Origin of the sequence: Tritonibacter litoralis, from assembly GCF_009496005.1 — a bacterium.
Classification (GTDB): domain Bacteria; phylum Pseudomonadota; class Alphaproteobacteria; order Rhodobacterales; family Rhodobacteraceae; genus Epibacterium; species Epibacterium litoralis.
Map to the genome: position 1 here is coordinate 164,893 of NZ_WIBF01000005.1, position 56,757 is coordinate 221,649.

A 56,757-nucleotide genomic window follows, 5' to 3' on the forward strand; every position below is an offset into this window, starting at 1 on the left:
CAGAGCTGGCCTCTCAGGCGGGTGTATCGGTGGGGATGCTGTCCAAGATTGAAAACGGTGTCATCTCTCCCTCGTTGACCACTTTGCAGGTCTTGGCCAATGCGCTGCGTGTTCCGGTTATGCAGTTGTTTTCGGGATATGAAGAAACCCGCGGCGCAATGCATGTCAAAGCAGGCGAGGGGGTAGAGACCGATCGTGCGGGAACCCGTGCGGGGCATCAATATCAGCTGCTGGGTCATATCGGCTCTAACAACACAGGTGTTGTGGTCGAGCCCTATTTGATCACCCTTTCAGACACCAGCGACCGCTTTCCGACCTTTCAACACGAAGGGATGGAGATGCTTTATGTGCTGGAGGGCGTCGTCGACTATCGCCATGGGGATCAGATGTACCGGTTGGAGCCGGGCGATACCCTGTTGTTTGACGCGGATGCGCCCCATGGACCTGCGGAAATGATCGAATTGCCGGTGAAGTTCCTGTCGATCATCAGCTATCCGCAACAGAAGTAATCCACATTTTTCAGATCTGAGCTCACAATTGCCCAAAACTTAAGCAGGTTTCGGGCCCTCTTGCCTTGTGTGAAAATAAATTTCCCACAGGGAAATAAAATTGATTGAAGGGAAATCAATTTTCCTGTTAGTCAATTTGTGACGGCGCAAAGCCGAAGCAATACGGAGAGAGATATGTGTGGCATCGTAGGGCTGTTCCTGAAAAAGGACGAGCTGCGCCCGCGTTTGGGGGATCTGCTGACGGATATGTTGATCACGATGACAGATCGTGGCCCTGACAGCGCAGGCATTGCAATTTATGGCGACGCGGTTGCCGGTCAGACCAAAGTGACAATTCAGTCGGACACGCCGGATGTGGATTTCGATGGGTTGGAAGCCGCGCTGAGCACTGCCATCGATGCGCCGGTCGCGGTCAAAGTGATCAGCACCCATGCGGTTGTGACCCTGCCTGAGGGAAAGGAAGCCGCAGGGATTGCCGCGCTTGAAGAAAAAGGCCTGCGGATTATGGGGTCGGGTCAGGCGATGGAAATCTTCAAAGAGGTTGGCCTGCCCAAGGATGTCGCAGAGCGCTTTGGCCTGCGGGACATGGGGGGCAGCCACGGCATTGGTCACACGCGGATGGCCACGGAATCTGCTGTAACAACGCTGGGCGCACACCCTTTCTCTACGGCGGATGATCAGTGTTTGGTCCACAATGGATCGCTGTCAAATCACAATCAGATGCGCCGCACCCTGGCCCGCAAAGGGGTGATGACCCGGACTGAGAACGACACAGAAGTGGGCGCGGCCTATATCTCGTCTCGGATCGCAGAGGGAGCTTCCCTGGGAGAGGCGTTGGAAGGCACGCTGGAAGATCTGGACGGGTTTTTCACTTTTGTGACCGGAACCAAGGACGGCTTTGGTGTTGTACGCGACCCGATTGCCTGCAAACCGGCGGTTATGGCCGAGACCGAAGACTACGTGGCCTTTGCTTCCGAGTATCGCGCGTTTGCGGATCTGCCGGGGATCGAGGCTGCCAAGGTTTGGGAGCCGGAACCCGCAACTGTTTATTTCTGGGAGCGCTAAGCGATGGGAAACACATTGGATATGGCGCAGCTTGAACTGCGCGCCGTGAACAGCACCCTGCAAGAGGCCGCAAGCACCAAGGCAAACGACGCCTATGTCATTGATAATCCGCGTGGCAGCCATGCGCTGGCCTGTGGCCTGAACGGCCCCGTGGATGTGACCATCAATGGTTCAACTGGCTATTACTGCGCGGGCATGAACCAGGATGCCTCGGTCACCGTCAAAGGGTCTGCGGGTCCGGGTGTGGCCGAAAACATGATGTCCGGAACCGTCACCATCGAAGGGGATGCCAGCCAATATGCAGGCGCGACCGGGCATGGTGGACTGCTGAATATCAAAGGCAATGCGTCGTCACGCTGCGGGATCTCGATGAAGGGGATCGACATCGTGGTGCATGGCTCCATCGGACATATGTCCGCTTTTATGGGCCAAAAGGGCAATCTTGTTGTGCTGGGCGACGCGGGCGATGCACTGGGTGACAGCCTGTACGAAGCGCGCCTGTTTGTGCGTGGGACCGTGAAGTCTCTGGGAGCGGATTGTGTCGAGAAGGAGATGCGACCCGAGCATCTGGAATTCCTGGCCGACATTCTTGCCAAGGCCGGAGCGGAAGCCAAACCGGAAGAGTTCAAACGTTATGGCTCGGCCCGGACGCTTTACAATTTCGACATCGACAATGCTGACGCCTACTGAGGAGTGACAGATGGATAAGACACCTAACACAACACCGCGTCAGTCCTGGACGTTCTCCAATGATGTGAATTCAGACATCCGTCGCGCTGCAGCCACCGGGATCTATGATATCCGGGGTGGTGGCGCAAAACGCCGGGTTCCGCATTTCGACGATCTGCTGTTTCTGGGCGCATCCATGTCGCGCTATCCGCTCGAAGGCTATCGCGAAAAATGCGATACCTCGGTCACGTTGGGCACACGCTTTGCCAAAAAGCCGATCGAGCTGAAGATCCCGGTGACCATTGCGGGCATGTCCTTTGGCGCGCTGTCGGGTCAGGCCAAGGAGGCACTGGGCCGCGGTGCGACGCTGGCGGGAACCTCGACCACCACGGGTGACGGCGGCATGACCCCTGAAGAGCGCGGCCATTCGGAAAAGCTGATCTATCAATATCTTCCCAGCCGATACGGTATGAACCCGGACGATCTGCGCCGTGCCGATGCGATTGAGATTGTGGTCGGGCAGGGTGCAAAACCCGGCGGCGGTGGCATGCTGTTGGGGCAGAAAATCACCGAACGTGTGGCAGGCATGCGTGACCTGCCAGAAGGGATCGACCAGCGGTCCGCCTGCCGGCACCCGGATTGGACCGGACCGGATGATCTGGAGATCAAGATCCTGGAGCTGCGGGAAATCACCAATTGGGAAAAGCCGATCTATATCAAGGTTGGCGGCGCGCGTCCTTATTATGACACCGCATTGGCCGTGAAAGCTGGCGCGGATGTGGTTGTTCTGGACGGCATGCAAGGTGGCACGGCTGCAACGCAGGATGTGTTTATTGAACACGTCGGCCAGCCCACGTTGGCCTGTATCCGCCCCGCCGTTCAGGCCCTGCAGGATCTGGGCATGCACCGCGAGGTTCAGCTGGTGGTCTCAGGCGGGATCCGCAATGGTGCGGATGTGGCCAAAGCTTTGGCGCTGGGCGCAGATGCGGTGGCTATCGGCACCGCTGCCTTGATCGCGCTGGGGGATAATGATCCCAAATGGGAAGACGAGTATCAAAAGCTCGGCACCACAGCGGGCGCCTATGACGACTGGCACGAAGGGCGCGATCCGGCTGGGATCACCACGCAGGACCCCGAACTTTCCGCCCGTCTGGATCCCATCGCCGCAGGTCGTCGTTTGCGCAATTACCTGAACGTGATGACGCTGGAATGCCAGACAATTGCCCGCGCATGCGGCAAAAGCCACGTTCACAACCTCGAACCTGAGGATCTGTGCGCCTTGACCATGGAAGCCGCCGCAATGGCGCGTGTACCCTTGGCGGGCACCGATTGGTATCCCGGTAAACCCGGTTTCTAAAACAACAGAGGGGCGCAAAAGCCCCTCGCTTCCTCCAACAGGGAACAAAGGACAAGACGAATGAGCGTTCTTGCAGAATTCGCCGCCAAGACCGGCGTGAAATATTTCATGATCTCCTTCACCGATCTGTTTGGCGGCCAACGCGCCAAACTGGTCCCCGCGCAAGCCATCGCTGATATGGAAGAAGACGGCGCAGGCTTTGCAGGCTTTGCCACCTGGCTTGATATGACGCCGGCGCATCCGGATATGCTGGCGGTTCCGGACCCGTCCACAGTGATTCAACTTCCGTGGAAGCCCGAGGTCGCCTGGGTGGCGGCCAACCCGATCATGGAAGGTCAGGACGTCGAACAGGCCCCGCGCAATGTGCTGCGCAAACTGGTGGCAGAGGCCGCTGAAAAAGGTATCCGGGTTAAAACGGGGATTGAGGCGGAGTTCTTCCTGCTGACACCCGAGGGCGACAAGATCTCGGACCCTGCTGATACGGCTGAAAAACCCTGCTATGACCAACAGGCGGTGATGCGCCGCTATGATGTGATCGCTGAGGTCTGCGACTACATGCTGGAGTTGGGCTGGGGGCCGTATCAGAACGACCACGAAGACGCGAACGGCCAGTTTGAAATGAACTGGGAATTTGCCGATGCGCTGGTCACCGCTGATCGCCACTCCTTCTTCAAGTTCATGGTGAAATCCGTGGCTGAAAAACACGGGCTGCGCGCGACCTTTATGCCCAAACCTGTCGAAGGGCTGACGGGCAATGGCTGCCACGCGCATATCTCGGTCTGGGATCTGGACGGGGTGAACAACGTCTTTGCCGCCGACAAAGGCGAAGGCCAGACCGGCGAGTTGGGCCTGTCACAGGACGGCGCGCATTTTCTGGGTGGCATCATGAAACACGCCGAAGCGCTGGCGGCCATCACCAATCCAACGGTCAACAGCTACAAGCGGATCAATGCGCCGCGCACCATGTCGGGTGCCACCTGGGCGCCCAATACCGTGACGTGGACCGGCAACAACCGCACCCATATGGTCCGCGTGCCCGGACCGGGGCGGTTCGAACTGCGCCTGCCGGATGGGGCCACCAACCCCTATCTGTTGCAAGCGGTGATCATTGCAGCCGGCCTCTCCGGCATGGCCAGCGAGGCGGACCCTGGCCCGCGCTATGACATTGATATGTATGCCGAAGGTCACACAATCACCGACGCGCCCAAGCTGCCGTTGAACCTCTTGGATGCGATCCGTTGGTTTGACAAGGACAAAGAGCTGAAAGCCAAGCTGGGCGGAGATTTCTCGGCCTCTTACATGAAAATGAAGATGCAGGAGTGGAACGCTTTTGTCTCTCACTTCTCCAGCTGGGAGCGGGACAATACCCTGGATATCTGACCGGATCGGAATTGTTCCACAGACGGGTCAGACCGATTGAGACTCATGTGGTGGCTGGAAGTTTCCGGCCACTGCAATTATGGTCCGGAGGCCGATACATATCGCAACAACTCCAAGGACCATTTTTGTGACTTCCAGCACGCGCCGACCCGCCACACCCGAGCCCGCCGGGCAAGCGATTGGGGTGACTGTGCAATATGTGCTGGACACGCTGACCACCCGCATTTTGTCCCTGGAATATGCCACCGACGAGCGTCTGCCGTCTGAACGGCAAATGGCCCAGGACCTGGGCGTTGCCCGCAACACGGTGCGCGAGGCGCTGGATATCCTGGAAGAACGCGACATGATCCGTCGCCGTGCGGGGTCAGGCTCATTTGTTACCTATGATCCCAGCGCCGCCTCGGATCCCCATACCCCGGTTGCGGCTGAAACCGGTCCACTGCATCTGCAAGTGGTGCGCGGGATGTTTGAACCCGAAATGGTGCGCCTGGCCATTATCCATATGTCACCGCGCCAAATTGATGCCTTGGGGGAAACCCTGTCCAAGATGGAGGCGGTGCAGACAGATGCGCTGCAATTCGTCCGGTTGGAAGAAGAGTTCCACCGCCAGATCGCTGAAGGTACGGATAATCCGTTGCTGGTGGCCTGTTACAATCTGGTGATCGACACACGGCGGCAGTCTTTTCGCTCAGCCATGTATCGCCGCCACCTGACCCCCAGCCGGATCGCCGCCTATCAACGCGGATATAATGCGCTGTTCAACGCCATCGCTGCGCGGGACATTGAGGAAGCCAGCGAGTTTATGAAGCTCACCCTGCTTGAGGATCAAAAGCTTCTGATGCAGGAAGATTAAGCCCCTCGGGCGCGGCGGCTAGGCGTTGTTGCCAGGTTTGCCCCAGGTCGCTCAGGTGTTTGCGCAGAAGATCCTCATGCTGGTCCAGCCAGTCCGGCACCGAGCCAAATTCCACAATCCGCGCATGGCCGTCGCGGATCTTGACTACGGGCCAATCCCCAACCAGCGCATTGTCGATGCCAAACAGATTGGTACCATACCAGCGTGCGGGTCCAAAGGCGTGGGGCATTTCCTGGCGTCTTTTCATGGCCGCCAGCACCGTTACGGGATGGGTGGTATCGGCAAGTTCTACCGCATTGTGCCACAGATCCAGAACCGAGGCATATTCCCAGCTCACCGCGTTCCATTTGCCCGGAAACATTTGATTATACGTGTCAAAAAACGCCTTGGGCCTGCGAAAGAAAAACGCGGTGTCGGCCAGTTTCGGGTCGTCGAAATCAGGAAACTGAAAGGTATATTTGCGCATAAAATCAGCTGAGGTGCGGGCGATCATTTTGGGGTAGTCATCCGCCGTGCAGGCCAGGATTTCGCCGTTGAACCCTTGGGCAAAGGCTGCCTCGGTCAGGGCCTGCATCATGGGCGGCGATGAGGAACACCAGCACAGGATATCGGGATCTTCGGCAATCATGGCGCGCACGATCCCGGCAGCATCCTGCGTGTCCGGCGCATATTGCACTTCTTTTACGGTTTGGTGCCCGGTGGCCTCAAAGGCGGCGCGATACACCGCCAGTGACGGCAGTCCCAACCGGTCGCTTTGGCTGCACAGCGCCACTTTGCGGGCTGCGGGTGCAACCCGTGCCAGCCATTCCACACCGGTGACATTGAACAACGGGTGCACCTCGGCCGGTGCGATCATGAAGGGGGTGTCGGGGGTTAAATCAGTCGGCAGCAAGGTTGCCACCAACATGCGTCGTTGCATCAGATAGGGGAGGACCGGCGCAAAACTGTCGCCGCCCAAGGTCAGGATCAAGCGCACTCTTTGGCGCTCCACCATACCGCGGGTTGCGTCCAGGGTGGCGGCGGCCCCTTGGGCACTGTCGTGGATCACAATCTCCACCCGATGCCTGCGGCCAGCCACCATCAATCCACCCGATGCGTTGATCCCATCGGCCCAGATCCGGCAGCCATCAATCCCTTGTTGACCCCATTCCGCTTCGGGGCCGGTTAGGGGCGTGACAAATCCGATCCGAACAGGAGCCCGATTCTGCGCGCCAAGCGGGCGCAGGGTTCCGGTGACTGCAAGGCGCTGAGAGAGAGAAGGAGTGCTCATAAAATCACCTATAGCCAAAATTGTTGTTTGAGAAATGGGAAATTTATTTTCCACACAGGAAAAAACCTTTGCCAGGGGGAAATTTTTGGCGCAGCTTTGGTTCAGATAAAAGGAACCAGTTGGAAAATTTGGTTCAGCCCAATTGGGCGCAACGGAAAACGGTAAGGGAGTTCACCATGGGAAAACGAGTCGCAGTCATCGGCGCAGGTCCGTCTGGTCTGGCACAGCTACGCGCGTTTCAGTCTGCTGCACAGAAGGGTGCGGAGATTCCAGAGGTTGTCTGCTTTGAAAAACAAAGCAACTGGGGCGGCCTGTGGAATTACACCTGGCGCACGGGGCTGGATGAGAATGGTGAACCGGTTCATTGTTCAATGTACCGGTATCTGTGGACCAATGGACCAAAAGAGGGATTGGAGTTTGCCGACTACTCGTTCGAAGAACACTTTGGCAAACAGATCGCCTCGTACCCTCCACGTGCGGTCATGTTTGACTACATCGAAGGGCGCGTGAACAAAGCGGGCGTTCGGGACTGGATCCGTTTTTCAACCGTGGTGCGGAATGTGGAGTTTGACGCAGGCGCGGAGGACTTCACGGTCACCGTGCATGATCTGGCTGAGGATCGCGTTTACAAAGAGCGGTTTGATCATGTGATCATCGCGTCCGGTCACTTCTCCACCCCGAATGTGCCGGAATACGAAGGGTTTTCGACCTTTAACGGTCGTATCGTGCACGCCCATGACTTCCGCGATGCGCGTGAATTTGCTGGCAAGGATGTGCTGATCCTCGGCTCCTCTTATTCGGCGGAGGACATCGGTTCCCAATGCTGGAAATACGGGGCCAAGACCGTCACCACCAGCTATCGGTCCGCGCCGATGGGGTTTGACTGGCCCGAAAACTGGGAAGAAAAACCAGCGCTGGAGAAGGTCGAGGACAAGACCGCGATCTTCTCGGATGGGACCACCAAAGATGTGGACGCGATCATCCTGTGCACTGGCTACAAGCATTACTTCAACTTCCTGCCGGACGATCTTCGCCTGAAAACAGCAAACCGGCTGGCGACGGCTGACCTTTATAAAGGCGTGGTCTATGCCCATAACCCCAAGCTGTTCTACCTGGGCATGCAGGACCAGTGGTTCACCTTCAATATGTTTGACGCACAGGCCTGGTACGTGCGCGACATCATCATGGACCGGATCGATGTCCCCGCTGACAAGGACGCGCTGCTGGCAGATGTCGCGGAACGGGAGCGACTGGAAGATGCCTCAAGCGATGTGAAATACGCGATCAAGTACCAGGGCGATTATGTCAAAGAGCTGATCGCCGAGACGGATTACCCCAGCTTTGATGTGGATGGTGCCTGTGCGGCCTTCTTTGAGTGGAAAGCGCATAAGGCAGATGACATTATGGCCTTCCGCAATCACAGCTATAAATCCGTGATCACCGGCACCATGGCACCGGCGCACCACACCCCGTGGAAAGATGCGCTGGATGATTCCATGGAAGCCTACCTCAAGAACTAAGTTGGGGCGGTTTCATGCTAGATTTCAACGCTTTGCAGGCGGCCCGTCGGGGGCCGCCCAAGCCGACGCGTGCGCGCCGACCGGTGGGGTTTGCCCGCTCCAGCGGGTCTGAACGCCATGTGGTGCCTGGGCGTGGTGCGGTCTTGGTTGAGATCGCGCCGGGCGACCGGCTGACCATCACAAATGACGAAGGTGGCCAGATCGCTGAACTGTTGGCGGCCCATCCGGATGGGCGGCTGGATGCGGGGCTTTTGGACGTGGGCGCGACGCATAGTGCTGATGGCCTGCGCACCTTGCTTGGGTCAGGTGAACCTAGTCTGCAGCGCCTGCATCAGGGCCTTGTTCAACGTGGCATAGACCTGTTTGACGCGCAGGCGGTTGTGCTGTTCGAAAGCAATACGCCCGCTGGAACACAGGCTGAATTTGTTGCCCAAGGCGCAGGCTTTGTCATTCTTGCCGCGCCCGCAGATGCGATGGATGTGGCGGGGCAGGGCACTGCGACACCGCTGTCCCTGGTGATTGAACGCGCAAATCCGGCCACGCGCCCGCTGTTTGATCTGCCGGATCCCTTGGCCGATCCGGTGCTGGATCTGCGGGTGACCTCGGCAACGGCCCAATCGTATCGCATTGCTGCCGGGCAGTATTTCCAGATTATTGATGTGGATGGCCGCCAATGCACCGATTTCCAGTGTTTTGATGCGCGCAAACTGGATCGCGGCATTGTTCGCCCGCTGGATGTGACCACAACGCGAACCCTGCAGCACCACGCCTATCCAATGCCGGGGCTGCATGGGAAATACTTTGATCAGGACATGACCCCGCTGGTTGAGGTCATCCAAGACACCTGTGGTCGCCATGACGCCTTTGCCATGGCCTGTGCCGCGAAATACTATGACGACATTGGCTACCCCGGCCACGCCAATTGCTCTGACAATTTCAACGCGGCCCTTGCTGCATATGACGTGCCCGCGCGGGCGGGTTGGATGGCGGCCAATTTCTTTTTCAACACATCAGTGGATGATCATGGTCAACTGCTGGCGGATGAGCCCTGGTCGCGTCCGGGCGATTACGTTTTGCTGCGCGCGCTGACGGATATTGTTTGCGTCTCCTCCGCCTGTCCCGATGACACCTCAGCCGCCAATGGCTGGAACCTCACCGACATCCATATTCGCGCCTATGACGGGAAGGAGCGTTTCCAGCGCGCCGCCGCCTGGCGTTCCAGCCCCGAGGCAGAACCGATCATGACCCGTGAAACCGCCTTTCATCAAAACTTTGCAGAAATGACCCGTGATTTCATCGATTACAAAGGGTTCTGGTTGCCAAACAGCTTCCCGCAGGTCGACGCGACCGAGGCCTATTGGGCCTGCCGCGAGGGCGTCGTGGCAATGGATCTGTCCGCGCTGCGCAAGTTTGAGGTCACAGGCCCCGATGCCGAGGCGCTGATGAACTGGGTATTGACCCGCAATGTGGAAAAGCTGGGCGTAGGGCAGGTGGTCTATTCCGCCATGTGTTACGAACATGGCGGCATGATCGACGATGGCACGCTGTTTCGCTTGGGCCCGCAGAATTTCCGCTGGATTGGCGGCTCGGACGAAGGCGGTGAATGGATGCGCCAACAGGCCCGCGAGCTGGGTCTGAATGTGATGATCCGCAGCTCGACCGATCAGATGCACAATCTGGCAGTGCAGGGGCCAAAGTCACGCAGCCTGATGAGTGAGATCATCTGGACCCCGCCGCATCAGACCGCCATGGCGGATCTGGAGTGGTTCCGCTTTACGGTTGGGCGCATTGGTGGGCCCATGGGTGCGCCGGTTGTGGTCTCGCGCACCGGATATACTGGCGAGCTGGGGTATGAGATCTTCTGCCACCCCAAGGATGGCGCGACTGTGTTTGACGCAGTCTGGACCGCCGGAGAGCCACTGGGCATCAAACCCATGGGATTGGATGGGTTGGATCTGGTCCGGATCGAGGCGGGGCTGGTCTTTGCGGATTATGAATTCTGCAGCCAGACCGACCCGTTTGAGGCTGGAATCGGCTTTACCGTGCCGCTGAAGTCCAAGACCGGCGATTTTATCGGACGCGACGCGCTACAGCGGCGCAAGGATACGCCCGCGCGCAAACTGGTTGGGCTGGATCTTGCAGGGCAAGAACCGGTCGCCCATGGCGATCCGGTCTGCAAGGGCCGCGCACAAGTGGGAGAGGTGACCTCCGCCATGTTTTCCCCACGCCTGGGACGGTGGATCGCGCTGGCGCGGTTGGATGTGACCCAGACCGAGCCCGGCACGGAATTGCATGTGGGCCAGCTGGAACCGGGGCTGAAACGCATCCCGGCCGCAGTTGTGCCTTTCCCCCATTACGACCCCAAGAAAACACGACCGCGCAGCTGAATGCGCGGCGATGAACCCCAAGAAGCGGACAAAACCGCCATCACCTAAACCCAACAAGGAGACAAGCTCGTGGAACAGGAGTTGCTAAATCTGACCGCCACGGTCGCCGAGTTAAAGGCAAAGGCGGATGCCACTGGCACCATCTTTTCTGAGACTTTCTATTATCTCACCATCCCATTGATGGTTCTTATTCACGTGGGCTTTTTGGCCTATGAAATGGGGGCGTCCCGATCCAAAAACGCGCTGGCCTCGGGGATCAAGAACATCCTGGCCTTTGCCATGATCGTGCCCTTCTTTTATTATGTCGGCTGGTGGATTTACTGGGCCTTCCCAACAGGTCTGACCCTGTCAGAAGGGGCTATGGGCATTTCTGGTCTGGCCTATGCCAACGAAGTTGCAAGCCCGCTGAGCCAATATATGGGCCCCAATCTGGATGACCGCGCATCGGGCGTGTTCTGGGGCGCATTTGTGCTCTTTGCGGCGACCACCGCATCAATCCTGTCTGGCGGCGTGATCGAACGTATCCAACTGACAGGCTTTATCGTTCTCGCTGTGGTTCTGGGCGCCTTTGTCTGGATTTTGGCTGCGGCTTGGGGCTGGCACGCAGATGGCTGGCTGGTCAGCCAGTTTGGCTATCATGACTTTGGTGCAGCAGGCGTTGTCCACATGATCGCAGGCTTCTTTGCGCTTGGTGTTCTGATCAACCTTGGACCGCGGATCGGTAAGTTCAATCCCGACGGCTCTGCCAATGCAATCTCTGGCCACTCCATGCCCATGACCCTGATTGGCCTGATGCTGATTATTGCGGGCTTCTGGGGCTTCTTGATGGGCTGTGTGATTGTGCCGGGTGAAGCCTGGTCCTGGTCTGGTGGTATTGAAACCTCGATCTATGGCACGCCGATGACCATGTCGGGCATGACCTTCAACATCCTGATGGGCTTTGCCGGTGGTATCATTGGTGCCTGGATGGTGACCCGCGATCCGTTCTGGATGATGTCCGGCGCGCTGGGTGGGATTATCTCCTGTGCGGCAGGCATTGATCTGTGGTGGCCGCCACTGGCCTTTGTCATCGCCTTTGTTGGCGCGGCCATGATGCCCTATGTCGCCAGCCTGGTGGAGAAATTTGGCATCGATGATGCGGTTGGCGCCTTTGCCGTCCACGGCTTCCTGGGCTTCTGGGGTGTCATCGTTGTTGGCATCGCAGCCACTGGCTATCCGGCCATCTTTGGCGAAGCGGATGTGATCGAGATCTCCTTTATGGGGCAGTTGATCGGCGCGGTTGTTATGGCACTTTTGGGCTTTGCTCCCGGCTATCTCATCTCCTTCGCTCTCAAAGTGATGGGCCTCTTGCGGGTGCCAGAAGCGGCTGAGCTGGTGGGCCTTGATGAAACCAAAGTGCCAGCTTCGGCCTATCCCGAAGCGCTGCACCCATCGGTCTCTCCGGCCGAATAATCCCAGACAGAAAGGTTGAAACAATGAATTCACCAGTCACTTCCGGCACTTGGGACGGCTTCACCGGAGCCTATTACACCGGCCTCGGATCGGGCGAGCTTCTGTGGCTCTTGGCGACCATGGCCTTGTTGGTGATCGCCATCGCATTGGGCGCGCGCCACGAAAAGGAAGCCTATGACGCGGTTGAAAAGAAGTAATCGCGCATCGGCAGGGGGCGGTTTGGGCCGCCCCTCCATCCCCCAACTCCTAAACCAATGAACGAAGGATAAGAAAATGACCGCATCATGGAGGTTTTCAGCCCTGGCAGAGCGTCACCGGGCGATGGGCTCTGACCTGGAGGACTGGAGCGGCATGGGCACCGCCTGGACCTATGACAAGGACCAGATGGAAGAATATATGGCGATCCGCACCAAGGCGGGGGTTATGGATGTCTCGGGCCTGAAAAAAGTCCATGTGATCGGCCCCCACGCCAGCCATGTGATTGACCGCGCCACCACCCGCAACGTTGAGAAACTGAAACCGGGCCGCTCCACCTATGCCTGCATGCTGAATGATCAGGGCAAATTTGTGGATGACTGCGTGATCTACCGCATGGGCCCGCACAGCTTTATGGTGGTGCATGGTTCTGGCGCGGGTCACGAGCAGCTGACCATGGCCGCAATGGGCCGCAATGTGACCGTTCAGTTTGACGACGACCTGCACGATATCTCGTTGCAGGGTCCTGTGGCCGTTGATTTTCTGGAAAAACATGTGCCCGGCATTCGCGACGTTGTCTATTTCAGCCATATCCACACGATGCTGTTTGACAAGCCGGTCACCATCTCGCGCACCGGGTACACGGGTGAGCGCGGCTATGAGATCTTTTGCCGCCGCCAGGATGCGGTCGAAATCTGGGATCGTATCGTGGCCGAAGGGGCCGACATGGGGATTATCCCCACCCGCTTTACCACGCTGGATATGTTGCGGGCCGAAAGCTATTTGCTGTTTTTCCCCTACGACAACTCGGAAATGTACCCGTTTGAGGATGAAGCCTGCGGCGACACCCTGTGGGAGCTTGGCCTCGACTTCACAGTGTCCAAGGGCAAAACGGGTTTTCGCGGTGCCGAAGAGCATTATCGCTTGAAGGGCAAGGAACGGTTCAAGATCTACGGCGTCAAGCTGGAAGGTACGGAGCCCGCGGCCGAAGGCGCGCCGATCCTGCGCGATGGTAAACAGGTGGGTGTGGTCACCATTGGCTTTTACAGCCCGCTCAATGACCACAACGTCGGCATTGCACGCATGCCGGTTGATTGCGCAGAGCCAGGTGTGCCGCTGACAATTCAAAACCCAGATGGTGAGATCGCAGCGGTGGCCAGCCCGATGCCATTTTACGATCCTGAGAAAAAGCGGCGCACCGCCAAAGGCTGACGCCCCTCCACCGGCGCGCGATCTGCGTGCGCCGGTGTCTTCCGCGCAAGGCAAAAGGAGAGAGAGACCCCATGACCCAAACGCCATTTACCCCATCCATTATCAGCCGCCCCACCTATGCTCAGTTGCAATCGAACGGCGGCAGCCCTTCTGTGTTGTTGGCCGAAGGCGCCGGCGCTGCAGCCTTGCTGGATCTTTTTGCGCGCGATGCGTCGGTGCTGGATCGCGGGCAGATCTTCTTTGTTACTGCGGGCTCCGATCTGGGGCCGAAACTGCGCGGCGCTGGTGCGCGGGCCTTTCATCAGGGCGACAGCTACAGCGATATCCAGGTCCAATTTCAAACCGCATTGAACGCGGCCCCCATGGGCACCTCGGTCTATCTTGCTGGGGGGGAAGGGGTCATTGGCCAGGCCACATCCGATGCGCTGGCGGCGGGTATCGAGCATGATGCCATTCAGGCCGAACATCGCGGATCGATCGCGCGCCGCATGCAATGTGTGCATTGCAAAGGCATCACCGAAAACGTCACCACCGACCCGTTTACCTGTTCCAACTGTGGTTTGACCCTGTTTGTGCGGGATCATTACTCCCGCCGCCTGGGCGCGTTCCAAGGTGTCTGCGTGGATGCTGAAACACCCGGCGTCATTCCGGAGCAACAGGAGATCCAGCTATGAACAGCCAAGCTTTGCGTGTGTCCGCAGTTGAGCCTTTGACCCCGCGGATCACTCGGTTCCGCTTTGAGCATCCCGAAGGTCAGCCTTTGCCGCTGTTTTCCGGCGGGGCACATGTGGTGGTGGAAATGCCCGACGGCGACACGCTGCGCCGAAATGCCTATTCGCTGATCTCTGATCCGATGGATGGCTCGGGCTATGAAATCGCCGTCCAACGTGAAGAGGAGGGCCGCGGCGGATCGCGGTTTATGCACACCCAAGTGAAGCCCGGCGATATGCTCAACATTGGCACGCCGCTGAACCTTCTGTCATTGGACCTGCGCGCGCGCAAACATGTGCTGATCGCAGGCGGCATTGGCATCACGCCGTTCCTCGCCCAGATCAAACAATTGATCCAGATGGGCCTGACCTACGAGCTGCACTATGCCGCGCGGTCCCGTGACGAGGCGGCGGGGCTGGCGTTGCTGCCCGAAGGCACGAACCTGCATCTCTATTTTGATGCGGAGGGTGAGGTTGTCCCGATCCAAGAGCTGTTGGCGCGCCAACCCACCGGAACGCATGTCTATACCTGCGGTCCCAAGGGTATGATTGCCGCCGTCAAGGAACAGGCGACCGCCTTGGGCTGGCCTGCCTCCGCCGTTCATTCCGAAGCTTTCACCGCGCCGCCGCCGGGTCAGGCCTTCACTGTGACGCTGGCTAAATCGGGCAAGACGCTGACAGTGGGTCCACACCAAAGCCTGCTGGAAGCGCTGGAAGCGGCAGAGGTCGATGTGTCCTGGAGCTGCCGGGGCGGCGCCTGCGGGCAATGTGAAACATCGGTTTCCACCTGCGCTGGCGAACTGCAGCACAATGATCACTGGCTGAGCGAGGAAGACCGCGCAGCCAACACCAAAATCATGCCCTGCGTTTCACGCTTTGTGGGGCAGGATCTGACGCTTGACCTTTAAAGGAGGGACCGATGACCATCCGTTTTAACGACGAAACCTTCCGCGACGATTACACGTTCTACAACTCTCCCGAGGCCATCCAGCGGTTCCCTTTTCCGTTTGACCGGGATGACTACATGTATTCCGTCAATATCGAGCCGCATAAAACGGGCCCCAAAGGCACGCCCTTTGACGTGGCCTTTGATGTGGACGAACATTACGTCAGCGAGATGCGCGACCGGGCCATCACGCTGGAGCAAGATCCCAAACGCTGCCAGTCGCTGCCTCATATGGAGCTGGCGGGCTGGGATCTGCTGGAGTTGATTATGACCTCCAAGGTTGCTGACTACCCGGATCTGTTTGAACTCCATCGTGACGGCAACAGCTGGCGCTGGATCAACAAGCCAATGGGGATCGACGACAGTTTCACTTTTCTGGATGCTTCAACGCTGCCTTACGGTCCGATGGAATATATCACCCGTCAGGCCCAGGGGGATTTTGCGCTGCTGGATCAACGCGATGATAACCTTTGGATGGATGCTGGCATGATCACCAGCCAGGCCGATTGGTCGCTGGATTTCGACATCGGCATGAACTTTTTTGAATGGCACGCGCCGGTGCCCAAAGCGCATGAGATGAAGATCTTCCAACGCGCGCTCAAATTCCTGATGAACGTTCAGCAAGGTGCCCAGTCGCGGCGGTTGAACTGGACGATGACGGTCAACCCGCGTCTGGACACCAGCCCGGAAAACTATCACCTGTGGGGTCCGGAAAAACGCACCGTGACGCCCGAAAATGTGGGCCAAAAACAATATCTGCGGGTTGAATTGCAGACCTTCTGGCGTCTGCCACGTTCCAATGCGCTGGCCTTTCCGATCCGTTGTTACCTGGCAAATTTGCAGGATCTGTCATCGGTTCCCAAATGGGGGCGTCGCCTGCATCGGGTGATCCGTGATCTGCCGGATGAGCTGGCAGATTACAAAGGGTTTGCGGTGAACCGCGCGATGATCATCGACTATCTGGCGCAATTCGATGACGGGGGCGAGACCTCACCGGGCATCTACCCAAACGAAGACAAGACGTGAACCGCGTCCCTGGCGTGCGGAGGATCCGCGCGCCTTTGCCATCAAAGGGGAGGGGGGCCATGGCCTGGTTGATCCTATTTGCTGCAGGTCTATTGGAAACGGCCTGGGCAATCTGTTTGAAATACACTGACGGGCTGACCCGCCTCGTTCCCTCCACGATCACGTTGGTTCTGGTGCTGGTCAGCCTATATATGCTGAGCCTTTCTTTGCGCCACATTCCAGTGGGGACGGCTTATGCGGTCTGGTCCGGTATAGGCGCGGCAGGAACCGTGGTGATTGGCATCCTGATCTACGCCGAACCTCTGTCGTGGCCACGTATGATCTGTGTCGGGCTGATCTTGATTGGTATCATCGGGCTGAAGATGGTGGATTCCGCATGATCTGCGGATCTGTCTTCTGTCTGATTTTGGGGAGAAGTGGCAGCCCGTAGGGGAATCGAACCCCTCTTTCCAGGTTGAAAACCTGGCGTCCTAACCGATAGACGAACGGGCCACTCTGAGTGTGAGCGGGTGTTTAGTTCCAAGAGCGAAGGGTCGCAAGCGGAAAAATACGTTTTTGTGAAATTTCTCAGACGCCAGCGCCCTGTGCGGTTTTAGGCAAGGATTTAAGCAGGCGCTGCGTCCTCCAGGCGCAGCTGGGGCATCTGACGGCCACCCCATGTGTTGATCTCAAGCCGCCCCGCGCAATGGAACCGTGCGCCGCCATGTTCCAACAGCCGCTGCCCCATAGGGGTGTCAAATGCGCCAAAACAGATCGCATCCAGCTTGGCCCCCATCCCATCCGTCAGGCTCAGCTTCAGATGGCTTTCGCCGACCCGCTTGGCAAATTTGATCGCCACATCCGGAAACCCATACCGCGGCGCAGGCGCGCCAGCGCCAAAAGGGCCTGCCAGTTCGATCTGTTCGATCAGATCGACCTTGGCGGCACCCGGCATCAGCATGCCATCCAGTTTCAGATCCTGTGGCCCCAATGCGCCCGCACCCTGTTTGTCCAACAGCTCAGCCAGTCGGGCCATCGCAGGCTCCAGCTGGTCCCGGGCCACGGTCAGACCCGCCGCCATCTTGTGCCCGCCGCCCTTTAACAGAAGGCCTTCTGCGGCGACCTTTTGGATCGACGCACCCAGATCGATGCCAGACACCGACCGGCCGGACCCTTTGCCCTCATCTCCGTCCAGACCAATCACCACCGCCGGACGACCGGTTGCTTCCTTGAGGCGCGAGGCGACGATCCCCACCACCCCCGGATGCCAGCCTTCGCCCGCCGCCCAGACCAATGGCGCATCCAAACCGCGCTCTTCAGCCTGTTCCAGTGCAGCAGCGCGCACGGCGCTTTCAATATCCCGCCGTTCGGTGTTCAACTGATCCAGCCGTTCAGCCATAGCGGCGGCCTCATGAGGATCCTGTGTTGCGAGCAGCCGCGCGCCCAGATCGGCCTTGCCAATGCGACCTCCCGCATTGACACGCGGCCCCAACAAAAAGCCAAGGTGATAGGTCGAAGGCGCGGCGTCCATCCGGCTTACATCGGCCAGGGCCACCAGGCCAGGGCGCTGTCGCCCCCCCATCACCTTCAATCCCTGACGCACCAGCGCCCGGTTTGCACCGATCAAGGGGGCGACATCCGCCACAGTGGCCAGTGCCACCAGATCCAACAGGCTCATCAAGTCCGGGCCTTTCTGCCCCGCCGCACGCATCTGTCGCCCGGTTTCGACCAGCATCAGGAACACAACGCCCGCAGCACAGAAATACCCCAGATCACCGCTTTCATCCTGCCGGTTTGGGTTCACTACCGCGACACACTCCGGCAGGGTTTCCCCACCCAGGTGGTGATCCAGCACGATCACATCCGCGCCTTTGGCGGCGGCAATAGGCTCATGGCTCAAGGTGCCGCAATCGACACAGATGATCAGATCGTGGGCCTCTGCCAATTGCTGCATAGCGGGCACATTGGGCCCATAACCCTCGTCAATCCGGTCTGGGATATAAAGCGTAGCATCCAACCCCATGGCCCGCAGCCAGACCAGCAACAGAGCAGAAGAAGAACCGCCGTCGACGTCATAATCAGCGAATACCGCGATCCGCTCGCGCCTGTTGACCGCCGCCAGAAACCGTGCAGCAGCGGCTTCCATATCTTTCATTTCACGCGGGTCAGGCAGCAGCTCTTTCAGCTTGGGCTGCAAGAACCCTTGCGCTTCCATCGGGGGGACCCCGCGGCGGGCCAGGACCTGACACACCGCAGCCGGCAGGGAGGTCTGCTGCGCCATCATCTCTGCCGCGCGCTCCACCTCCAACGCAGGCCCCACCCAACGGCGCCCGGTCAAAGAGGTCTCAACTCCCAGAAAACTCATGCTCTGCCCTTCGTTTCATGCCAAAAGGCCGGATCCAAATCGGAACCCGGCCCTTTCATCTTTTTATAAATACTCAAAATCCCAAGGTCTGCCCAACCCGGAAGCGCCTGCGATTACTGATGCGAGGCCAGCGGGGTGCGGTAGCTCATGCGGCGCACAGAACCGGTTTTCGAGCGCATCAGCAAGGTTGTGGTCTCAACCCAACCCGGCGAGCGCTTCAGAGCGGGCAGCAGCGACCCGCCGGTCACACCTGTCGCGGCAAAGATCACATCCTGGGTGACCATCTCGTCACGGCTGTAGATGCGGTCCAGATCAGTGATACCTGCTTTGGCTGCGCGGCCTTTTTCGTCATCATTGCGGAACAACAGGCGGCCAAAGATCTGACCACCCATACATTTCAGCGCAGCCGCTGCCAGAACACCCTCTGGCGCGCCGCCCGAACCCATATACATGTCGATGCCAGTGATCTCGGATTCGGCGCAATGCATCACGCCGGCCACGTCACCATCTGTGATCAGGCGGATCGACGCACCGGTTTCACGCACCTCTGCGATCATCGCTTCGTGGCGCGGACGTTCCAGGATGCAGACGGTGATGTCGGACGGGGCACAGCCCTTGGCTTTGGCCAGCGCCTCAACGCGTTCACGCGGGGACATGTCCAGCGTCACAACACCTTCTTCATAGCCCGGACCAATGGCCAGCTTGTCCATATAGGTGTCCGGCGCGTGCAGCATCGAGCCGCGCGGGCCCATGGCGATCACCGTCAGCGCATTGGGCATGTCTTTTGCGGTCAGCGTGGTGCCTTCCAGCGGGTCCAGTGCGATGTCCACACCCGGACCTTTGCCGGTGCCAACTTCTTCGCCAATATAAAGCATCGGCGCTTCATCGCGCTCACCTTCGCCGATCACCACAACACCGGCGATGTCCAACAGGTTCAGCTGCTCGCGCATGGCGTTTACGGCGGCCTGGTCTGCGGCTTTCTCGTCGCCGCGTCCAATCAACGACGCAGATGCCAAAGCCGCCTGTTCTGCAACGCGGGCCAGGCCCAGAGATAACATGCGATCGTGAAATTCAGGGGTGGACGACATTGCGATATCCTTGCTTTAAAACTCTTCTGATCGTCTAGCGCAGCATAAGGCCGCCGGACAAGCGCCTTGTCCTCGGATTTACGGGGTTTGCGCAACCAATTCGCTGCTATGTTTGGTTTTATAGCCGATCTGCAAATTCTGGTTGACGCTTCTGGCAAAAGAAGCGGTTTTTCGCTTCCTTTGCACGGTTTGATGCTGAATTGGGCTCAGACCGTTTCAATCCGCAGCGCAACAGGCGCGACTGAGACAACATCGATCTTTTCCAGCTCCTCCAGAGCTTGATCAATGCTGGCGCGACTGGATTTATGGGTCACAAACAACACCGGTGCCGAGGTTTCGGAATGGCCATATTGGCGCATTCGATCAATCGAAATGCCGCATTCGCCCAGAACCGCTGTCACTTTGGCCAATGCGCCTGGTTTATCCTGCAATGCCATGCGCAGATAAAACGGTGCAGGCAACTCGGCTTGCGCTGCAGGCGCGTCCTGCAGCATTTCGGCGGGTTGTCCAAAGGTCGGCAGGCGGAACCCACGGGCAATATCGCAGATATCGCCCAGAACCGCGCTGGCGGTGGGGCCTTCGCCGGCACCGGGGCCGCGCAACACGATCTGCTCCACCGCATCGCCTTCGATCACCACCATATTGGTGCCACCTTCCAGCTGACCCAAAGGCGAATTCGCAGGGACCAAACAAGGGGTCATGCGCTGTTCAAGCCCACGGCCCGTACGCTGCGCAACGCCCAGCAATTTGATGCGGAACCCCATGTCGGCTGCTGCGCTGATATCCTCAAGCGAGATCCGCTGGATGCCTTCCAGCTGCACATCATCAAACGCCGGTTTGGTGCCAAAGGCAATCGACGCCAAAATGGCCAGCTTGTGTCCCGCATCGATGCCGCCAACGTCCAGATTGGGATCCGCTTCCAGATATCCCAGGCGACCGCACTCCTCGAACAGGGCGTTATAGCCCTGACCGGTGGCTTCCATCTGAGTCAGGATATAATTGCAGGTGCCATTCATCACACCCATCACGCGGGTGATTTCATTGCCTGCCAACCCTTCGGTGAGGGATTTGATCACCGGGATGCCCCCGGCAACACCCGCCTCAAACCGGATCACACGCCCATTGGCCTCGGCGCATTCCGCCAATTCCTGACCGTGGATCGCCAGCAAAGCCTTGTTGGCGGTGACTACATCTTTGCCGGAGGTCAGTGCCGCCTCAACAGCGTCTTTGGCGGCTCCTTCGTGGCCCCCCATCAGCTCCACCAGAACGTCCACATCGTCACGTTTGGCCAGCGCCACGGGATCGGTTTCCCAGGCATAGTCAGACAAGGGAACACCGCGATCCTTGCTGGCGTCCCGTGCAGATACGGCGGTGATCACAATCGGACGTCCGGTGCGCGCTTCCAACATGGCGGCCTGGCGGCGAATGATTTTTACAACGCCGATGCCGACGGTTCCCAAACCTGCAATTCCAAGGCGAAGCGGCTTAGTCATTATCGGAAGTCCCTTTTGGTCATCTTTCGGTCCCCGCATATCGGGTTCAGTCCAAGGGTGCAATGTGGCGTGGCTGTAATGACATCGGATTTCCCGCCGATGTGAGCGACCAACGGGTCAGATCTCTCGGTTTTTCAGCGCCGCTGCGCGGGATTTCAGCCGTTGGGCGCGCGCTTTGAGTTCGGCGTCCAGCTCTTGGCCTTGGACCGTTGGGGCAACTTGGGTCGGGACCGCGTCGTCCAGTGGCAGCAAAGTCGGGTAGGCGGCTCCGCGCAAGTCTGGGGTCAGCTTGCTTTCGATCTCGGGCACCCGTGTGCATGCCGTGACGGCTGCTGCCAGGAACAGGCTCAGCACCATCCGTTTGGGGGCTGGCAGTTTTAAGGCTGGCAAAGAAGAAGCAGGGCGCAGCATCTGGGGGTCCTTTGTCGCAAGTTGCCCCTGTCAACCATATTTGCAGCAAAGCTGGCAAGAGTGGGTTTTTATTGAACGTTCGTTCATTAACCCTATACTGCAAGGATGGCACGCACCCAAGGATCCCATTCCGATATCACCGGACCCAAAATTCGCGCAGTGGCTTTGCGGCTGTTTGCGCAGCATGGTTATGCTGCGGTGTCCATGCGCCAGATTGCCAAAGAGGTGGGCGTTCAGGCCGGGGCTTTGTACAACTATATACCTGACAAGCAAAGCCTGCTGGTCACTTTGATGGAAACCCATATGACCGATGTTCTGGCGGCCTGGACGGCGCGGCTGGAGACTTTGGATGACGCAGATGTCCTCCACCGGCTGGAGGCTTTTACCCGGTTCCACATAAGGTTTCACATGGAACGCCCGGATGCGGTGTTTATTGCCTATATGGAGCTGCGAAACCTCACGCCCGCGCATTTCACCCATATTGAGGCGCTGCGCAGCCGGTATGAAAACGGGCTGCGCGACATTCTGGAAGAGGGTGTTTCCGCCAAGGCCTTCCAGATCACCGACCCCAAGATCACCACTTTGGCCGTGATTGGCATGCTGAACGGGGTCATGACTTGGTATCGGAGCGGCGGCCGTCTGTCCCTTGAGGAGGTGGAGACCATCTATTGGGATATGGTGCGCAAGGCCGTGGGGGCCTGACGCACCGCCACATGTCACTTTTGCCGCTGATCCGGATGCAGGGCGGTGCCCAGAATATGCTCTGACCGGTGGATCACGTGATGCGCCTGGCCGACGATCAAAGGATCCGGGCTGCCGATGAATTCATGATCCTTGTCGGGGTAGTCAATGGTCGACAAAAAGTGACGCATACAGTTCAGGCGTGCCCGTTTCTTGTCGTTGGACTTGATAATGGTCCAGGGCGCATCAGCGGTGTCAGTGTAGAAGAACATCGCCTCCTTGGCCTCGGTGTAATCATCCCATTTCGCCAGACTTGCTTTGTCGATCGGGCTCAGCTTCCATTGTTTCAGCGGATCTGTTTCGCGGGACTTGAACCGGCGGCGTTGCTCGTCTTGGGTGACTGAGAACCAGTATTTGTAGAACCGGATACCAGAGCGCACGAGCATCCGTTCCAGATCCGGTGTCTGACGCATGAATTCCAGGTATTCATTGGGCGAACAAAAGCCCATGACCCGCTCCACCCCGGCGCGGTTGTACCAAGACCGGTCATAAAAGACCATTTCGCCCACGGTTGGCAGCTCTTGGATATAGCGTTGGTAATACCATTGGCCTTTTTCTTCCCAAGTGGGTTTGTTCAAGGCCACCACGCGGGCCTGACGGGGGTTCAGATGCTCCATGAACCGTTTGATCGTTCCGCCTTTGCCAGCCGCATCGCGCCCTTCGAACAGTAATACAAACCGCTCACCGGTCTCTTGGGCCCAGAGCTGCACTTTTAACAGTTCCGCCTGCAATTTGGCTTTCTCCGCCTCATAGGTGCGGCGCGCCAGCTTGCGGCGATAAGGGTATTTGCCGCTTTCAAAGGCCTTGCGCACAGCCTCCGCACTGGGGGCGGCGGGCCTGGGTTTTTGGGCCGGGGCGGGCGCATCTTCTGAAATTTGGGGCGCAGGTTGGGGGGTAGGCTCGGAATTGGCAGGTTGCAGGTCCTGAGGCTCGATCCGGGTCACAGTCTCCATGGGCGGCGTCTCCTTTCATCACACTGAACTGTCGCTTTGCGCGATCGCGCAGAGGATGACTGGACCGGCCGGGTCTTGCGTTGATCCGTGTCAAGAAATCGTTACATTTCACGAGCCGGATCGCAAAAAGCCCACCAAATGCGGCGGGCTTTTCCGAGTGTTTAAGGTCGTTGCGAAAACGCTCAATGCGCGGGGCGAATGAAGGTCCCATTGCGCAGCTCACGAAAGGCTTTGCGCAGCTCTTCCTGGGTGTTCATCACAATTGGTCCGTGCCAGGCAACCGGCTCATCAATTGGCGCGCCGGAGATCAGCAAAAATCGGATCCCTTCAGGGCCCGCCTGAACCGTTACTTCGTCGCCCGAGCCAAAACGCACCAAGGTACGATTGCCGGACATGTCGCGGATATTGACCTCCTGGCCCATTACTTCTTTTTCGAGCAACACGCCTTCCGGCGCGGCGGCATCCACAAACATGCCCGCGCCATCAAAGACATAGGCAAAGGCGCGGCGATAGGTGTCGATCTTGAACGTCTTTTTGACACCAGCAGGCACATAGACGTCCAGATATTGCGGATCCGCCGCGATACCGTCCACCGGACCCTTTTGGCCCCAGAAATCGCCGACGATGATTTTGACACGGGTGCCGTCATCATCGATCACCTCGGGAATGTCCGTGCCTTGGATGTCCTGATACCGTGGCGCGTCCATTTTATGCGCGCTGGGCAGGTTGCCCCACAGCTGGAACCCATGCATCTGACCAGCGGTGTTTCCGGCGGGCATCTCCTGATGCAGGATCCCGGACCCAGCCGTCATCCACTGAATATCGCCTGCGCCCAAGGTGCCGGTATTGCCCAGCGAGTCGCTGTGCTCCACCGTTCCTGCCAGAACATAGGTGATTGTCTCGATCCCGCGGTGGGGGTGCCAGGGGAAACCTTTGGCGTAATCCGCGGGGCTTTCGCCACGGAAATCGTCAAACAGCAAAAACGGGTCCAGCTCGCTTGGATCCTGAAATCCAAAGGCGCGGTGCAGGTTTACACCGGCCCCTTCGACAGTGGGAACCGCCTGGCGTTGTTCAAGAACGGGTCTGAGTGACATAGCGCGTCTCCTGTGGCTTCGTGATGGCCAGAAACCTAGACTTTGCCCCCCCGAATGAGTAGAGGCACCCAGACACGGCCTTTGTTCAAAGGCGCACAATAGAGGGCGGGGCCCGCCCCAAGGGAGAGACAGATGAGCACCGAAGTCCTGGCAACCGTTTCCGCCTCAGCGCCCCGGCGTGTGATTGGGGTGGCCATGTTGGCGGCCTTGGGGGCGCTGGTTCTGTATCTCGCGCTGCAAGCCGGGCAGGGCGCTTTGTGGACTGTGTTCCTGGCTGCGATGGGAATTGGGTCGATCTGGCTGGCGCTGCGGATGTGGCAGGCAACCGAAGCCACCGTGATCCTGACCGCCGAAGGTCTGCACAGCAGCGATGGTACAGTGATTGCAGCCATTGAAGACATCGCCGCCGTCGAACGTGGTTTTCTGGCGATGAAACCGTCCAATGGCTTTGTAATCCGCACCAAAACCGCAGGCCCGCGTGCCTGGCAGCCAGGTCTGTGGTGGCGTCTGGGCAAACGGGTCGGCATTGGCGGGGTGACACCGGGAAGCCACTCCAAAACCATGTCCGAGATCCTGGCGGCGCTTCTGACCGATGCGACGTTGATTGATCAAATGAAAAACGGCCCGGACCAAGGATGATCCGGGCGCGTTGCGTCATTGAAATGTCTTTCTGAAATCAGATCGTCTCGTTCGTGAAGTCATCATGGGCAGGGCCGGGAATAATCTCGCCTTCAAATCGTACCAGGGGTGCAAAACGGGGACGGGTAAAAACAAACGTCTCGATATCCAGCAGAGATTTCTCCAGAAGGACATCTTCGTCCTGATCGAACCGCTCACCGCGCACATCCAGCATCGCAAAAGGGAAGACTGGAGTGACCTGATTGTGAGTCTCAACCAGAATGACGCGCTCCTGATCTGGCATATTGGGCAGACGGGTTGTGAGAGCCTCGACACTGCTGTCGTTCAGCTGCGCATAGGCTTGTCCGCGAACTCGTGACCAATCGACATAATACCGATCATCATCTTCGTCCCACCGCACGATTGTCACCCGCAGTGACAGAACTGAGTCCGGACGCACCAGCAACTCTGCCATGTTCTGCATACTGTCGATATAGTCCTCGTTCAGCTCCTGCGTTTCACGCGAGATCAAGTCTGACACAGTGTAAGCCGCCTTGAGATTGATACTTTCCTGACGGAAGGCATCAAAGAAGGTGACAATAACCGCAAAGATGAAAAGGATCAGCGGCAGGTAGATGGCAAATTCAACCGTGATTGAACCTTCGGTATCGGATGCAAACCGTTTTGCCTTTTGAGAAAACAACTTACGCATAGCTTACCTCGGTTCCTGAACAAATGCCGATGCCGCATAGAGTTTGATGCGACCTTCGCCATCCTTGGGCAGGGCGGCACCCAGACCCCAGGTGGGCATGAAAGGGTTAAATGTCATACAAGCGCGGATAAACATCAGCTCGTTGGACTGACCGTTTTCAAAACTGCGTACGGGATTGATGTCCGCAGCGGTTGACGTGTTGACACAGTCCGGAACCGGATCAATGTCGGTCCAGGCAAAGGGATCCACCTGCACCAGCTCCAACCGCATCTGGGTTCGGCAATCATCCACAAAACCTGCACGTTCGCAGATATTGTCACGCACCTCATCGTGTGAGAAGCTGCTGCCCGTGCCAAGGCGTAGATCACGTACCGTCAGATCCAACGCACGTTCCAACATTGATCCGCGCAGCTGGATCAACCCCAGCTCGATTGTTGTCAAAAGGATCAGCAACAGCAGCGGGAAGAAGATCGCGAACTCTACGGCAAAGGACCCTTCCTCGTTGCGGCGGAATTGGCGCAGCTTGTCTTTCAAGGTAAAACGGATCATTGGGTCAACCTCAGCTGGCGGATCGAGGTGGCGATGGATGCAAAGGCATCGTTGATCTCCAACCCATCCACATCAAAGAAATGCGCATCAGAGCTTGCGCAGTTGCGCAGCACGGCTTGTCCGCTGGAGGGCGCTTCAAATCCGATTGTGTAGACAATGATGCCTTCGGCCTTGGCCGCGTCGCAAATTGCCTGGGTTCGATTGTTCTTAGCGCTGCCGCCCACGGTGCTGTATGCGCCATAATAATAGGTGTTGCGGGCGGTGTTGGTGCCTTGCCAGTCGCCAAACAGGCGATCCGAGACATAGCGCAGACTGGTATCAGCCCAAAGGTCCACATAGCTCAGCCGTTCGGCAGATCCCGGTTCATCTTCCCACCAGCAGCTGTAATAGCCGCATCTGCGATATTCACCTTCGCCATAGGGATGGTCTTCCCAACGGTTGAACCCGTCCCACCAATATTCGTCGCGGGACGCGTTATAGGTGGAGTAAACATTCGCCGCATCATTGTACCAGACATCCGACATCAGACCTGCGTCGCGGAAGTGGTCGCGGATGTAATATTGCGAGGTGTTTTGGCCATCTGTCATCAGCACGATGATCTTGAGTGTTTCCGCATCCGTATAGGCCGCCGGGCGGGTCGCGAAATCAGGCGATATGTAAGGATCGTCGCCGGAACTCAGGTTCACAATCGCCGGGTTCAGACTGGGGTCCAGCAAGGCGGTGCCCCATTTCATTCCAAGATCGATCGAGGTGTTCCCCTCGGCAACCAAACCATCGATGAAGCCTTTTAACGTATCTTCGTCCTGCTGCATCAGCAGCATTTCCCGCGACGCCCGGTCGTCACAGGTTGGCAAGCGTACAAGGCGCGTGTCGTCGGTGCGTCGGTCAGTCGCGTACCACGGCGCAAAATGCATTGTGCGTTCGTAGGTTGCATCGAGATCCAGCGTTGTCGTATTGAAATCCGATGCATCAAAGTTGATGCAGTTGGAGTAGGGCTGTTCAACAGCGGTGTTCAACTGCGCATAAAGCTCGTCCGGGCCTGACACCTGTGTCGCATAGGGAATGATCGACATCGACATCTTTCCATCGATCGTGTTCAAGCCGATGGCATCCACAAACTGTTTCGCCGCAACCTTGAGGTTTGGCAGGCGTGAGTTGGAATTCATGGAACCTGATACGTCCAGTACCAGCGAGATCTCGATATCGTCGATACTCTCTTCGGCACGGGCGCGGGCAAACAGCGTCAATTCCGTATTGCCCACCAGTCCTAGGTATTGGGTTGCAAAAGACGTCTCGATCGAGCTTTCGACCTTGCGGTACCCTTGTCCCATATCAACAAACGGCGTCTCGTAGTATTCCGCGAGGCCAGATTTGGTCAGGTAGTCCTCAACGACAGCTTCGGGCTCAAAAGGCTGGTCCAGATCTGCCGCAGCCAGAACCGCACGGTCCAAAGTATATTGTAAAACAGTGCGGTCCCGCTCATAGCGCATCAAATCAATGCCGATACCGCCGACGATCAGCATTAAGACAGAGACCACGACCATAGGTTTGGCCAACACCCCGTCTTCCTGACGGCGAAAGGCACTGAACATCGCAAGTGCCGAAGACGACACGCGGCGCAATGGGGTTCTCACTTTTTGGTCGAACGCAGACATTGTAAATCACCTAGTGGACCACTTCCAACACACACTTAGTCAGCGCGGGAAGGTGGCCGGATTTCGAAAGATATTCTCATTTAGATATGGTTTAGGAAGGTGACCAAAATGGGGCGGAAACTGGCCGGATTTGCCAATGTTTGCAGGTAATTCTGGACAATTTCCGCAGAGTTTGTCGTGCTGTTTCTAGCTGGGAAACGGGGCACATCAGTTGGAAGGCGAATCGAGGTCAAACAGGTCTCGAAATATGTTTTTCATAAATTGCCTAAAAAATCAGCAAAGTGTAAACCTTTACTTACCCTCCCGCTTTATTGTGATGCGGTGAGTCGTCTTTAAAATTTTGGAGTAGGTGGAATGCACCCTCAAAAAGAGCCCAGCTTCCGTGAAAGCGTGGATTTGATGTTCAATCGGGCGGTCGCCCTGATGGATCTGGCACCGGGGCTGGAACAGAAAATTCGGGTTTGCAACGCGACCTATACCGTGCGGTTTGGTGTGCGCTTGCGTGGTGAGATCCGCACCTTTACCGGCTATCGCTCTGTTCATTCCGAACATATGGAACCGGTAAAAGGCGGTATTCGTTTCGCGCCAGAGGTCAATCAGGACGAGGTCGAGGCGCTGGCGGCTTTGATGACGTATAAATGCGCGCTGGTTGAGGCACCGTTTGGGGGCTCCAAAGGGGGCTTGTGCATTGACCCGCGCGAGTATGAGGAACATGAGCTGGAGCGGATCACCCGCCGCTTTGCTTATGAACTGGCAAAGCGCGATATGATCAACCCCGCGCAAAACGTACCCGCGCCCGATATGGGCACAGGTGAGCGTGAGATGGCCTGGATCGCTGACCAATATCAGCGCATGAACACCACCGACATCAATGGTCGTGCCTGTGTGACTGGCAAACCGCTGAATGCGGGCGGTATCTCGGGGCGGGTCGAAGCCACCGGTCGCGGTGTTCAATACGCCCTGCGTGAATTCTTCCGCCATCCCAAAGATGTCGCTGCCGCCAATCTGTCCGGTTCGCTTGAGGGTAAGCGGGTGATCGTACAGGGCCTGGGCAATGTGGGCTATCACGCGGCCAAATTCCTGTCTGAAGAAGACGGCAGCATCATCACCGGCATCATCGAACGCGACGGTGCGCTGTTTAGCGAAACAGGGTTTGACGTTGAAGCGGTGCGCAATTGGATTGTCGCCCATGGTGGCGTCAATGGGTACCCGCATGGCCAATATGTCGCCAACGGTGCCGTGGTTCTGGAAGAGGCCTGTGACATCCTGATCCCAGCGGCAATGGAAGGGGTGATCAACCTCTCGAACGCGGACCGGATCAAGGCGCCGCTGATCATCGAGGCCGCGAACGGTCCGGTCACTGCGGGCGCGGATGAGGTGCTGCGTGAGAAAGGCTGCGTGATCATTCCTGACATGTATGCCAACGCCGGTGGTGTGACGGTGTCGTATTTTGAGTGGGTGAAAAACCTCAGCCACATCCGCTTTGGCCGCATGCAGCGCCGTCAGGAAGAAGCGCGGCACCAGCTGGTGGTCGACGAGCTTGAAAAACTGTCATCCGCCATGGGCAACACCTGGACTCTGGATGGTAAATTCAAGGAACGCTACCTGCGCGGCGCGGATGAGCTGGAGCTGGTGCGCTCTGGTCTCGATGACACAATGCGCATTGCCTACCAAGCCATGAGCGAGACCTGGCATGCGCGCGACGATGTCGAGGATCTGCGCACCGCCGCATACCTGGTCTCCATCGACAAAGTGGCCAAAAGCTACCGCGCCAAAGGCCTGTGAGTTCGGCCGTTACCGCAGACAAAACCTAAAATTTATGCAAACCGCGCGTCCCCGTCTGGCGCGCGGTTTCACTTTGAGTGCGTCACAGGTGCTCACAGATTGCCAATCCGGCGTGGCGGTGGCAGACCTGCGCGGCTACTCTCGCGAGACCACGAAATGATTCCCGGAGCTCATTGATATGACGCGCGTCTTTTCCACCGCCCTGCGCCTGACCCTTGCAGCCGCGCTTGCGGTGCCCCTGTCCACAGCCCCTCTGATGGCACAGGACTCCGCCCCGGCCGACAGCAAAGAAGACAGCTGCCGGTATCAAGGACAAGTGATGGCCGCCGTCCAAATGGCCCATCGCCGCCGGGTTAAGGAAGAAAAGGCCGAGGCGCATATCCTAGCAGAAGATCCGGAATGGCCCGCCCAATATTCCAAAGCCATTCCCCAATTGGTGAAACATGTCTATGCTCAAAAACGCAGCGACCTGCGGGGCGTGGATCTGGGTGCGGTGTTTGAACAGCAGTGCCTTGAGAACTGGGACCAGATCCAGAAACTGCAACAAGATCTGCAACAGCCGTCGAATTAATCAACGCCCTTTTTGAGGACCAGCAGTAATACCATGGCTCTGCCGCCCGGCTTCTTAGATGAATTGCGCAACCGCATCAGCCTTTCCGACGTTGTCGGGCGCAAAGTCACGTGGGATCAACGCAAAAGCCAGACGGCCAAAGGGGATTACTGGGCCTGTTGCCCGTTTCACCACGAAAAAAGCCCCTCGTTCCATGTGGATGATCGCAAAGGGTATTACTACTGTTTCAGCTGCCAGGCCAAAGGCGATGCGCTGACCTTTGTCCGCGAGACTGAGAATGTCGGCTTTATGGAAGCGGTTGAGATCCTTGCGACCGAAGCCGGGATGGAAATACCCAAACGTGACCCGCGCGCCCAGCAGCAACAGGACCGTCGCGCGCTGTTGGCAGAAGTGATGGAACAGGCGGTGCAGTATTTCCGCCTGCAGCTGCGCACGGGCCGTGCAGCCGAGGCCCGCGCTTATCTGGAGCGCCGCGGCCTCAGCCCCGAGGCGCAAGAACGTTGGGAAATCGGCTTTGCGCCTGAGGGCTGGCAAAACCTGTGGGACGCGCTGCGCGCCAAGAATGTGCCCGAAGACCTGATTATTGCTGCAGGGCTTGCCAAACCATCCAACAAAGGCGGCAAACCCTATGACACGTTCCGCAACCGGATCATGTTTCCAATCCGGGATGCGCGTCGACGCGCCATTGCTTTTGGCGGCCGCGCTATGGATCCCAATGACAATGCCAAATACCTGAACTCCCCCGAGACCGAGTTGTTTGACAAAGGCCGCAGCCTTTATAATCACGGGCCTGCACGAGCGGCTTCGGGGCGTGAAGCCCCGTTGATTGTTGCCGAAGGCTATATGGATGTGATTGCCCTGTCTGAGGGCGGATTTACGGCCTCGGTCGCGCCTCTGGGCACGGCGGTCACGGAAAACCAGCTGCAAATGCTGTGGAAAATGTCGGATGAGCCGATCATCGCGCTGGATGGCGACAAGGCCGGTATCCGCGCCGCTATGCGCCTGATCGACATGGCCCTGCCGCAGCTTGAGGCGGGGAAATCCCTGCGTTTTGCCATTATGCCCGATGGCAAAGACCCCGATGACATGATCCGCGCCGAAGGGGCTGAGGCGGTGCAGGCGGTGCTGGATCAGGCGATCCCTATGGTGCGCCTGCTGTGGCAACGCGAGACCGAGGGGAAGGTTTTTGACAGCCCCGAACGCAAAGCCGCGCTCGACAAGGCGCTGCGCGAGAAAATCAAACTGATCCGTGATCCCTCGATCCGCAAACATTATGGCGAGGATATCAAAGAGCTGCGATGGCAGCTGTTTCGCGGCAACCGTTCCGGCGGGCAGGGGGGGACGTTTACACCGCGTGCCAAACAATCTGGCGGGTTTCGCGACGGTGCGCGTGCGCCTTGGCGCGGCGCTCCGGCGGGCCCGGCCTCAACCACGCGTGCCTCATTGCTGACCAATGCCGATGAGCGCGCGTTTGCCCAGATGCGCGAAGCCGTGGTTCTGGCGACATTAATTGCCACGCCGACTGTTATTGTTGAATACGAAAGCAATCTGGAACGGCTGGACTGTCAAGATGCCGACAATGCCCTATTGCGGGATCTTGTTCTGCGGGTGGGTATCGATGCGCCCGACCGTTTACGGGAAGAGATCGACTATAATTTGGGACCCCACGCCCTTGAAAACCTCATGGGGCTGCGCCATGTGGCAATCAGTGCAGGCGCGCGCAACCCTGGCGATGAAGAAACGGCTCGACTGGTTCTGGCCGAAGAATTCGCAAAACTTGAATCCGCGCGCGGCCTGGATGTGGAATTGGCAGAAGCAACCGACGACATTCGCGCGCTGGAAGATGAAGCGGTGACATGGCGGTTGAGCCAGGCGGCGGAAGCCCGCAACAAAGCGGTGCGCAGCGAAAGCGAAGACCGTGCAAACTACGATGTGGCCGACAATGGGGTCCGTCTCAATCGTGAGGAAAGAGACAGTTTTGGGGCGCTGTTGGACCGAATCGGCTTCGCTAAAAAATGATTCCGCCCGTGAAATGGTCGTTTTGCTAAGGAAGACCAAAAGAAAATTGGGTAAATGTGGTGACGAATCAAAACTTCGCGCTAATGATTCGGATCACCGAATCATACTGCCCTTGAATCCAGCCCCTTGTAAGGAGCATTGAATGGCCGCCAAAGACACTGACGACCGCAAACCTGATGACCAGGACGCCGAAATCTCGCTTGATATGAGCCAGACCCAGGTCAAGAAGATGATCGCGGAGGCCCGTGAGAAGGGCTACATCACCTACGATCAGCTCAATCAGGTTCTGCCTCCCGATCAGGTCAGCTCGGAGCAGATCGAAGACGTGATGTCGATGCTGTCTGAAATGGGCATCAATATCATCGAGGACGAAGAAGCCGAGGAGGAGGAGAACAAAGGCTCCACCGAACTGGTTGCAACAGAATCCAATCGCGAAGTTGCCGTTGCCGGTGCTGCGGCTGAAAAGCTGGACCGGACCGATGATCCGGTGCGTATGTACCTGCGCGAGATGGGCTCGGTTGAGCTTCTCAGCCGTGAAGGCGAGATCGCGATTGCGAAACGGATCGAAGCCGGCCGCAATACGATGATCGCAGGCCTGTGTGAAAGCCCGCTGACGTTCCAGGCGATCACCATCTGGCATGACGAACTGTTGTCCGAGGACATTCTGCTGCGCGACGTCATCGATCTGGAGGCCACCTTTGGCAATCAGTTGGATGAAGACGGCAGCGTAGAAGAGCCGGTGATTGATACATCCAAGGTCGAGACCAAGCCGAAAGGCGAGGCGCAGCCAGAGCTGGACGCAGATGGCAATCCGATCCTGAACAATGACGACGATGACGAGGATGATGATCAGGCGAATATGTCGCTTGCAGCGATGGAAGCCGCGCTCAAGGATCGTGTGCTGGAGTCGCTGGAACGCATCTCATCCGACTATGCGCAGCTTTCGGAAATGCAGGACAGCCGAATTTCCGCGACCCTGAACGAAGACGGCTCGTTTTCGCAGGCGGATGAAGCCACCTATCAAGCGCTGCGTTCGGAAATCGTACTGCTGGTGAACGAGCTTCACCTGCACAATAACCGTATCGAAGCGCTGATCGACCAGCTTTATGGCATCAACCGTCGTGTGATGTCCATCGACAGTTCTATGGTGAAACTGGCCGACCAGGCTCGGATCAACCGTCGTGAATTTGTCGAAGCCTACCGTGGCCGCGAACTGGATCCGAACTGGCTGTCAGATATGGCGCAAAAGCCGGGGCGTGGTTGGCAGATGTTCATCGAGCGCTCCGCTGATAAGGTGGAAGATTTGCGCGCTGATATGGCCCAGGTTGGTCAATACGTCGGTCTGGACATCTCGGAATTCCGCCGCATCGTCCAGCAGGTTCAAAAGGGTGAAAAAGAAGCCCGGCAGGCCAAGAAAGAAATGGTCGAAGCCAACCTGCGCCTGGTGATCTCGATTGCGAAGAAATACACCAACCGCGGTTTGCAGTTCCTCGACCTTATTCAGGAAGGCAACATCGGTCTGATGAAGGCGGTGGACAAATTTGAATACCGCCGGGGGTACAAGTTCTCCACCTATGCGACCTGGTGGATCCGTCAGGCCATCACCCGCTCGATTGCGGATCAGGCCCGTACGATCCGGATCCCGGTCCATATGATCGAGACCATTAACAAGCTGGTCCGCACCGGCCGTCAGATGCTGCATGAAATCGGCCGCGAGCCGACGCCGGAAGAACTGGCGGAAAAGCTGCAGATGCCGCTGGAAAAGGTCCGCAAGGTGATGAAAATCGCCAAAGAGCCAATCTCTCTGGAAACCCCAATCGGGGACGAGGAAGACAGCCAGCTGGGCGATTTCATCGAGGACAAGAATGCTGTGCTGCCCTTGGACAGCGCCATTCAGGAAAACCTCAAGGAAACCACGACCCGGGTCCTGGCGTCCCTTACCCCGCGTGAAGAACGGGTCCTGCGGATGCGTTTTGGCATCGGCATGAACACCGACCACACATTGGAAGAAGTTGGCCAGCAGTTTAGCGTGACCCGCGAACGGATCCGCCAGATCGAGGCGAAGGCCCTGCGCAAGCTGAAACACCCCAGCCGAAGCCGCAAATTGCGCAGCTTCCTGGATCAGTAATTCCGAGGTACAAGAAAAAGGCGCTCTTTGGGGCGCCTTTTTCTTTTGGAGTTTTTCATGCGTCTATTTACTTTGGGCCTTTGCTTCGTCGCGTCTACCGCAACCGCCTGTCCAGATGGCAGTGAAACCTTGGTGTCTTGCGCCCTTGAAGGGGGGCGCAAATACTTGCAAACCTGTTTGGTCGGCGATCAGGCCACCTATAGTTTCGGACGCACCGGGCGTACCCCGGATCTGCAGCTGAGCCGACATGTAACTGATGTCTTCCTCTATCCTTGGCCGGCTGCAAGCCGCACCATTTGGGAGAGCGTGACCTTCGAAAATGCAGGGGTGTCTTACCGGGTTTACTATGCACAAGAACGTGATCCCCGAACACCTGAAGTTTCTGGTGGCGTCTACGTAGAGCGGGGCGAGGATGTCTTGGCGGAGCTCACCTGCGATCCGGGAAGTGTTGAAACTGCAGGCTATCCTTTGCCGCTTTTTGACGCCAAAGAGGCCGCCGGTCAGATTTTCGACCGCAACAGTTATACCTGGGAGTAAGGCGCGCCAAAACACCTGTGGTCCAGTACGCTTTTACGGCGATTTATACAGCGGATTGAGCCAAAAGCTGTGGCGTCGTGTCGACTGAACTGTGCGCATAGCGCGCATCGCATACTCAATTTGTTAAAATTGATTGCGAATTCGTAAAATTTTACGCCCAAGGATGCAGCACCTGACCCAAGGGATATATATGCTTGAACCAAAGACACAGGGGACTCGTATTGCCGGTTTCAGCCCCTATGTTACCTTGTTCACACATTAACGTTTTATAAACAGTTCACGGGAGACCGCACTATGGCTTACACCAACGTAAACGAAGCTTTGGGCGCGCTGGATCGCAAGATTGAGGTCTTGAACAATCTTGTAGTGGCAAATGATTTTCTTGTGGCTTGCATGCGCGAAGAAGGTGAACGGTTGCAGATTATGGGCGGCGATGAAACGCGGAATATGCTGCGCCAGCGTGCCCGTCGCAAATTTCACCAAGACAGTGGCGAAGCACCGAACCCTGCGGTTCTTTCCATTCTGGAACAGGCTTTGGGCAATGGTCACACCGCCGAAGTGATCCCCTTCCCAGGCTCGGCTGCACGCGTCGGATGAGGATGATCCTGAAATAACGCGGTTGCGGGCTAGAACGGTTCGAAACAGCGGCGATGACACCGTATCAACGTGTCAGACGGGGGATCGCCCCGTTTTTTTATGAGTACCGCATAACGAAAGACTGCTGTAACAGGCATCCACAGCGATGTGATCGTGGTTTATTCGTAATGTGTCTGCAGATACCTAGATCAACGGATATCAGCGCGTCTCCGGCACATAACTGCCGTCGTGCATCTGTTTCGCAGTTTTACAAGGAAGGGTCTATGATGTCTGTTCGCTTCAAACCGCTTTTGACGGCTTTGCTCGCCACGCTTATTGCGGTGCCACTTCATGCGGAGGATCGGGTGTTTAAGGCTCGCAACCACATGACCGTGGCCGAGCTGGACAACGGGCTGATTGAGGTCGGCGGTTTTATACGCAATTCGGGTCTGGAAGACTACTGGTGCGCGGTTGGAGATTATCTGTACCGGGCCAAGCGTCTGCCTTGGGAGCAGAAAATCTACGTCGCGCGTGGGTTGGGCCCCGGGCAGGTCACTGCACATCGCGACGCGGTTCTGTTCACGCTGGATCCGGCTGCAGCTGGTATCAAACCGTTGGACAAGTCATTCCGTGTTGTGGGAACCCTGACGGTTGGTCGGTCAAAACAGGTCAATTCCGCTTTTTACAGCTGCCGTCAGTTCCCCCTTCGCGATCGCGATTGATCCGCCACATCATTTGACGCCTCTGTCGTGGGACCGCATAGTCCCGGGGCAGGTTCCGACACAAAAGGCAGGTCCCGTGATACAAAAGGAATTCACCGTACAGACCCACGGGCAGGGCACCTATGAGGTGACGCGGCCCGTTTGTGACTGGGTCGCGCAAACCGGAAAAGACGCGGGGCTTTTAACTCTCTTTGTGCGCCATACTTCGTGCTCGCTTTTGATCCAGGAGAACGCTGACGCCGAGGTCCAATCAGACCTTCTGGCATTCTTTTCGCGCTTGGTGCCGCCATCCAATGATCCGTCGATGTCTTATCTGCGCCATACCTATGAGGGCCCCGATGACATGCCCGCTCATATCAAGGCGGCGATCCTGCCTGTCAGCCTGACCATTCCGGTTATGCAGGGGCAGCCAGTGCTGGGAACCTGGCAGGGGATTTTCCTGTTTGAACACAGAAACGCCCCACATGGGCGTCGGATCGTTGCGCATCTGGCCTGAACACAGGTGCGCATCCCCCTAAGTCTAGAGAGTTCATTTCTCCTCTACCCAAATCCTAGCGGCTCCCCTATAGTTGTGGATAACTAGGCTATATACAGCACAAATTTTCCATCAGGGACGTGGAGGAGACAGGCCGATGCGCTGCCCGTTTTGCGGAAATGTTGACACACAGGTGAAGGATTCTCGCCCGGCAGAAGATCACGTCGCCATCCGCAGGCGCCGGTTCTGCCCCTCATGTGGCGGACGCTTCACAACCTACGAACGCGTTCAACTCCGGGATCTGGTGGTGGTGAAAACCAACGGCCGCCGCGAAGATTTCGACCGGGACAAGCTGGAACGGTCCATTCGTATCTCTATGCAGAAACGTCCGGTGGATCCCGAACGGATCGATCAGATGATTTCCGGCATCGTGCGGCGTCTGGAAAGCATGGGCGACACGGATATCCCGTCCAAGAAAATCGGCGAGATTGTGATGGAAACGCTCGCACGCATTGACACGGTTGCCTATGTACGCTTTGCAAGCGTTTATAAGAATTTCCAGGCTGCCGATGACTTCGAAGATTTCGTACATGAGCTGCGGCCGGATGTGCCACCGGAAGTGACCTGATCTTCCCCCAACTTTGGGATCTCTGGCGTGAGCGAGACTGACAAACGGTTTATGGCTATGGCTCTGTCTCTGGGCCGTCGCGGAATGGGCAATTGCTGGCCAAATCCTGCGGTAGGCTCGGTGATTGTCAAGGACGGGCGCGTCATCGGGCGCGGCTGGACGCAACCGGGCGGGCGCCCCCATTCCGAACCCGTGGCCTTGGCGCAGGCAGGCGCGGGGGCGCGTGGGTCAACCGTTTATGTGACGCTAGAGCCCTGTTCTCATTATGGCAAAACACCCCCCTGTTCGCTTGCCTTGATCGAGGCGGGCGTGGCCCGTGTGGTGGCCGCCATCGAAGACAGCGATCCGCGCGTCTCGGGGCAGGGGTTTCAGATGCTGCGGGATGCAGGCATCGAGGTCACAACCGGCGTTCTGGCGGAACAGGCGGCGCGCGATCATGCAGGCTTCTTCCGTCGCACAGAACAGGGGCGTCCCTGGGTCACCCTTAAAATGGCCAGTTCTTTTGACGGGCGTATTGCCACCGGCTCCGGCCAAAGCAAATGGATCACCGGCCCCGAAGCGCGCCGCATGGTGCACGCCATGCGCATGCGCCATGACGCGGTGATGGTGGGGGCGGGCACGGCCCGCGCCGATGACCCGTCGCTGACTGTGCGCGACATGGGTTCCAAACAACAGCCTGTGCGCGTGGTGATTTCCCGCCACCTCGATCTGCCGCTGATGGGTCAGCTGGCCCGCACTGCCAAGGACATCCCGGTGTGGCTCTGCCATGGTACAGGGGCCGGGGCGGAACGTATTCAGGCTTGGGAAGGTCTGGGGGCCAAACTTTTGCCTTGTGCGGTGCACGGCGTGCAGCTGGATCCCAATGACATCCTGCGTCAGCTGGGACAGGCGGGCTTGAACCGGGTCTTCTGCGAAGGGGGCTCGGCCCTGGCGGCCTCGCTGTTGGCGTTTGATCTGGTGGATGAGCTGATCGGCTTTACGGCGGGCATTGGTATTGGGGCCGAGGGGCTGCCCTCCATCGGCGCGCTCGGGCTTGGTCGCTTGGAAGAAGCGCCGCGGTTTGTGCTGGAAGAGGCCCGCCCTGTGGGGGCTGACATCCTCCACCGCTGGGTGCGTCGTCAGGAAAAAATGTGACTTAGCGCCGCCAAAGCGCGGCGTATGAGGCAAAGGCCCCCTGCAGTTTCGCCAGGCTCCGGTTGGCAAAGCCGGGATGTGGAATGTCGCCAGTTGCCAGCCGGTCCACCACCACTTCGACAGGGCAGGGCAGGCCGGTCTTGGGGTCAAAATAACGCGGATAGTCAATCAGCGCCGCATGGGCGAGGCCCAACAGTTTCGGGCGTGCTTTGCGCAAGCTCGGCACCGTCCCCAAATCGCGCGTCAGCCCCCAGCCCGCATAAAAAGGCGCGCCCAGCGTGGTCACTTTGACACCCCGCAACAAGGCCTCAAATCCCAGAAGCGAGGTCATGGTCCAAACTTCCTGCACCTCATCCAGCAGCGCCATGGGATCGGCCCCATGGGCGACTACATCGACCAGATCCCCGGGTACGGTGATCTGACCAGACCGCAGGCCTGCCTCCACATCGGGGTGGGGCTTATAGATGATCACCGCCTTGGGATTGCCCGCCCGCACCCGGCGCAACAGGTCCAGATTGGTGGCAATCCGTCCGGTGCCTTTCAGGATCGAGGCATCGTCTTCCACCTGTCCCGGCACCAGAATACGGTGGCCTTCGGGCAGGTCCGGCACCCCGCCGCCCAGATTGTATTTCGAAAGGCTGCTACGCACCAAACGCATCACCAAAGCTTCGGCGCGGCGTTCTTCTTCTGGGGTCATCACCTCTCGTGCGGCGATCAGATCCTGCAGGTCAGAGCCCTGGGTCGGGTCATAATATATCCCCTGCCGGTCCAGCACCAAGGACAAGGGGGGCACCAGTTCAGCCCCCAGCCCGCGGGAGCGTAGGAAGCCATCCTCCACCCGCCAGGCGCCGGCATGGGCCTCGCCCGCTTTGCTGGCCCAAACCATCCAGTTCTTGCCGCTTGAGCGAGCCACCGCGGCGTTATCGGCAAACGCCATCGCCTTGTGGCGGCCAAAGAAACGCTGCAAAGGCGCACGTTTCCACAGACGCATCTCGGACGCGACCCACCCGGCCCGGTCCTGCCGCCAGGCGCGCACTTCAGCTTCAAGGATATCGATGGCACGATCGAGCTCGCACAGGCGGTCCTCAAACGGGTCATACCAAGTGGGGTACAGCATCATTGCCCCCACAAACAGCTGCGCGCGGGTCAGGCGGCGCTGACGGCGATCCAGCGGGAACTCATCCTGCGTCAGCCCCCAACCCGCGTAAAACGGCTGGCCAAAGACACGGGGTTTGTGCCCCGCCAGAATGGCCTCGAACCCCATTTGGGAAGACACCGTATAGACTGCAATCGCCCCATCAAGCAGCGCCCAGGGAGAGACCGCGCGGTCAAACAGCTCGATCCGGCCCTGCGCGTCTTTGGCGGTGAAGTAACCTGGACGAAAGCCCGCGCGGGTCTCCGGGTGGGTTTTGATGAGGATCCGCGCGCCTGGATGTTCCTGCTGGGCAAAGACCAGCATCTCGCGAAAGCGGGCCAGATCTGCCCCTTCGGCATCTGGAACCGAAGCGCGGACCGATGCATCGCCGCGCGTCTGATCCACCACCAGAACATAACCCGGATCGGGCACCTCAGCCTCGGGCACAAAGGCGTTGTATTTTGACAGGTGCAAATCACGCAATCGGTCAATCAGCCCGCGGGCGCGTCGCATCATATGGCTGTCATCCAGCGGTGCGGTTGACAGCAAGGTCTCCAGATCGCTCGGCGTTGAGGGGTCAAAATGCAGCCCCGCGCGATCTAACAGCAGGCCCAAGGGCGGGCTGCCCGCGCGTCCCGGCAGGACGGACCGCAAAAAGGCGTCCTCGACCCGCAGCAGATCAACATTGTTCTCCTGCGCGATTTTTAGACCGCGATGGGCGGTGGGGGAATTGCCCCAGATCCCAACCAGATCCCCGGTGTCCGGCAGACCCAGCGACAGTTCGTACCCTTTGAGCGCCAGAATGCGCCGCAGGCGCTTTTGTGTTAAAAACCCGCCGTTATATACAAAAAGCCGAGAGCCTGCGCCCCCGGCTTCTGTCCGGCCAATCCGCAGCCGCATATGGTTAGCCGCCGTCAAACGCGGAAGAGACGCTGGACAGCGACCCCACCGGCGTGACCAGCAGCGAAATGGTTTTGGTCCATTGGGCGTATGGCGCCTCGGTCACATAAAGCGTGTCCTGATCGCGGATCACAAAATCCCGCGCCATGAATAGCCCGTTTGGCTCTTCAAGGTTCAAGACATAGACCAGACGCTGCGCGCCCACCAGATCACTGCGTCCCAGAACCTGATTGGCAATCTCTGCCGGTTCATTTCGCAGGACAAAAACGCCGGTCGGGTCAGACGCGGTGGAGACCAGACCGCCGACCTGGGCGATGGCCTCCAGCGCCGACAGATCGCGGCTTTCAAAGGGGACGCGGGCCTGGGCATTGGTGGCCCCCAATGCGGTAAAGGTGCGGCTGTCGGCCTCGACCAGGATTTTGTCCCCGCCGCGCAGGGCGATATCCAGCTGCGGATGTTCAAACAGATCCTGCAGCCAGATGGTGCCGGACTGGTCGCCGCGGATCAGGGTGATCTGGGCGATCTCCGGCTCGATCGACACACCACCGGCCTGCGACAGCATGGTCGCCAATGTCCGGGTTGGGCGTTCAATCGGATAGACACCTTGGCCGTTTACAGCCCCGGTTAGCGAGACCGACGCACCATCACCCGCCAGTCGGCGCACCTGCACCTGCGGATCCGGCGTCTGGCCTTCCAACTCTTCGGTGATGGATTCACGCAGCTGTTCCGGCGTGTTGCCCGAGGCGCGCACGCGGCCAGCATAGGGCACAAAGATATAACCGGCACTGTCAACCTGGACTTCTTCCAGAGTGGTGAATTTGGTCGCCTCTGCCGCCAGAAGCCCGTCATCAACGTTTTCCCAGACCGTCAGGCCCAGCACATCGCCGGGGCGGATCACGTCGGAAGTCAGCCGTGCTGCGTTGGTGAAATGGCTAGAAAAGCCAAGCGCGGGCACAACCGCAGTGGCGCGGGTCACACGGTCATTGACCGAAACCACAAAGGCGTCACCTTCGCGTTGTACGGATCCCGCAAAAATTTGGCGTTTGTTCGGGCCGACTTTTGGCAGGCCACAAGAGGCCACAATGCCAACGGCGGCACACAGGGCGACACCCTTCGCCCATCCAATGGATACGGATTTCACTGCTCGGTCTCCTGACCTGAAATTGTAACTGCCTGCGTTTTTTCTTGTAGGCTACCCAATGAGCAGAGAAAAATCCAGTCCCGCAGGTGTTTACGTGTCCTGGACCAGCCGTAACTGTTGCCGGGGTGCCGCTGTCCCCTGTTTCAACGCCTCGTAAGGGTCGTCGGCCGCAAGGATCAGATCTACCACTTGGCGCAGCAACTGGCGTCGGCCAGAGCGGGAATAAAACCCGCCTGCGATCTGCGATGTCTCCAGCAGGAAGCGGCGGAAATCACGATAGGCGCGGGCATCCGGTCGGGCCGGGGTGGCAAAGAACTCGGCCAGGGGCTGTTGTGAGACAAATTCAGGTTTGTCATAGACGGCCTTGCCAAAGACCCGCAGCGGAATGCCGCGCCACAGAACCTGTTGACCAGCCGTGGAATTCACGGTGACCGCCGTGCGCGCCTCGTTCAAAAGACCCGCCAGTTTGCCGCCGCGCAGATAATGCACCCGATGCGCAATGCCATGCGTCCGTGCCAGCTGTCGCAGGATCCGGCGCAGCGGAACGCGGCCATCTTCGAGCGGGTGCGCCTTGATCACCAGGTGGTGATGGCCTGGCGCGCCTTTGGCAAACTCGGACACCACCAGCTCCAGAAAATCCGCCATCGAGGAGAAGGGCGAGTGTTTCTGAAACGAGCTGTCATGTTCCAGCTGCAACAGCGCCAGGTGATAGGGGAAACCACCGTTGCGCACCCGCCAAGTGGCGATGCGGCGATCCAAGGACTGTAGCGGCTGCAGCAAAAGGCGCTGCACATACAGTTGAAACTCTTTGGTGACCGTCAGATCGCGGTGGGGGCGGAAATTGCGATACCGTTGGTTCAGGAACATCACAAACCAATGATAAGCCGCGCCGTAGAACACATGCTGACGCATGTCTCCCCAATGGGACGGCGGCAGGGGCGCTTCCATGTCAGATCGCGCCAGCGCTTCTTGCATCTCAGGTAGGGTCAGATCCATCAGTGGGGAATGCCCATTTGCGCCGCCGCGCTCATAGCTGACCCAATAGGGGCGCAGATACCCTTCCTCAAACACATGGATCTGGACACCGCGCGCCTTGGCAATCTCAACCGCTTGGGCGTGAATGGGGCGGGTGTCGCCATAAAGGACGATATCGGTAATCTGATGCTGATCCAGCAGTCCCGCAAAGGTGTCCGGCCAGGCATCGATTGTTTGGGTAAAGGGGATGTAGCTTTTGCGATTGGGCCAGAACGCCTGATCGCCCGCGTTAAACCCCACCCGCCAGACGGTGCAGCCTGCATGCCCCAGCATCTTGGCCAGTCGGGCAAAGAACGGACCATGTGGCCCTTGCAGAAACAGGAAATGGCGCGAAGCGGGGGCGTGGGTCATAGCAGGGCAATCATATGTGGGGCGGTCTTTGATATTGGTTAACGCTTTTAAGTAAATTCTCAGTGCGGCGAAACTGTGACCTTTTTTCACCGGGGGCAGGGCTTGGGCCGTGGGCTGATAATATGGCTTGCATCGGCTCAGGCTTCCCGCCAGCTTTGCGGAAACAAACGGGGAACAAACGGGGCTGCTATGACGCAATTGAGGATCGACAATGCAACGGCGCGCGCTCTGTGGCTGACGTCCCATGGTCTGGCTTCTGCGCCCACGGGGCCGCTGGACACGATCGGGGTCATTCGCGATCTGGGCTTTGTGCAGCTGGACACCATTCAGGTGGTGTCACGGGCCCATCACCATATCCTGTGGAGCCGCAACCAGAATTACCGCGAGCATATGTTAGAGCCACTGCTGCGCGAAAAACGTCAGGTGTTTGAACATTATACCCATGATGCCTCGGTTCTGCCGATGGAATTTCTGCCCATGTGGCAACGTCAGTTCCGTCGCAAAAAAGCCGAGGTCGGCCGGTCAAACTGGTTTGGCAAACATCTTGACCCGGATCTGATCGCCCATGTCATCCAGCGCATCCGCAACGAGGGCGCGCTGTCGACCCATGATTTTGAGACCAAGGTCAAAGGTGAAAAACAAATGTGGTCGCGCCCGCCGCATAAAATGGTGCTGGACTATCTTTGGTATGCGGGTGAGCTGGCGACCTCACATCGCGAGGGTTTTACAAAATTCTATGATCTGGCTGACCGCGTCTTTCCCCAGGATCAACCAGAGATGAACGATCAGGCGCAGATCACCGCGCTGTGCCAGAGTGCGCTGGCCCGGCTCGGCTTTGGCACATTGGGAGAGATTCGCAAATTCTGGGAGGCCTGTGACGTGGCTGAGGTCAAAGCCTGGGCGCAAACAGCCGATCTGGTCGCGGCTGAGGTGCAGGGCGCCGATGGCAGTTGGAGCGCAACCTGGGCCACCCCAGACATCGAAACCCGTATTGCCGGGTTGAAGCAACCCACATCGCGGCTGCGCATTTTGAACCCATTTGATCCGGCAATACGGGACCGTGTGCGGCTCGCTCGGCTGTTCGGCTTTGACTACACCGTGGAAATGTTTGTCCCCGCCGCCAAGCGCCAATGGGGCTATTATGTCTTTCCGCTGTTGGAAGGCAGCCGTTTTGTAGGGCGGATCGAGGCCAAAGGTGACCGCAAACGCGGGACGCTGACATTGACCAACTTTTGGACCGAAAGCGATCGGCTGCGCACCGACAAGCGCAAGGTGAAACTGGAGGCTGAGCTGCAGCGGCTTGCCAAATTGGCGGGGCTGGAACAAGTGGTCTGGGCGGCGGTGTGACTTTGCGCAAATCTGGGTGCGTTGACCCCCTTGCCGCCTGATCGTCAAGGCATTACCTCTGAGAGTAACACCACAGGAGCCGCGCGGCACAGGAGATTATTTCAGATGTTTACAGGCATTATCACCGATGTAGGGGTCATCACCGAGCTGGAACAAGCCGGGGACCTGCGCGCGCGGATCCAGACGTCTTATGACACCGCTGGCATCGACATGGGGGCGTCGATTGCCTCAAACGGGGTCTGCCTGACTGTGGTCGCGCTAGGTGAAGATTGGTATGATGTCCAGATCTCAGCCGAAAGCGTGGGCAAGACTAATATCGGTGACTGGCAGGTGGGCAGCCGTTTGAATCTGGAGCGTGCCTTGAAGGTCGGTGACGAGCTGGGCGGCCATATCGTGTCGGGTCATGTTGATGGCGTGGCGGAGATTGTGGCGATGCAGGACGAGGGCGACAGCACCCGCGTCACCCTGCGCGCGCCTGAAGCACTGGCAAAGTTTATCGCGCCCAAAGGCTCTGTGGCGCTGAACGGCACCTCGCTCACAGTGAACGAAGTGGAGGGCTGCGACTTTGGCATCAACTTTATCCCGCATACCAAGGAGGTCACGATCTGGGGCGACGCCAAAGTCGGTGATCGCATCAATCTAGAGATCGACACATTGGCGCGATACGTCGCACGCCTGGGTGAGTTCAAGTGAGCCGGGCGGGCATCGGCCACAATCAAGGGCCATCCATGGACGGGGGCCACCGCTGGCGCACTCATCAATGGCGCTCCGCCCAACGGCAGCTGATGCGCAAGACCATCCCGCTGATGGTGGTCAAGATGCGGATGAAACGTGCCGCTGAACTGGGCATGGATTACAAGACCTATGCCAGTATTCGCCAGGCCTCGGGGCAGGATATTCTGGCGCTGATGTTTTCGTCCAACGCGCTCAGGATTATCGGGCAGGGGGCCAAGATGCCCGATGCCGAGACCCGCGCGTTGGATGCCGTGCGCGCGGCGCAGAAATTGACCCTAGTCCATGCGCCAAACACGCCGGACGGGGTTCTGTCGGCCAATCCGGTGCTGGATGCAGCAGATGTGGCGCCTAAGTTCAACGAGAGCTGGAGTGCCATGCGAGACCGTGTGTCGGGGCTGATCCAATCGCAGAAATTGCCGGGCAATACGGTTCTGGTGATCGGCGATGCGCCAATGGAGCGCGATTGGAGCACCGCTGGGCGCGCGGCAGGCTATCTGCCTGCATCAGAGTACTTCCGCGCCGGAGCCTGAAAAAGGGCAAGGTGCTCCCGCGCCTTGGCCCGGCATCACAGATGCCCGGCCAGAAGCCTTGGGCGTGGCAGATCGCTGTCGCGATCTGCGGTTGCGATGGACACAGTTAGGTTTTTGGGAGATTTCAGATGAAAACGATCAACCTCGTCGACAAGTTGGCGCAATTTTCCAGTCATTGGGATCCGCATGTGGTGGCGGACTATAACAACAACGACGTGATGGTGGTGAAATTTCAGGGTGAATATCCGTTTCACCAACATGCGGACACCGACGATTTCTTTCTGGTTCTCGAAGGGGAAATGGAAATGGATATCGAAGGCGAGCCACCGCGCGTTGTAAAGGCAGGAGAGATGTTTGTTGTTCCCAAAGGTGTTGTGCATCGCCCCCGCGCGCCAAAAGAGGTGAAGGTTCTGCTGATCGAACCAAAAGGGGAGCCGAATTCAGGTGACAGCGATCGCCAGCCGGCGCCCAAACCACGAATTTGAATGCTGCGCCACGGCTCAAAATCGCCGGAACTCTTTGACACATAAAATCTTCAACAATTTTGGCTATGGGCGCTGTAAACAACGGTGGCCGCAGCGTGTTGGCTTTGCGACTTGGGGTGGTAAATGCCTGTGGGGTGGTCTATCCCTTTTGTCAGCAGAAGGCCCCCGCCGATGCGCGTCCGGGTCCCCCCAAAACATAGAGACTGCGCCATGAGTTATGCAACGCCCGGCCCAATTGAGGCAAAGTTGAAAGACGCTATCAGCCCGATTGAAGAGATCATTGAAGCCGCCCGCAATGGTGAGATGTATATCCTTGTCGACCACGAGGACCGTGAGAACGAAGGCGACCTGATTATCGCAGGCGAATTCGCGGATGCGGATGCGATCAACTTTATGGCGACCCACGGACGTGGGCTGATCTGCCTTCCGATGACCGCAGAACGCATTGATGCTCTGGGATTGCCATTGATGGCGGTCAACAATTCCTCGCGCCATGAAACCGCCTTTACTGTCTCGATCGAGGCTCGCGAAGGCGTTTCCACCGGGATTTCGGCCGCGGATCGTGCGTTGACCGTGGCTACGGCAATCAATGAACAAAACACAATGGCGACCCTGGCGACGCCGGGTCATGTCTTTCCGCTGCGGGCAAAAACAGGTGGGGTTCTGGTGCGCGCAGGCCATACAGAGGCCGCCGTAGATGTGTCCCGCCTGGCCGGTTTGAACCCCTCGGCGGTGATTTGCGAGATCATGAACGACGATGGCACCATGGCGCGCCTGCCGGAAATGGTCGATTTTGCGGCCAAGCACAATATGAAGATCGGCACCATTTCCGACCTTATCGCCTATCGCTCGCGCAATGATAATCTGGTGGTGGAAACCAGTCGCTCAATCGTGACGTCCGAAATCGGCGGTGACTGGGAAATGCGACTGTTTACCGACCAGATCCACGGCATCGAACATGTGGTGCTGATCAAGGGTGACATCACCACTCCGGACCCGGTTCTGGTGCGCACTCATGCGCTGCACGAAGCATCCGACCTGTTGGGACTGGGGCCCAAACCGGCGGGCGAATTACAAACTGCAATGCAGAAAATCGCTGACGAAGGCCGTGGCGTCGTGTGCCTGTTCCGTGCGCCCCACAACGCGCTTTATGCCGCCGATGAAGATGGGCCTCGTATCATTAAGGAAACCGGAATGGGGGCACAAATCCTGTCGGGTCTTGGTCTGAAAGAGCTCATTTTGCTCACGGATTCGCCCAAAACAACCTATCTTGGTCTGGACGCTTTTGATCTGACTATCGTGGGTAATCGCCCGATTATGAAGGACGCCTGATATGGCCGGACATGAACAACATTATATTCTGCCGCGCGCCGAATTCGACAAGCCGGTGAAGATCGCCATTGTGGTGTCGCCTTACTACAAGGATATCGCCGACAATCTGGTTGCGGGCGCTGCAGCTGAGATTGAGGCCGTTGGAGGCACATTCGAAGTGATCGAGATGCCGGGCGCGCTGGAAATCCCGACCGCTATTGCAATTACCGATAGGCGGTCGAACTTTGACGGCTATGTCGCCTTGGGCTGTGTGATCCGGGGGGAGACCACCCATTATGAGACCGTCTGTAATGACAGCTCCCGTGCGATCCAGCTTTTGGGTCTGCAGGGGCTGTGCATCGGCAATGGGATCCTCACGGTGGAAAATCGCACCCAGGCTGAGGTGCGCGCGAACCCGGCGGATCAGAATAAAGGTGGTGGCGCGGCTGCTGCGGCCTTGCATCTCATTGCACTCACGCGTAAGTGGGGCGCCCAGACCAAGGGTGTCGGCTTCAAGGCGCCCTCAGAGGCCATCAAGCTGGCCGGCGCAGATAATGGATCCACAACCGCATGACCGATCAGAACTCCACCGGCGAGACCGCCAAGCCCAAGAAGGCTGACAAACACCAGATGCGCTCGGCTGCACGGCTTTATGCGGTGCAGGCGTTGTTTCAGATGGAGCAGAGCGATCAGAGCTTTGACAAGGTGATTGTGGAGTTCGAAGACCACCGTTTTGGTGCGGTCTATGAAGGTGATGAGTTGGCCGAAGGTGATACCAAACTGTTTCGCGCGCTGGTCAAGGATGCTGTGAACAATCAGGCCAAAGTCGACCAGATGACAGACCGTGCCTTGGTGGCAAAATGGCCAATCGACCGGATCGACCCTACCTTACGCGCCCTGTTCCGGGCTGCGGGTGCCGAGCTGGTGGTGGGCAAGACCCCGCCCAAAGTGGTGATTGTGGAATTTGTCGACATTGCGCGCGCCTTCTTCCCTGAAGGCAAGGAACCCAAATTTGTTAACGCCGTCCTGGACCATATGGCCCGTGAGGCGCGCCCCGAAGCGTTCTGATCCAGCAGGGACAGCACAAAACAGAGACGCGCCCAACCGGGCGCGTTTTTTTGTGCGTTGCTCCAGGGAATGCCGACAAAAACAACGGCGCACCTGAGGATTAGATGCGCCGTCGGATCAATGCTCATTCTCAGGCTCTGAAACACCTGAATCCTGTTGGCTTAGGCCTGTGCAGCAACAACGCGCAGACGGCTGTCCAGCTCGCCGCGGTCCACATAGCAGCCATGCAAGTGACGGAAACCGGTGGACGGGTCGAAAGATTCGCGACCGTGTAGAACGCGGCGGTTGTCAAAGACCACCATTTCGCCGCCCGACAGACGCAGCGCGATACCGTATTTCGGTGCGCGCAGCATGCCCATGAATTTGCGGTATGCGCGGTAATAGGCAGGCATCTGTTCTGGATTCAGGTCCAGGATATCGGCCAGGTGTGCATTAAAGCAGATCTCGGAAACGTCTCCGTCGCTGTCCAGGGTGATTACCGCCTTGCGGCTGCGGATGTCGGTCACCTTGTCGTGGAAACGGAACGGAATGGTGATCGAGGTCAGCAGTTCAAACGCTTCGGCATCTTCCTTGCGCAGATCTTCGGCTGCGGCGGCACCGTCACAGAAGGTCGAACCACCCCCTTGCGCTTCGTTGGCCATGCAGTGCAGGAATTGGAAGCCCGGCGGCAGCTCTTGGTTGGTTAGGTCGGTGTGCAGCGGTAGCGCAACCGACGTATAGGCCAGGTTGTTCGGATCCGGCTTGGACATCACCTCAAAGGTCAGGCCAAAGTTGGTTTCGCGCAGGTGGCCGACACGACGTGCCACATCCATGCCCGCATCGGTGTTGTCGGCCAGGCCAGTGACAATCGCCAGACCATAACGTTTGCAATCCGCCATCCACTCAGACAAGGCCGCGTCCGAGGACATGATGCCCGCCGCGTCATGGCGCGGTACACCTTCGCCGCCCAATTCGCTGCGCCACAGAACCGGTTCAACAACAGCCGGGTCCGCGCGGCGCTGACCGGGACGATGCGCTTTGATCCACTCCAGGTCAAAGGCGCTTGGCTCTTGGGCGCCGGGCCATGTGACCATCAGCTTGCCGGGAGCCAGCTCAACATGGGTGGGGGCGATGTCCAGCTCAACGCTGGTCAATTCAAACACGCGCTCGCCGGTTTGCGGGTGGAAGCCGGACGGATCAGTGTCGCGCAGCCAGATGAAAGGGAATTGGCCGATGGTGCCGTCAGGCCAAGACAGTTCGAGGCTCTCGGCCCCAGTGGTGAGAGTCGGTTGCATAGCAATCTCCGGAAAAAGAATGGTTGTTTAGGATGTACGAAGTATTCCGCCCAAAGGGGGCGGCCACCATTCCTGATTCTTTGTATGTGGGTGGCCCGGGGACCGACCTAACACAGTGATCATTGCTTTGTTTCGCCGTTAAACCTTAGGGCAACATGCGCCTTTTTCCGAGCCTGTCAATTGGAATGCATAGGTATACGGACATCCGGGGCATGTTGGCGGTCACGTTTCAAAGAGTGTGCAAATGACGCAGGCGCTTTTTACGAAAAAAACTGAACAGGCCTCTGGACGTTGCGAACCCGCATGCTACCCTCTTGGAATGCAAATGGAGGATACCATGGTCGAGCAGCTTAAACGCGACCTTCAAACCGCAATCATGCACATCTTTGAAGGCCTTGGCCTTGTGCAGCGCGCCCGCGTTCAGGTCCGCCGTGACCAATCTGCGCAGCATCGCCAGATTCGCTCGCGCCGCTAAGGCGAACGGCCCCGCATCCACGCAGGGCAGATTGATCAAAAAACAGTCAAATCTGGGCGCTTTGTTGCGGAATTCGCAACAAATGGCCAGCTCATAGTATCCGTAGAAAGCCCGACATTTTTGATGTCACCGGGTTTGTGCTGCTCGGATATCTAGTCGCGCACCCGCAACCAGATGGCTGTGGCATCATCACTGGTTTTGAACCGCGGGAAACGCGTGCAGGCCGCGTCTGCTGTTTCGATCTCGCGGATCTCCTCGGCCAATTGCGCCAGGCCTTTGACACGCAGTGCTGCCATGAGCCCTGCGGCATCATAGGCGGCATAGTCGCTGACCAACGCTGAAAACCCGTCACTCATCACCAGCACCTCATCACCTGGACGCACCAAGCGCTTTTTGATCTGCGTAATACGGGCAGAGGCATCGGCGTCTGGGCTCAGCGCTGTGTGGTTCGGGCGCATGCGCTGCTGGCGACGATCCTCCAGCACAGCCCCTTCCAGCACTGGCGCGCCGCTGGTTCCGATCCCAAGTGCTGCGGCGTCCGCAACCTCAACCGAGGTATTAGGCGCGGCTGTTGCCCAGTCTACGCCGTCTTGATGCGCCAGAAGTACGGGGCAATCCGCAGCCCAGGCCGCCTCCAGCTGGTCTTGCACCAATTGCACCACAGCAAAGGCGGCTTTGGGCAATTCCCAGGCCGCCACAACCGGGCGCTGGCGCTCGGCCTCAAAGCGGTCGGCAACAAAGTCAAACATCGCATGGCATGTGGCGTTCACGTCAGCGCCTGTTACCGTGGAAAAGCCAAGACTGGCGGCAGTGGATAACCAGGCCGCTCCCCCTTGGCTGCCCAGCAGACCCGGTTCACCCAGATCTGTGGCCCCATCCACCACCCAGGCCCGCTGTGCGCTGGACCCAACCCGGTCGTCATTGGGCGTATCGATTTTACCGTTCAGGCTGATGGACTGCAGGGTTTCAAAATACATTCAAAGGCCTCTGGATCTCGCAAAAGGTGTTCTTTTACCGCGCTCATATGACGGCGAAATGACATCCCAAAGGTGGAGAATGCGGCGGGACCACCAGTCAACCGTGCTGCTTTGATTCCCGAGGACCTGTATATACAGGTGGGCGCCAGGTAATCAGGCCACGACCCGAACAGAGCCAGCTCCCTCGGATTTGCTTAAGGCCACCGGAATGCTGCGTTTCACAAGAAGGGCAGAACCCGCCTGACCGCTATCTAAGACGTTGGGGCGAAGGAGGCAAGGGTGACGGGAGGATAAGGTTTTGCGCGTCCAAGCCTGCCGGACCCTCAACCGGTTTGCTTTTGCGGTTCTGTGTCGCTCGGCGATGGCAAGGCCCAATCGTTTTGCGTGTTTTGAATGTCGTCCATCTGCGGTTCGGAATGCGCGTTCTGCACATCATCTGCCAGAACCACCCGATTTCGACCCAGCGCTTTGGCCTGATACAGCGCCTCATCCGCGGCGCGCAGCAGGAATTGCGGCAATGTCCCATTGGCCGGGTAGCTGGCCACCCCAATAGAAATGGTGATCCGTGGCAGGGTCTTCTCGCCATAGCGGACTTTGATGTTTTCCACTTTGCGCCGCAGCGTTTCAGCGCGAGCCATGCCATTTTGCACATCACAATCTGGCAGAATGACTGTGAACTCTTCGCCACCGGGACGGCAGGCTACTTCATCGCCATCACAATCCTGTTCCATCGTGGATCCAACCGCACGCAGCACCATATCACCGGCATCATGGCCATGGGTGTCGTTGAACTTTTTGAAATGGTCCACATCGATGGCCACCACCGTAAAGGCTGCGCCGCTGCGTTCGCTGTCGTTGATCAGTTTGCGCAGGCTGTCGGTCATATGGCGGCGGTTAAACAGACCGGTCAACGGATCGCGCACCGATTGGTCATGCAGCTCGTCCCGCATCCGCACATTCGCAATCGCCATGGAAATCTGTTCCGCACACATCTGTGCAAGGCCGCGATCTGCAAAAAACGTCTCAGCACAATCTGTTTTGGAATGCAGATGCAACAGGCCTACAGTTTCGCCGTGGGCCAAAAGCGGAAAGCAAAAGTAGGGATTGTCGTTTTTGGGATCAACATGACCACATTTGAAATTGATCTCATTGGCACCGTATTCATAGGTGCGCCCGCGCCGCAGCCCCCAGCATTCGTCTGGGTGAATATGCTCCTTGTGAGTGCCGCCGTTCCAACTGGCCCAACCATCCAAGACATCGCGAGAATTGGAATAGACGTAAACGCTCCCTTCCGCTTTGGGAAGAATATGCGTCAGGAAGCGCCCAACCATGTCAAACAACTCCTCTAACGAGCGGCTTGATTGCAGCCATTCGTTCAGCTCACCAAGCAGCTTCACATCGCGCGCCAGTCGCAGCTGTTCGCTCAACAATGTTTTTTCGGTGTCCGACTGCTGCATCAACGCCAGGTATCTGCTGCGATTGGTTCGGTACAGAATGGTTGAGATGACCCCAACAGTGATCAGGGCTATGGCTGTCAGCGCCGATAGTAACACCCGCACCCGTTTCAGAAAACTGTCGCGCAGGTCAGTGATGTCCGTGAAGAACTCAATTGCGCCAATGACTTGGCCATTGGAGATGATCGGTTCAAACACATTCGCCACCTCGTGGGTGGATACATCCTGACGCAGGGCATGCAGTGCAAGCCCGTCTATGTCTGATGCGGGCTTTTGCTCGCGATTATAGGATACCTGACCTTTGGCAAGCTCCTCCGCAGGGTAATGCGCGGGGGCCGCTGCTCCGATATCTTCAGGGCGGGTCGACCAAATAATGCGACCATCTGCATCATAAAGGTTAAAGCGATAGATATTGGACGCCTCAGGCAACAGGCTGAGGTATTTAATATCTTCTTCCCCTAGGATTTGATCCATAAAAGTGCGGTCAGGATCCTGAAGATGCAGGATGACCCGACGATGCCAAAGTTCGGATTGTTTGCGCGTGTCCGTCTCCATCAACCGTTCCACAATTGGAACCGATATCCGAAACACGACGAAAGCTGATGTAACAGCAGCTGACAATACGACGATTGAGAACAAGGAAATTTTAAAGAAATTGCGCATGGCGAGGCCATCTTTCAGAAGACTGATCGCGGTCACAATCGCAGGAAAGGTTAAGGAGGTGGTAAAGATAGGCAGGTCGGAATAAGTGATTTCCTGTACAATCCTATTAAAGTCAGAGTCGCTTACCAATTTCGTTTCTGTTCTTGGCCTCCACCGTTTATTGGAGTGCTGCCTGCGCGTCGGCGCATCAATCGCGCCCACTCAATTCAGTTTATCCCTGTGTTGTTCACTCCGGCTCATAGGAGACTACAAAGGATCTCTTGAGCTGCACCGAGAGCTATTATTTTGGCGACCCGTTCGGGTTTGCACGGGGAACCCGGTAGTATTCCGTTCAAGAAAAGGCCAAAATTCGCCGCACCCTGATCTGGGGCGCGGCAAAAAAGGTTGCAAATGTTCAGTGCGTTTGTGGCGATGGTGCCTGCCCGGAGAGATGCGCACGTAGGCTGTTTTCAAAGTACTGTTGCCAGCCCCTTGTGCAGACATCTTGGCAGGCCAGACCTGCATTCAACCCTTCATGTGTCAGCGTCACACGACTGCCTGTACCCAGTGGAGCAATCTGCCACAGCAGGCGTGTTCCCTTCCACTCCGAGGTGTCCTCCACGTTTTCGATGATCATATTCGCATCCCGGCAAGTCCACGTCATCGCCATCTGCGTGTCGCCATCTTCCATATCGAAATCAACATGGCTTCGGTTGAACCGGATCACAGCGCCGCCTGTGCGCGGCTCGATCCGATCACTCCACCACAGATGCATTTCATCCCGGATCGCTTTCCGTGCAACGTCCGGCGCGGCAGGCACAACAATGGTTGCACAATAATCGCCAGTGGCCTCTGCGCGGGTCTGTTCCTGCAGGTTCAATGTGAAGCCATGCCATCCGTGATCAAGCGCCAAAACCAGCCCGAAGCCTTCGCCAGACGTTGGCAGACCCGAATGCACTAGGCTTAGACGCGTGCCACCGGGGGCTGCTTCTAACTTCCATTCCACCGTTGTCATATGCCCATCCAGCGCGCCGACGGTAAAACTCCACCGCATATAGTCGGGCGCGCGCATTTTCTCGACTTTGCCCCAGCACATGCGGTCTCCGTCCAGGCCATTCAACAGGGTATATTCCTGCCCTTCGACTAAGTCTTGCTGGGCGGGGTGAAACCACTGTCCCAGCTTGTCTGCGCGGGTCAGGAATTCCCAGACTTTGGGCTTTTCAACCGCCAGGAAAACGGTTTTGTGTACAGTTGTTTCAAATGCGGTTTCTGACGCAGTCTCAGTCATCATCATTCTCCGTTTCAATAGCAGTTTTGAGCTGTTCCAGCTTGTCGTCCCAGAACTGATCAAAGGTCCCCAACCAGTCAAAAACCGGTTTCAGGCCATTGGCGTTTAGTGCGCTCAATGTCTCTCGCCCTTGGCGGCGCATATGGATCAATCCACCTTCTTCCAGAATATCCAAATGCTTGCGTACGGCAGCGCGCGTCATCGAAAATTCGGCGGTCACCTCACGCAGGGACATTTCCCGCTGACCCAATGTGTTTAGGATTTGGCGCCGCGTCGGATCGGCCAAGGCGCGAAAGGCTGGTTGCAAAGAGATCTGTGTCGCGCCTCTCATAGCGATACCAGTGACCAGTCAGGCGCGCAGCGGTGGTGTGTTGGGATCAGGGCGGGCGTAACTGATGTTTGGGCCAACAGAGGTGGCCGCAGGCTGGCGATTGGGCCGGCAGGTGTCGGCGATGTGATCAATGTCTTCATGCTGAACTCCAAATGGATACCTATTGGTATCTTAAATAATGATACCCTTTGGTATCCTGTCAAGGGGCTTGTACTTTGTTCCCTAATTGTTCACATTGCCGCCATGGTAGATGCAGCAGATTCATCGCAAGAACTCCAACCCGGACAACGCCTTGCCCGCGGGGTCATGCGGCATTTACGTTCGCATGGGTTTGCATCAGTGGATGAATTTGTACCTACCCGGGGCCTTCGGGTGGATGTCTTGGCGCTGGGCCCCAAGGGGGAAATCTGGGTGGTGGAATGCAAGTCCAGCCGCGCAGACTTCACCTCGGACCAAAAGTGGCAGGGCTACCTGGAGTGGTGTGATCGCTATTTCTGGGCGGTGGACATGGACTTCCCGACCGAGCTTTTGCCCGAGGGGACCGGTTTGATCATCGCCGACGACTACGACGGGGAGATCATCCGCATGGGCCCGGAGGCCAAGCTGGCGGCCGCGCGGCGCAAGAAGATGACCCACAAATTCGCCATGGACGTGGCCCGTCGGTTGCACAGTTTCCGCGACCCACGGCCGGGGCTGGGCGGTGCATTGCTGGGATCAGAAGACACCGAATAAAAGGGCGGTTTACTTTGCCAGCGCGCGGGCGGCCTGGGCAGCAGCCAGAATCTCTTCCGCGATCTCTTCCGCTTCTTCGGGATCAAAATCCATCGGGATCTCAACGCCATCTGCCTCGATAAACAGGCGGATCATGCCTTCGTCGGTGGGGCCGATCTGCAGATTGGCTTCGATATCGCGTTCGGTATTGATGCCCATGATGGCCTCCACTGGGATGGGTGAAACGAGGAAATCTGCTACCCTGTGGCGCGCAAATTTGCAAGCATCCCGTCCCACGACAATTGTTGCAGATCGCAGGGCAGGGGGAGAACTCGAAATATGAAAGTTTTTCGTCGTTCCAGATAAAAGTTTGATTTCCCCCTCTTGCGCTCCTCCAAAACGTGCTATAAATCGCCCCGCAGTGCCGCCTTAGCTCAGTTGGTTAGAGCGCCTGATTGTGGATCAGGAGGTCCCCCGTTCGAGCCGGGGAGGTGGTACCACTCCCATTATTTATAAATCTGTGCGTGTCAAGATGGCGGCAAGGATATTTGGCGCTGATCCCGACGCAAGCCAATTGCATGCGTTTGGTAAGTGTATCGCATGATACGAAAAATGCCCGCCGCAATACATGAGACGGGCACATGCGGTTTCAGATTTTGAACCGCCGAACTCTATTCAGTTGCTGTGCTGGTGGTTGTTGTACTGCCATCGCTTCCCCCCACGACAACACCCAAAACAACTGCTGCTGCAATTGCGCCGCCAACCGGGCCGGCCGTCAATGTT

Annotated in this window: 56 protein-coding genes and 2 tRNA genes (2 of these 58 cut by a window edge); 37 read left to right on the forward strand and 21 right to left on the reverse strand. The window is 57.9% G+C overall.

Annotated features, from left to right (window positions below):
- The 6 genes from GFB49_RS10440 to GFB49_RS10465 form a co-directional block, all read left to right on the forward strand.
- Positions 1–509 carry the 3' portion of a helix-turn-helix domain-containing protein gene (locus tag GFB49_RS10440; protein WP_153215809.1) on the forward strand. Its footprint begins 157 nt before the window's first position, so the window shows 509 of its 666 coding nt (coding positions 158–666); the start codon falls outside the window, past its left edge; the stop codon is at positions 507–509.
- A 174-nt stretch (positions 510–683) separates the two neighbouring features.
- The gene (locus GFB49_RS10445; protein ID WP_153215810.1) at positions 684–1,574 is read left to right on the forward strand and encodes a class II glutamine amidotransferase; all 891 of its coding nucleotides are present in this window, start codon (positions 684–686) and stop codon (positions 1,572–1,574) included.
- Between the two features lie 3 nt (positions 1,575–1,577).
- Complete coding sequence (locus tag GFB49_RS10450) at positions 1,578–2,264, forward strand: GltB/FmdC/FwdC-like GXGXG domain-containing protein (protein WP_194269311.1); 687 nt, start codon at positions 1,578–1,580, stop codon at positions 2,262–2,264.
- A 10-nt stretch (positions 2,265–2,274) separates the two neighbouring features.
- The gene (locus GFB49_RS10455; protein ID WP_153215811.1) at positions 2,275–3,600 is read left to right on the forward strand and encodes an FMN-binding glutamate synthase family protein; all 1,326 of its coding nucleotides are present in this window, start codon (positions 2,275–2,277) and stop codon (positions 3,598–3,600) included.
- A 60-nt stretch (positions 3,601–3,660) separates the two neighbouring features.
- The gene (gene glnT, locus GFB49_RS10460; protein ID WP_153215812.1) at positions 3,661–4,980 is read left to right on the forward strand and encodes a type III glutamate--ammonia ligase; all 1,320 of its coding nucleotides are present in this window, start codon (positions 3,661–3,663) and stop codon (positions 4,978–4,980) included.
- Between the two features lie 127 nt (positions 4,981–5,107).
- Positions 5,108–5,833, forward strand: coding sequence for a FadR/GntR family transcriptional regulator (locus GFB49_RS10465; RefSeq protein WP_343032538.1), 726 nt, complete (start codon positions 5,108–5,110; stop codon positions 5,831–5,833).
- Here GFB49_RS10465 and GFB49_RS10470 read toward each other — a convergent pair.
- Positions 5,790–7,103 carry an ABC transporter substrate-binding protein gene (locus tag GFB49_RS10470; RefSeq protein WP_153215814.1) on the reverse strand — a complete coding sequence of 438 codons (1,314 nt, stop codon included), beginning with the start codon at positions 7,101–7,103 and terminating at the stop codon, positions 5,790–5,792. The genes GFB49_RS10465 and GFB49_RS10470 overlap by 44 nt on opposite strands.
- Positions 7,104–7,279: 176 nt before the next feature.
- Between GFB49_RS10470 and GFB49_RS10475 the strand changes: the two genes are divergently transcribed.
- From GFB49_RS10475 to GFB49_RS10515, 9 genes are all read left to right on the forward strand, one after another.
- Positions 7,280–8,623 (forward strand): NAD(P)-binding domain-containing protein, encoded by a 1,344-nt coding sequence (locus tag GFB49_RS10475; protein ID WP_153215815.1) that lies wholly within the window; start codon positions 7,280–7,282, stop codon positions 8,621–8,623.
- Between the two features lie 14 nt (positions 8,624–8,637).
- Positions 8,638–11,010 carry a trimethylamine N-oxide demethylase gene (locus tag GFB49_RS10480; protein WP_153215816.1) on the forward strand — a complete coding sequence of 791 codons (2,373 nt, stop codon included), beginning with the start codon at positions 8,638–8,640 and terminating at the stop codon, positions 11,008–11,010.
- Positions 11,011–11,079: 69 nt separating this feature from the next.
- Positions 11,080–12,462, forward strand: coding sequence for an ammonium transporter (locus GFB49_RS10485; RefSeq protein ID WP_343032539.1), 1,383 nt, complete (start codon positions 11,080–11,082; stop codon positions 12,460–12,462).
- 23 nt (positions 12,463–12,485) lie between these two features.
- Entirely contained in the window at positions 12,486–12,659 is a 174-nt protein-coding gene (locus GFB49_RS10490; RefSeq protein WP_153215817.1) for a hypothetical protein, read from the forward strand.
- A gap of 76 nt (positions 12,660–12,735) precedes the next feature.
- On the forward strand, positions 12,736–13,869 hold the full coding sequence (locus GFB49_RS10495) for an aminomethyl transferase family protein (RefSeq protein WP_153215818.1): 1,134 nt from the start codon (positions 12,736–12,738) through the stop codon (positions 13,867–13,869).
- A gap of 71 nt (positions 13,870–13,940) precedes the next feature.
- Positions 13,941–14,543 carry a dimethylamine monooxygenase subunit DmmA family protein gene (locus GFB49_RS10500; RefSeq protein WP_153215819.1) on the forward strand — a complete coding sequence of 201 codons (603 nt, stop codon included), beginning with the start codon at positions 13,941–13,943 and terminating at the stop codon, positions 14,541–14,543.
- A complete protein-coding gene (locus GFB49_RS10505; protein ID WP_153215820.1) occupies positions 14,540–15,487 on the forward strand; it encodes a PDR/VanB family oxidoreductase in 948 nt (315 codons plus the stop codon). The genes GFB49_RS10500 and GFB49_RS10505 overlap by 4 nt, the downstream gene beginning before the upstream one ends.
- Positions 15,488–15,498: 11 nt before the next feature.
- The gene (locus GFB49_RS10510) at positions 15,499–16,551 is read left to right on the forward strand and encodes a heme-dependent oxidative N-demethylase family protein (protein ID WP_153215821.1); all 1,053 of its coding nucleotides are present in this window, start codon (positions 15,499–15,501) and stop codon (positions 16,549–16,551) included.
- 59 nt (positions 16,552–16,610) lie between these two features.
- Positions 16,611–16,931, forward strand: a complete 321-nt coding sequence (locus GFB49_RS10515) for a DMT family transporter (protein ID WP_153215822.1) — start codon at positions 16,611–16,613, stop codon at positions 16,929–16,931.
- Positions 16,932–16,968: 37 nt separating this feature from the next.
- Here GFB49_RS10515 and GFB49_RS10520 read toward each other — a convergent pair.
- The 5 genes from GFB49_RS10520 to GFB49_RS10540 all read right to left on the reverse strand — a co-directional run bounded on the left by GFB49_RS10520 (position 16,969) and on the right by GFB49_RS10540 (position 21,887).
- Positions 16,969–17,043, reverse strand: a tRNA-Glu gene (locus tag GFB49_RS10520).
- Between the two features lie 112 nt (positions 17,044–17,155).
- The gene (gene recJ / locus GFB49_RS10525; protein WP_153215823.1) at positions 17,156–18,895 is read right to left on the reverse strand and encodes a single-stranded-DNA-specific exonuclease RecJ; all 1,740 of its coding nucleotides are present in this window, start codon (positions 18,893–18,895) and stop codon (positions 17,156–17,158) included.
- 113 nt (positions 18,896–19,008) lie between these two features.
- Positions 19,009–19,983, reverse strand: coding sequence for a class II fructose-bisphosphatase (glpX, locus tag GFB49_RS10530; protein WP_153215824.1), 975 nt, complete (start codon positions 19,981–19,983; stop codon positions 19,009–19,011).
- 206 nt (positions 19,984–20,189) lie between these two features.
- On the reverse strand, positions 20,190–21,476 hold the full coding sequence (locus GFB49_RS10535; RefSeq protein WP_153215825.1) for a homoserine dehydrogenase: 1,287 nt from the start codon (positions 21,474–21,476) through the stop codon (positions 20,190–20,192).
- Between the two features lie 117 nt (positions 21,477–21,593).
- Positions 21,594–21,887, reverse strand: coding sequence for a hypothetical protein (locus tag GFB49_RS10540; protein WP_246149673.1), 294 nt, complete (start codon positions 21,885–21,887; stop codon positions 21,594–21,596).
- A 105-nt stretch (positions 21,888–21,992) separates the two neighbouring features.
- Here GFB49_RS10540 and GFB49_RS10545 point away from each other — a divergent pair, with 105 nt between their 5' ends.
- On the forward strand, positions 21,993–22,589 hold the full coding sequence (locus tag GFB49_RS10545; protein WP_153215826.1) for a TetR/AcrR family transcriptional regulator: 597 nt from the start codon (positions 21,993–21,995) through the stop codon (positions 22,587–22,589).
- Positions 22,590–22,603: 14 nt separating this feature from the next.
- Here the strand turns inward: GFB49_RS10545 and ppk2 are convergent, their stop codons facing one another.
- Positions 22,604–23,581, reverse strand: coding sequence for a polyphosphate kinase 2 (ppk2, locus tag GFB49_RS10550; RefSeq protein WP_194269312.1), 978 nt, complete (start codon positions 23,579–23,581; stop codon positions 22,604–22,606).
- A 182-nt stretch (positions 23,582–23,763) separates the two neighbouring features.
- Positions 23,764–24,675, reverse strand: a complete 912-nt coding sequence (locus tag GFB49_RS10555) for a pirin family protein (protein ID WP_153215827.1) — start codon at positions 24,673–24,675, stop codon at positions 23,764–23,766.
- 132 nt (positions 24,676–24,807) lie between these two features.
- Between GFB49_RS10555 and GFB49_RS10560 the strand changes: the two genes are divergently transcribed.
- Complete coding sequence (locus GFB49_RS10560) at positions 24,808–25,314, forward strand: hypothetical protein (RefSeq protein ID WP_153215828.1); 507 nt, start codon at positions 24,808–24,810, stop codon at positions 25,312–25,314.
- A gap of 37 nt (positions 25,315–25,351) precedes the next feature.
- Here GFB49_RS10560 and GFB49_RS10565 read toward each other — a convergent pair whose 3' ends face one another.
- The 3 genes from GFB49_RS10565 to GFB49_RS10575 are packed head-to-tail and all read right to left on the reverse strand — an operon-like array spanning position 25,352 to position 28,209.
- Entirely contained in the window at positions 25,352–26,005 is a 654-nt protein-coding gene (locus tag GFB49_RS10565; RefSeq protein ID WP_153215829.1) for a TadE/TadG family type IV pilus assembly protein, read from the reverse strand.
- Positions 26,006–26,008: 3 nt separating this feature from the next.
- The gene (locus GFB49_RS10570) at positions 26,009–26,554 is read right to left on the reverse strand and encodes a TadE/TadG family type IV pilus assembly protein (protein WP_153215830.1); all 546 of its coding nucleotides are present in this window, start codon (positions 26,552–26,554) and stop codon (positions 26,009–26,011) included.
- Entirely contained in the window at positions 26,551–28,209 is a 1,659-nt protein-coding gene (locus tag GFB49_RS10575; RefSeq protein WP_153215831.1) for a pilus assembly protein TadG-related protein, read from the reverse strand. The genes GFB49_RS10570 and GFB49_RS10575 overlap by 4 nt, the downstream gene beginning before the upstream one ends.
- Positions 28,210–28,563: 354 nt before the next feature.
- Between GFB49_RS10575 and GFB49_RS10580 the strand changes: the two genes are divergently transcribed.
- The 10 genes from GFB49_RS10580 to ribD all read left to right on the forward strand — a co-directional run bounded on the left by GFB49_RS10580 (position 28,564) and on the right by ribD (position 38,784).
- Positions 28,564–29,994 (forward strand): Glu/Leu/Phe/Val family dehydrogenase, encoded by a 1,431-nt coding sequence (locus GFB49_RS10580; RefSeq protein WP_153215832.1) that lies wholly within the window; start codon positions 28,564–28,566, stop codon positions 29,992–29,994.
- 178 nt (positions 29,995–30,172) lie between these two features.
- A complete protein-coding gene (locus GFB49_RS10585) occupies positions 30,173–30,565 on the forward strand; it encodes a hypothetical protein (protein WP_425505205.1) in 393 nt (130 codons plus the stop codon).
- 33 nt (positions 30,566–30,598) lie between these two features.
- Positions 30,599–32,584 carry a DNA primase gene (dnaG, locus tag GFB49_RS10590; protein WP_153215833.1) on the forward strand — a complete coding sequence of 662 codons (1,986 nt, stop codon included), beginning with the start codon at positions 30,599–30,601 and terminating at the stop codon, positions 32,582–32,584.
- Between the two features lie 142 nt (positions 32,585–32,726).
- Positions 32,727–34,712: an RNA polymerase sigma factor RpoD gene (rpoD, locus tag GFB49_RS10595; protein ID WP_153215834.1), complete on the forward strand. Its 1,986-nt coding sequence runs from the start codon at positions 32,727–32,729 to the stop codon at positions 34,710–34,712.
- Positions 34,713–34,769: 57 nt separating this feature from the next.
- Entirely contained in the window at positions 34,770–35,249 is a 480-nt protein-coding gene (locus GFB49_RS10600; protein ID WP_153215835.1) for a hypothetical protein, read from the forward strand.
- Between the two features lie 294 nt (positions 35,250–35,543).
- Positions 35,544–35,846 (forward strand): hypothetical protein, encoded by a 303-nt coding sequence (locus tag GFB49_RS10605; protein WP_153215836.1) that lies wholly within the window; start codon positions 35,544–35,546, stop codon positions 35,844–35,846.
- Between the two features lie 263 nt (positions 35,847–36,109).
- Complete coding sequence (locus tag GFB49_RS10610; RefSeq protein WP_153215837.1) at positions 36,110–36,547, forward strand: hypothetical protein; 438 nt, start codon at positions 36,110–36,112, stop codon at positions 36,545–36,547.
- Positions 36,548–36,626: 79 nt separating this feature from the next.
- Positions 36,627–37,043, forward strand: coding sequence for a secondary thiamine-phosphate synthase enzyme YjbQ (locus GFB49_RS10615; protein ID WP_343032545.1), 417 nt, complete (start codon positions 36,627–36,629; stop codon positions 37,041–37,043).
- A 136-nt stretch (positions 37,044–37,179) separates the two neighbouring features.
- Complete coding sequence (gene nrdR, locus GFB49_RS10620) at positions 37,180–37,650, forward strand: transcriptional regulator NrdR (protein WP_153215838.1); 471 nt, start codon at positions 37,180–37,182, stop codon at positions 37,648–37,650.
- Positions 37,651–37,677: 27 nt separating this feature from the next.
- Positions 37,678–38,784: a bifunctional diaminohydroxyphosphoribosylaminopyrimidine deaminase/5-amino-6-(5-phosphoribosylamino)uracil reductase RibD gene (gene ribD, locus GFB49_RS10625; protein WP_343032540.1), complete on the forward strand. Its 1,107-nt coding sequence runs from the start codon at positions 37,678–37,680 to the stop codon at positions 38,782–38,784.
- Between the two features lies 1 nt (position 38,785).
- Here ribD and GFB49_RS10630 read toward each other — a convergent pair whose 3' ends face one another.
- The 3 genes from GFB49_RS10630 to GFB49_RS10640 form a co-directional block, all read right to left on the reverse strand.
- Positions 38,786–40,819 carry a capsular polysaccharide biosynthesis protein gene (locus tag GFB49_RS10630; RefSeq protein ID WP_153215839.1) on the reverse strand — a complete coding sequence of 678 codons (2,034 nt, stop codon included), beginning with the start codon at positions 40,817–40,819 and terminating at the stop codon, positions 38,786–38,788.
- A gap of 4 nt (positions 40,820–40,823) precedes the next feature.
- On the reverse strand, positions 40,824–41,960 hold the full coding sequence (locus GFB49_RS10635) for a polysaccharide biosynthesis/export family protein (protein WP_343032541.1): 1,137 nt from the start codon (positions 41,958–41,960) through the stop codon (positions 40,824–40,826).
- Positions 41,961–42,050: 90 nt separating this feature from the next.
- On the reverse strand, positions 42,051–43,346 hold the full coding sequence (locus GFB49_RS10640; protein ID WP_153215840.1) for a capsule biosynthesis protein: 1,296 nt from the start codon (positions 43,344–43,346) through the stop codon (positions 42,051–42,053).
- A 189-nt stretch (positions 43,347–43,535) separates the two neighbouring features.
- On the opposite strand from GFB49_RS10640, the gene GFB49_RS10645 reads away from it, so the two are divergent.
- From GFB49_RS10645 to nusB, 7 genes are all read left to right on the forward strand, one after another.
- Positions 43,536–44,693 carry a winged helix-turn-helix domain-containing protein gene (locus tag GFB49_RS10645; RefSeq protein WP_153215841.1) on the forward strand — a complete coding sequence of 386 codons (1,158 nt, stop codon included), beginning with the start codon at positions 43,536–43,538 and terminating at the stop codon, positions 44,691–44,693.
- 105 nt (positions 44,694–44,798) lie between these two features.
- On the forward strand, positions 44,799–45,386 hold the full coding sequence (locus GFB49_RS10650) for a riboflavin synthase (RefSeq protein WP_153215842.1): 588 nt from the start codon (positions 44,799–44,801) through the stop codon (positions 45,384–45,386).
- A 35-nt stretch (positions 45,387–45,421) separates the two neighbouring features.
- Positions 45,422–45,958 carry a hypothetical protein gene (locus GFB49_RS10655; RefSeq protein WP_153215843.1) on the forward strand — a complete coding sequence of 179 codons (537 nt, stop codon included), beginning with the start codon at positions 45,422–45,424 and terminating at the stop codon, positions 45,956–45,958.
- Positions 45,959–46,086: 128 nt separating this feature from the next.
- Positions 46,087–46,443, forward strand: coding sequence for a cupin domain-containing protein (locus GFB49_RS10660; RefSeq protein WP_153215844.1), 357 nt, complete (start codon positions 46,087–46,089; stop codon positions 46,441–46,443).
- Between the two features lie 210 nt (positions 46,444–46,653).
- Positions 46,654–47,775: a 3,4-dihydroxy-2-butanone-4-phosphate synthase gene (gene ribB, locus GFB49_RS10665; protein ID WP_153215845.1), complete on the forward strand. Its 1,122-nt coding sequence runs from the start codon at positions 46,654–46,656 to the stop codon at positions 47,773–47,775.
- A 1-nt stretch (position 47,776) separates the two neighbouring features.
- The gene (locus GFB49_RS10670) at positions 47,777–48,328 is read left to right on the forward strand and encodes a 6,7-dimethyl-8-ribityllumazine synthase (protein ID WP_153215846.1); all 552 of its coding nucleotides are present in this window, start codon (positions 47,777–47,779) and stop codon (positions 48,326–48,328) included.
- The gene (gene nusB / locus GFB49_RS10675) at positions 48,325–48,822 is read left to right on the forward strand and encodes a transcription antitermination factor NusB (RefSeq protein ID WP_153215847.1); all 498 of its coding nucleotides are present in this window, start codon (positions 48,325–48,327) and stop codon (positions 48,820–48,822) included. Before GFB49_RS10670 ends, nusB begins: the two co-directional genes overlap by 4 nt.
- Before the next feature lie 161 nt (positions 48,823–48,983).
- Here nusB and GFB49_RS10680 read toward each other — a convergent pair whose 3' ends face one another.
- A complete protein-coding gene (locus tag GFB49_RS10680) occupies positions 48,984–50,096 on the reverse strand; it encodes a TauD/TfdA family dioxygenase (RefSeq protein ID WP_153215848.1) in 1,113 nt (370 codons plus the stop codon).
- Between the two features lie 244 nt (positions 50,097–50,340).
- Here GFB49_RS10680 and GFB49_RS21015 point away from each other — a divergent pair, with 244 nt between their 5' ends.
- Positions 50,341–50,571, forward strand: coding sequence for a hypothetical protein (locus GFB49_RS21015; protein WP_194269313.1), 231 nt, complete (start codon positions 50,341–50,343; stop codon positions 50,569–50,571).
- Positions 50,572–50,723: 152 nt separating this feature from the next.
- On the opposite strand, the gene GFB49_RS10690 is transcribed toward GFB49_RS21015, so the two are convergent.
- From GFB49_RS10690 to GFB49_RS10705, 4 genes are all read right to left on the reverse strand, one after another.
- On the reverse strand, positions 50,724–51,548 hold the full coding sequence (locus tag GFB49_RS10690) for a hypothetical protein (protein WP_153215850.1): 825 nt from the start codon (positions 51,546–51,548) through the stop codon (positions 50,724–50,726).
- 323 nt (positions 51,549–51,871) lie between these two features.
- Positions 51,872–53,557 carry a sensor domain-containing diguanylate cyclase gene (locus GFB49_RS10695; protein ID WP_246149674.1) on the reverse strand — a complete coding sequence of 562 codons (1,686 nt, stop codon included), beginning with the start codon at positions 53,555–53,557 and terminating at the stop codon, positions 51,872–51,874.
- A 502-nt stretch (positions 53,558–54,059) separates the two neighbouring features.
- The gene (locus tag GFB49_RS10700) at positions 54,060–54,932 is read right to left on the reverse strand and encodes an SRPBCC family protein (RefSeq protein WP_194269314.1); all 873 of its coding nucleotides are present in this window, start codon (positions 54,930–54,932) and stop codon (positions 54,060–54,062) included.
- Positions 54,925–55,263 carry an ArsR/SmtB family transcription factor gene (locus tag GFB49_RS10705; protein WP_153215852.1) on the reverse strand — a complete coding sequence of 113 codons (339 nt, stop codon included), beginning with the start codon at positions 55,261–55,263 and terminating at the stop codon, positions 54,925–54,927. Before GFB49_RS10705 ends, GFB49_RS10700 begins: the two co-directional genes overlap by 8 nt.
- Positions 55,264–55,506: 243 nt before the next feature.
- Here GFB49_RS10705 and GFB49_RS10710 point away from each other — a divergent pair, with 243 nt between their 5' ends.
- Positions 55,507–55,995, forward strand: coding sequence for an MmcB family DNA repair protein (locus GFB49_RS10710; RefSeq protein ID WP_153215853.1), 489 nt, complete (start codon positions 55,507–55,509; stop codon positions 55,993–55,995).
- A gap of 9 nt (positions 55,996–56,004) precedes the next feature.
- On the opposite strand, the gene GFB49_RS10715 is transcribed toward GFB49_RS10710, so the two are convergent.
- Positions 56,005–56,193 (reverse strand): DUF6324 family protein, encoded by a 189-nt coding sequence (locus GFB49_RS10715; RefSeq protein WP_153215854.1) that lies wholly within the window; start codon positions 56,191–56,193, stop codon positions 56,005–56,007.
- Between the two features lie 204 nt (positions 56,194–56,397).
- Here GFB49_RS10715 and GFB49_RS10720 point away from each other — a divergent pair.
- Positions 56,398–56,474 (forward strand) — tRNA-His (locus tag GFB49_RS10720).
- 171 nt (positions 56,475–56,645) lie between these two features.
- On the opposite strand, the gene GFB49_RS10725 is transcribed toward GFB49_RS10720, so the two are convergent.
- A protein-coding gene (locus tag GFB49_RS10725) for a hypothetical protein (RefSeq protein ID WP_194269315.1) crosses the window boundary here: on the reverse strand, positions 56,646–56,757 show its 3' portion. It continues 269 nt past the right edge of the window; only the last 112 of its 381 coding nucleotides appear in the window; its start codon lies beyond the right edge, outside the window; it ends in the stop codon at positions 56,646–56,648.

Coding starts and splice junctions, on each gene's coding strand:
- GFB49_RS10445 (WP_153215810.1), top strand. CDS start 684: ATGTGTGGCATCGTAGGGCTGTTCCTGAAAAAGGACGAGCTGCGCCCG.
- GFB49_RS10450 (WP_194269311.1), top strand. CDS start 1,578: ATGGGAAACACATTGGATATGGCGCAGCTTGAACTGCGCGCCGTGAAC.
- GFB49_RS10455 (WP_153215811.1), top strand. CDS start 2,275: ATGGATAAGACACCTAACACAACACCGCGTCAGTCCTGGACGTTCTCC.
- glnT (WP_153215812.1), top strand. CDS start 3,661: ATGAGCGTTCTTGCAGAATTCGCCGCCAAGACCGGCGTGAAATATTTC.
- GFB49_RS10470 (WP_153215814.1), bottom strand. CDS start 7,103: ATGAGCACTCCTTCTCTCTCTCAGCGCCTTGCAGTCACCGGAACCCTG.
- GFB49_RS10475 (WP_153215815.1), top strand. CDS start 7,280: ATGGGAAAACGAGTCGCAGTCATCGGCGCAGGTCCGTCTGGTCTGGCA.
- GFB49_RS10480 (WP_153215816.1), top strand. CDS start 8,638: ATGCTAGATTTCAACGCTTTGCAGGCGGCCCGTCGGGGGCCGCCCAAG.
- GFB49_RS10490 (WP_153215817.1), top strand. CDS start 12,486: ATGAATTCACCAGTCACTTCCGGCACTTGGGACGGCTTCACCGGAGCC.
- GFB49_RS10495 (WP_153215818.1), top strand. CDS start 12,736: ATGACCGCATCATGGAGGTTTTCAGCCCTGGCAGAGCGTCACCGGGCG.
- GFB49_RS10500 (WP_153215819.1), top strand. CDS start 13,941: ATGACCCAAACGCCATTTACCCCATCCATTATCAGCCGCCCCACCTAT.
- GFB49_RS10505 (WP_153215820.1), top strand. CDS start 14,540: ATGAACAGCCAAGCTTTGCGTGTGTCCGCAGTTGAGCCTTTGACCCCG.
- GFB49_RS10510 (WP_153215821.1), top strand. CDS start 15,499: ATGACCATCCGTTTTAACGACGAAACCTTCCGCGACGATTACACGTTC.
- GFB49_RS10515 (WP_153215822.1), top strand. CDS start 16,611: ATGGCCTGGTTGATCCTATTTGCTGCAGGTCTATTGGAAACGGCCTGG.
- recJ (WP_153215823.1), bottom strand. CDS start 18,895: ATGAGTTTTCTGGGAGTTGAGACCTCTTTGACCGGGCGCCGTTGGGTG.
- glpX (WP_153215824.1), bottom strand. CDS start 19,983: ATGTCGTCCACCCCTGAATTTCACGATCGCATGTTATCTCTGGGCCTG.
- GFB49_RS10535 (WP_153215825.1), bottom strand. CDS start 21,476: ATGACTAAGCCGCTTCGCCTTGGAATTGCAGGTTTGGGAACCGTCGGC.
- GFB49_RS10540 (WP_246149673.1), bottom strand. CDS start 21,887: ATGCTGCGCCCTGCTTCTTCTTTGCCAGCCTTAAAACTGCCAGCCCCC.
- GFB49_RS10545 (WP_153215826.1), top strand. CDS start 21,993: ATGGCACGCACCCAAGGATCCCATTCCGATATCACCGGACCCAAAATT.
- ppk2 (WP_194269312.1), bottom strand. CDS start 23,581: ATGGAGACTGTGACCCGGATCGAGCCTCAGGACCTGCAACCTGCCAAT.
- GFB49_RS10555 (WP_153215827.1), bottom strand. CDS start 24,675: ATGTCACTCAGACCCGTTCTTGAACAACGCCAGGCGGTTCCCACTGTC.
- GFB49_RS10560 (WP_153215828.1), top strand. CDS start 24,808: ATGAGCACCGAAGTCCTGGCAACCGTTTCCGCCTCAGCGCCCCGGCGT.
- GFB49_RS10565 (WP_153215829.1), bottom strand. CDS start 26,005: ATGCGTAAGTTGTTTTCTCAAAAGGCAAAACGGTTTGCATCCGATACC.
- GFB49_RS10570 (WP_153215830.1), bottom strand. CDS start 26,554: ATGATCCGTTTTACCTTGAAAGACAAGCTGCGCCAATTCCGCCGCAAC.
- GFB49_RS10575 (WP_153215831.1), bottom strand. CDS start 28,209: ATGTCTGCGTTCGACCAAAAAGTGAGAACCCCATTGCGCCGCGTGTCG.
- GFB49_RS10580 (WP_153215832.1), top strand. CDS start 28,564: ATGCACCCTCAAAAAGAGCCCAGCTTCCGTGAAAGCGTGGATTTGATG.
- GFB49_RS10585 (WP_425505205.1), top strand. CDS start 30,173: ATGACGCGCGTCTTTTCCACCGCCCTGCGCCTGACCCTTGCAGCCGCG.
- dnaG (WP_153215833.1), top strand. CDS start 30,599: ATGGCTCTGCCGCCCGGCTTCTTAGATGAATTGCGCAACCGCATCAGC.
- rpoD (WP_153215834.1), top strand. CDS start 32,727: ATGGCCGCCAAAGACACTGACGACCGCAAACCTGATGACCAGGACGCC.
- GFB49_RS10600 (WP_153215835.1), top strand. CDS start 34,770: ATGCGTCTATTTACTTTGGGCCTTTGCTTCGTCGCGTCTACCGCAACC.
- GFB49_RS10605 (WP_153215836.1), top strand. CDS start 35,544: ATGGCTTACACCAACGTAAACGAAGCTTTGGGCGCGCTGGATCGCAAG.
- GFB49_RS10610 (WP_153215837.1), top strand. CDS start 36,110: ATGATGTCTGTTCGCTTCAAACCGCTTTTGACGGCTTTGCTCGCCACG.
- nrdR (WP_153215838.1), top strand. CDS start 37,180: ATGCGCTGCCCGTTTTGCGGAAATGTTGACACACAGGTGAAGGATTCT.
- GFB49_RS10630 (WP_153215839.1), bottom strand. CDS start 40,819: ATGCGGCTGCGGATTGGCCGGACAGAAGCCGGGGGCGCAGGCTCTCGG.
- GFB49_RS10640 (WP_153215840.1), bottom strand. CDS start 43,346: ATGACCCACGCCCCCGCTTCGCGCCATTTCCTGTTTCTGCAAGGGCCA.
- GFB49_RS10645 (WP_153215841.1), top strand. CDS start 43,536: ATGACGCAATTGAGGATCGACAATGCAACGGCGCGCGCTCTGTGGCTG.
- GFB49_RS10650 (WP_153215842.1), top strand. CDS start 44,799: ATGTTTACAGGCATTATCACCGATGTAGGGGTCATCACCGAGCTGGAA.
- GFB49_RS10655 (WP_153215843.1), top strand. CDS start 45,422: ATGGACGGGGGCCACCGCTGGCGCACTCATCAATGGCGCTCCGCCCAA.
- GFB49_RS10660 (WP_153215844.1), top strand. CDS start 46,087: ATGAAAACGATCAACCTCGTCGACAAGTTGGCGCAATTTTCCAGTCAT.
- ribB (WP_153215845.1), top strand. CDS start 46,654: ATGAGTTATGCAACGCCCGGCCCAATTGAGGCAAAGTTGAAAGACGCT.
- GFB49_RS10670 (WP_153215846.1), top strand. CDS start 47,777: ATGGCCGGACATGAACAACATTATATTCTGCCGCGCGCCGAATTCGAC.
- nusB (WP_153215847.1), top strand. CDS start 48,325: ATGACCGATCAGAACTCCACCGGCGAGACCGCCAAGCCCAAGAAGGCT.
- GFB49_RS10680 (WP_153215848.1), bottom strand. CDS start 50,096: ATGCAACCGACTCTCACCACTGGGGCCGAGAGCCTCGAACTGTCTTGG.
- GFB49_RS21015 (WP_194269313.1), top strand. CDS start 50,341: ATGACGCAGGCGCTTTTTACGAAAAAAACTGAACAGGCCTCTGGACGT.
- GFB49_RS10690 (WP_153215850.1), bottom strand. CDS start 51,548: ATGTATTTTGAAACCCTGCAGTCCATCAGCCTGAACGGTAAAATCGAT.
- GFB49_RS10695 (WP_246149674.1), bottom strand. CDS start 53,557: ATGGAGACGGACACGCGCAAACAATCCGAACTTTGGCATCGTCGGGTC.
- GFB49_RS10700 (WP_194269314.1), bottom strand. CDS start 54,932: ATGACTGAGACTGCGTCAGAAACCGCATTTGAAACAACTGTACACAAA.
- GFB49_RS10705 (WP_153215852.1), bottom strand. CDS start 55,263: ATGAGAGGCGCGACACAGATCTCTTTGCAACCAGCCTTTCGCGCCTTG.
- GFB49_RS10710 (WP_153215853.1), top strand. CDS start 55,507: ATGGTAGATGCAGCAGATTCATCGCAAGAACTCCAACCCGGACAACGC.
- GFB49_RS10715 (WP_153215854.1), bottom strand. CDS start 56,193: ATGGGCATCAATACCGAACGCGATATCGAAGCCAATCTGCAGATCGGC.